Here is a 57,671-nt window from a genome sequence, read left to right as displayed (position 1 = left end):
ATCCATTACATAAAGGAACACACTTCCTTCTCCCTTCTGGATTTAATGATTTCCTTCTAACAGGAAAGCTTGAATTAATTACATCACACATCTAAGCATCTACTACATAAGGGGGCTATCATTTTGCCCCCGAAAAATTAATCATTTTAGATTAATGGTTAAAAATATTGAAAAATCGATTTAATTTAATCATTTGTACATCGAAGATATACACAAAAGAAAGCGAAAGAACCTTGTTTAAAAACATCTAAGCAGGCTGTCTTTCGCTTTTCCTTTTAAGTCTAAAATAATGTAAATGGGGGTATTTTTAAGATGGAAAATAATTGGCTCACAAAGGTTAGAGATACACGGACAATGCTTCGCCAGCATGTGCTTGAAACGATCTTGCATCAAATGGATGATGAGGTAATCGGATTAGACTTGGAGCAAAAGCGTGAGAAGTATCGGCAAATGATGGAGAGCCCTTTCCGCTTCTATAGAGGAAGTGCCTATTTATTTTATTACGATATGACAAAGATCCCTTTTTCCTACCATACTCCAGAAGATAAATCGACTTGGATTCAAGGAGATTTACACTTTGAAAATTTCGGAGCGTTCCAAAATGAACAAGGAGACCTTATATTTGATGTCAATGATTTTGATGAAGGATATATTGGCTCTTACTTATATGACGTACTTCGAATGACAGTGAGCATCGCCTTAATTTGCGAGACACTTGAACTCAGTGTAGAAGATCAAGAAAAAAGAATTCACACTTATATTAAGTCTTATTATAAGCAAATGAAGCGATTCAACAATAAGAAGGATGACCCCGTCACCTTGTTTTTTTCGAAAAAGAATACAGAAGGGCCCGTCCGAAACATTCTAAAAAAACTAGAAAAACGCAAGTCCAATCAACTACTCGAAGAGCTTACTGTTATCAATGAGCACAAGCAGCGAAGCTTTGTTTACTCTGATGAGATTCAACCGGTGGAACACGAAGAACGATCTGCTTTAGAGCAAGCTTGGGAAAACTACATCGAAACGATAGATACAGAAGATCGGCGCAATCAAGAACATTATAAAATAAAGGATGTCGTACGAAAATTTGGATCAGGTACGGCTTCAATTGGATTAAAACGCTACTATATCCTTGTTGAAGGCGGAAAAGATGAGTTTGATGATCTCGTATTAGAAGTAAAAGAAGTGAGATCTCCTATTCCAAGCTATTTCTTGCCTTATCACGAACCATTTTGGCAAAAATATGAACATCAAGGAGAACGAGTGACCACTACACAAAAAATGATGCATCATCTTGAAGATCCATACCTTGGCTATATGACGATAGATGGAAAATATTTTTACGTGAGAGAACGTTCTCCATACAAAAAGAAAGTGAAGACTAAGCATGTACCAACTATTGAAAAGTTAGACTCGACTCTTGAAATCATGGGAGAAATTACAGCCAAAATCCACGCAAGAGCAGATGGCGATGTGCAGCGAGAGCTATTAGATTATCATAGCGAAAAAGAAATAATCCGTGCAATTGGTGATGAATTCGAAACGTTTTGTACACAGGTCACCTTTATTTCGATGACCTATAAAAAACAGGTCATCGAAGATTATGCTTTATTTTGTAAATGGTGTACAGAAAAATTGGATATACATGTTGAAAAAGAAGAGGAACAGCTCACTCCACAGTGAAAGGGGAGTAAAAAATGAAGGTTACAATCTTTGAAAAAGATGAATTTCAAGTAATCGGGAAAAAGATAAGTGTATCATGCGTCAGTAATGAGCAGTTTAAACAAATTCCTCTTTTTTGGAGTGAATGCATGGAAGATGGGTCTTATCAAAAAATCGAATCCATGAGTATGAATCAAGAGATGGGCGTTATGGGAATTTGTGCTAACTTCTCTAATGATCTTCAGCAATTTGATTATTATATTGCAGCTGTGAATGATGGCAATGACATCCCAACCGGTATGGATTCTCTACATGTTCCAGCTGCAACGTGGGCATGCTTTGAAGCAAAAGGACCATTGCCAGATGCTCTTCAAGATGTTTGGAAACGTATTTTTTCAGAATGGTTTCCGGAAAGCGGCTATGAACCTATTCACGCACCACAGCTTGAATTATACAGCCCAGGTGATATTACGAGTGCAGATTACAAAAGCTACGTTTGGATACCAGTTGTGAAAAAAAACTAATATTGTATCAGCGGTCTCTTTTCACAGATATATTTTGTTTTTCGTAGATATATTTGCATTTTCAAAAGATATATTTACTTTTTCGCAATATATTTGCGTTTTCTCTAAGCATATTTATCAGTAAATCAAAAGGGAGTGCCGAAAGATTTACTTTTCTGCACTCCCTTTTTTCTAATTATGATTAAACTGCCGCAGCATCCTTAATAGCATCCTCAACAGATAGGTAATCTAGTCCGAGATCTCTTGCTACAGGAGCAAATGTTATGTGACCGTTATATGCGTTAACGCCTTTTTTAATCGCTGTGTTTTCTTCAATTGCTTTAACAGCGCCTTTATTTGCAATTTCAAGTGCATAAGGAATCGTTACATTTGTTAATGCAATCGTTGATGTTCTTGGAACCGCACCTGGCATATTTGCAACGGCGTAATGAACAACACCATGTTTGACATATGTCGGGTTGTCATGTGTTGTGATATGGTCAACTGTTTCAAAAATACCACCTTGGTCGATTGCTACGTCCACAACGACAGTGCCTTCGCTCATTTTTTTCACCATGTCTTCAGAAACAAGCTTCGGTGCTTTTGCCCCAGGGATTAATACCGCTCCAATAACAAGGTCTGACTCAACAACAGCTTCTTCAATATTCACTGGATTTGAAATGACTGTATTCACACTTGATCCGAATAGAAGATCTAATTCTCTTAAACGATCAGGACTTAAATCAATAATCGTAACATTTGCACCTAGGCCAATTGCGATTTTCGCTGCGTTTGTTCCAACGACACCGCCTCCGATAACCGTTACATTGCTTTTCTTCACTCCTGGTACCCCTGCTAAAAGGACTCCTTTACCGCCATATGGCTTTTCAAGGAATTGAGCCCCAATTTGAGTAGCCATACGACCGGCTACTTCACTCATTGGCATTAACAATGGAAGCTTGCCATCTTTTTCAACGGTTTCATAAGCGATAGCTGTTACACCTGTTTTTACTAAAGCTTCGGCTAATGGTTTTTCCGCCGCTAAATGGAAGTACGTGAAAAGAATTAAACCTTTGCGGAAATATTGGTATTCAGAGGGAAGCGGCTCTTTTACTTTAATAATCATTTCAGAAGTATTCCACACATCTGCAGCAGCCTCAATGATTTTCGCACCTGATTTTGCATAATCTTCATCTGCAAAGCCACTTCCAACTCCAGCACCTTTTTCGATTAATACATCATGTCCATTTTTCGTTAAGTAAAGAACGCCAGATGGGGTGATTCCTACACGGTTTTCATTATTTTTAATCTCTTTCGTTACACCAATAATCATAAATATTCCCTCCCAAGTGGTTTATCAAAACGTTAATTAACTTACTTTTATCATAAACCGAATATTTATTATTTTCTTTGTATTAAAAAGAGAATCTGTCCCCATCCGTTTGTGAGAACTCACAAATCATGTTATTTTTTCTTCCATTTAAGAAGCTTTAAATCGAGGTAGAGCATAAACTTTTGGTTTGGTTGTGTCAGATCTACTTCCATAATGTCAGAAATTCTTTTTAATCGATAGGCTAGGGTATTCCCATGAATGTGCAAACTTGCTGATGTTTTCTGCATACTTTCATTTTCGTCTAAAAATACTTCAAGAGTCTGCAATAATTCAGTGTGATGTTTTCTATCATAATTAGCTAGGTTTTGAATAGCGATATTATCAAAACCATCCTTTTGGCGCTTTTCTAAAAGCAAATCCAAAAATTGATAAATGCCAAGGTCCTGGTAACTAATAAAATGGGAGGATTCTGCAGGGAATTTCTCTTGGACCTCGAGTACAGTACGAGCCTCTTTGTAGCTTTTCACGACATAATTAAATAGATGATAGATTCCTCCAATCCCAGCTTTTATGTGAAAAACCCCAAAGCGGTCAGCCATATGCTTTTGAAAAGTAGAAACGAAGCTTTTATACGTTTCCATTGCCTTAATTTCGTTATCCTCTAAGCACGCTAAAATGATGAGGTCTTTATCATCCACTGTATAGAAAGGAGCTTTCACCTTTTCTGTTGTTTTTAATAAATAGGATATTTGTTTATCCAAATCCTTGCTAATCGTTTCTGCAAATTCAAATACCGCCACAGCAAAGGAAGGAGGCATGGATAGGCCTACATCCTGAAGCTTTTCCTTCACCGCATTTTGATCGGTTAAATGACCCGTCAACAGCTTCCAGAAGAACTCTTGATTGTCACTTGTCATATACGATTTATTCTTTCCGTACCGCAGAAGTAAATGTCTTGCCGTTAATGCTGCTTGACACAGTAATTGAAGGGCAGTTTCAGATAACGGATTCTCCATTTCTATAGCCCATATATAGCCTAGTACTTCATCTCCTCTCCAGATGGAGATTGCAACTCGGTTGCCTAAACCAATCGTAGAGCGTTCTTCAATGCGCAATGGTTCCTTGCTTTTTAACAACTGAGGAATAATCCCATCCTTCCATAAGCGATTGATGACTTTTTCGGGTACTCTGCGGCGAATAATAGTTAAGATTCTAGCAGAATCAGTTTCCTCATCATGACTGCTATACGCTAATAAGCGATGATGGGTATCCTCAAGTGTGATTGGACATCCCAACACTTCACTTATATGATCTACAAAACTTTCAAGCGAGTCATAGCTATCTCGCCGAAATGGATTCGCTTGCTCAAATGATACCATTTTCTACTCCCTTCCTATTTTAGCGGATATTCTTTGATTATCTTTGAGTGTTCTTTTACTCCATTTACATCAAAGAGCTATTCACTAAAAAATATCTATTCCTACCCTTCTTCTTTAAGGAAAGCAGCAATTGTACTGTTATTAATCATTTGGCTATATTAATAACTTTGTTGATTTTTTCAACAATACTATTTAACAAAGCCAATCATTTCACTTTCATTTTATAACGTCTTTTAAAAAAGTATTAATAATATTTTCAGTATTGTCAATAACACATAAAGATGAAGATCTTTTTATAAATGAAAAGGTTCTGGATTTCACCAACCTAAAAGCGGTTTGATCCAAAACCTTCTATCATCTATCATATTAGCACTCAACTTGCACCTTTCTTTGAGGCTACCTACTTTTTATCAATCATCACATTCATTTTTGCAAGAGGATGATTCATTTTGAGAATACGGTTGACAAGGAGCAAACCAATAATAGCTCCTGCCACACTGCTGACCAAGAACGGCGGCCAGAAAAAGAGCGCTCCTACCTTAGTTCCCATTAACAGTTGTGCATATGGTACCGAAACAAAAGGAGCGATGAATCCTGTTCCTATGATTTCTCCAATCGAAGCCCCCCAAGTCCGTTTCACCTTCTTATAGATATACCCTGCTAATAATGCTCCAATCATCCCTCCAGGAAAAGCAAGCAACGAACCCGTTCCCATCAAATTTCGAAGCAACCCTGTCGCAAAAGCAATGATCACAGCTGGTATTGGGCCGAGCAGCACAGCCGCTATTACGTTCACCGCATGCTGAACTGGATAGGCCTTCGCCACACCTGCAGGAAACCAAAGGACAGTGGAACCAAAGGTTGCGATCGCCGTAAACACACCCATTAACGCTAATTGATAAATTCTTTTCATGATAAAAACCACCTTTTTTGTTTTTTAAAAAGATATCTTTGATCATCTGTCTCACTCGCGTTTGGATTTGCCGACTTTCAATATAAATAAAAAGGCCAGATCTGTAATGTATAGACAGACCTGACCTGTAGACAAACTAGAAAATAGACAATGGTATGATCGCTACTTCCCTCCGCTGGCATGATCCAGATCAGGTTTTTAGGGTTAAAAAACTCGTTCGTTTTTTTCTCAGCCTAGAAAGGCACCCCTAGTAGTCATTAATCAAAAATATTCTTTTCTTTATCATAAACGATTAGCTACTATATGAGAAGATTTTTGGACTAATTGAAAATGTCATAATTTTTTAAAAAACGTGTAAGGAAATCTGGCAAAAAGGTATTTACAAAACAAATTTTTATGCTACAATCTCCTACGTTAGAAAGATTAGAAGCATTTATTTCCACAGAAAACTACAAGAACATACAGTTTGTTTTGAATCTAGCAGTGATTCAAATAAACAATCTTTTTAAACAAAAAATTAGGAGTTAATAAACAAGATGAAATATAAAATTGGGTATCGAACGTTTAAGTCTGCAGCAGCTGTGTCTTTAGCAATCATGTTAGCCCAGTTATGTCAATTGAATTTCTATGTTTCCTCAGCTATTATTACGATTCTTTGTGTACAGAATTCAAAGAAAAAATCACTTAAAAGTGCAAGCTCTCGATTTCTTGCTTGTATGCTTGCGATTCCAGCTTCCTTCATCTTTTTTGAAGGAATCGGTTTTCATCCAATCGTCATTGGGCTATTGTTATTATTTTTCATCCCTACAACGGTATGGTTAAAAATAAACGAAGGGGTTGTAACCAGTACCGTTATCATTTTACACATTTATTCGACTAATCATGTAACCTGGGATGTCGTCTTTAATGAGATGGGTTTAATCGTAATCGGGATTGGATCTGCCCTATTGGTTAATTTGTATATGCCTAGCTTGGATAAGCAATTAAAAGTGATGCAAAAGCAAATAGAGGAAAGCTTTAAATCTATTCTTCTTTTAATCGTGGAATATTTGCGAACAAGCGAGAAGAAATGGGAAGATCATGAGATTGAAGCAACCATGAAATTATTAAAGACCGCTAAAACATTAGCATCTAGAGACGTGGAAAATCATTTAACTCAATCCGAAAACTATTATTACAGTTATTTTTCCATTCGCGAAAAGCAGTTTGAAATCATTCAGCGTCTACTAGATATTATGACATCGATTGATTCTCAGCTTGAGCAAAGATATCTAGTTGCGGACTTCATTGAAGAACTTAGCTTATGTATCCATAGAGGGAATACCGCAAAACTTTTCTTATCCAAACTTACTGTTTTAGAAGAGGAATTTAAGAAAACACCTCTCCCAAAAACGTGGGAAACATTTGAAACAGAAGCACAATTGTATCATTTATTGTGGGAAATGAAAAAATATTTACTTCTAAAACAATCATTAAAACTTGTTTAAAATACGAAGAGTCCGCCATCTGTGGCAGACTCTTCTTTTTGTTTGAACCTCTATGTAGTCTTCTCTAAATTAAGCATGCTTATCACTTTATTTGAATCCGCTACTTCACCAAAATATTGATGAATATTGCTTAGCGTCATATCATGCTCTTCCCTCGAGTAGGCTGCTGTACAATCTGAGAGGAAAATAATCTGATAATCAAGCATAAATCCATCACGAGCCGTCGATTCAACGCAAACATTCGTACTGACTCCCGTCATAATTAACGTGTCGATCTTCATCGACCGTAAAATTGAATCAAGTCTTGTGTTGATAAATGCACTGTAACGGTGTTTAATCACCACAATGTCATTAGCTTCTGGTGAAATTTTGTAAAAGCCAGCTCCCCACGTATTCTTTCGGCACACATTTCTTTCGTTTATCCCCTTTAAACGGTGGCTCCACGTCTCTGAATCGGTACAATCCTCATGAATCGTTTGAACATAAATGATAGGAAGATGCTGTGCTTTTGCGTGCTCAATTAACCCGTGAAGAGATGGCATCATATCATCCACCATGCTTACATCAAGTCCCTGTTTTCCTAAGCTGCCATCAATATGGCAAAAATCATTTTGTACATCGACGATAATTAAGGCCGTGTGGCTAGAATCCATTTTTTCAAGAAAGCTCACTATATGACACCCTTTCTTCTCTATAATAACGGGAAGGGAAAGACTCCCTTCCCTTAATCAGTTTTGAATCAAAAAACCAATTTTATTCTGAAGCTTTCTCAACAAATGTCATGTTAATCAGATCTTCATATTTATACTCACCTTTATAAACACCTGTTTTCTTTACCACATTCATTGGCTTTGCTACAGATTTCTCTGAAATGTACCCATCCTTACTCCATAGCTCATCTGCATAAGCTCGATCTAAGGCTGCTTGTAAACTTTCAGGAGACGCTGTCGGAAACTCCGCTTTTAATATTTTCATCGCTAACTCAGGATCCTTTTCTACAGCCTCTAACCCCTTAATAACTGCATTGACAAAGCTTTGGACCGTTTTAGGGTCTTTTTCAATCGTTGATTTCTTCACACTTAGTACAGAATAAGGGTAATCTCCTAAATCGGTGAAGCTATAAAACGGCTCCGCCCACACCCCTTTGTTTTTTCCTTCTGTAATTTGCGGCTCTGCTCCATTTGCCATATCCGCTTTCCCACTTTCCACAAGAGACACCACCGCACTTGCATCTGCAGGCTCTTCAAGCTTGACATCCTTTGCTGGATCTAACCCTAAGTCCATTAGCAGCCATCTTGTTAAAAGGTTCGGACTTCCGCCATAGCGTCCTGCAGCAATCGTTTTTCCTTTTAAAAATTCAGCTAGTGCATGGGAGCTATTGTCTTCTAGCTTTAAATCTGGGTTCGCCATTAAATACACATTAGCTCGATTAACGACATTGACAACCGATTGTATTGGGTCTTTGCTTCCAATATTCGCTAAAGCATTGGATTCTGGTCCGCCTATATTCCCCCAAGCCTCTCCGCTTACTACGGAGGTGACATGAGCACCACCTGTTGCTGTAATGACTTCAACTTCCAATCCTTCTTCTTTAAAGTAACCTTCATGCATAGCCACATATAACGGGAGATAACCAATTAGATGCACAGGCTCGGCAATGACAAGCTTTTTTAACTCTTGACTTTTTCCGTCTTCCTTTTTCTCATCTGTACTAGAAGGTGTAGACGAGCATCCTGCTAATAGTAAAAAGAGCATGATCACCAGCATTTTTATTTTTCCTCTGTACTTCATGAAATCTCCCCCTTATTTTTATTAAGTAAGAAAGTATTAGTTTTTTGAAGTTAGAATAGTGTCTAGCTCCGATGTACAGGATGTACAAGTGCCGATGTCGCCACAGGACATGGCGTACTTAATCGGCCGCTTTTCTAGTGATGTGACTTCCCTTTCAACAGCCATTTTTCAAGCCAAACAGTGCCTAGATACATCAGGATGGATAAAATCGATAAAGCAACGACACCCACCCAGACTAAATTAATATTCATGATTTGACCTGCATAAAGGATCATCCGACCTACACCTTGCCTTGAGCTAATAAATTCACCTACGATAGTCCCAGCCAATGCAAGAGCAATGTTTATTTTCAAGCTGCTGACTATCCATGGCATTACGGATGGTACAACTACTTTTGTAAAGACATGACGTTTTTTTGCTCCTAAAGAAAATAATAATTTTTCAAGATCCTTATCCACTGACCGCACCCCGCTATGGGCAGCAATCGCTGTAACAATAACCGTCATCATAAAAGCCAGAACTACTTTTGAGCTAAAACCAATTCCAAACATGATCACTAAAACAGGAGCTAAAGCAAGCTTCGGAATCGCATTAAAGGCTACTAAATAAGGCTCGACGATTTTTGAATAGCTTGTTGACCACCAAAAAGATAATCCCAATAAGGAGCCAGCAAAGGTTCCTGAAATAAATCCAAAGATCGTTGCTCCTGCTGTATAAATTAAATCCTGTAAAAGAGTTCCTTCCGAAAAAGCTACCCAACTCGTTTCGATAATGACACTTGGGCTGCTCCAATAATAAGCATCCATCACTTCTAAACGAGTAAGAAACTCCCATAAGACTACAATCATAATGCCTAAAAGGATTTGACCAAGCACAATCATTCGCTTTTTCTTAAGAGCCACAGCTTCTTCATCATCTATTTTAGGTGGTACTTTTACATTTGCTTTCTTGCTGTTTTTTTCTATTTGTTGTTGTTTCATCGCCATTGTTTCTAACTCTCCATCCATCATCCATGACCTCCTTATTCCGCTATTTGGATCGGCTGTTCATCTTCCTTTAACATAGACATAAGCTCCTGCTTTAACTGGATAAATTCATTGGTCAATAGCGTACTTTCATCTCTTGGACGCGGGAGATTGACGGATACTTTTGCTTTTAATCTCCCTGGTCTCGGCGAAAGGACATAGATGTCATCAGATAAATAAATCGCTTCATTAATATCATGTGTGACAAAAAGAATCGTTTTCTGAAAATCCTCCCATATTTGCAATAGTAAAGTTTGCATAAGTAAACGTGTTTGTGCGTCTAACGCACCGAAAGGCTCATCTAAAAGAATAATATCTTGATCGTAAAGCAGAGTTCGCAGTAGAGCTGCTCTTTGTCTCATCCCTCCCGACAGCTCATGCGGATAGTGATGTTCAAACCCTTTTAATCCATATTTATGCAAAAGAGGCAAGGCCCTTTCCTCCGCATTTCTTTTTGAAACCCCTTTTATCTCTAACCCCAATATGACATTTTTCAAAATCGTTCTCCACGGAAGCAGAAGATCCTTTTGGAGCATATAGCCTACATAACCGCTTTTTCCGACAATGCTTTTCCCATCTAACAGAATTTCTCCCTTTGTTGGCTTTAACAATCCAGCGATCATATTAAATAAGGTTGATTTTCCACAGCCACTTGGTCCAATGATACTAGCAAATGTTCCTTCTGAGATTTGCAAATTTGTTTCCGTTAATGCAATGACTTCTTGGCCATTTTTTTTGAACATTTTTCCGCAATCCTTTACCTCAAGCTTATACATTTCGATCACTCCTTTAATCCCGGATTAACGGGCAGTAAGACCCTCACTGATTGAAGTTTCACTTTATCTCATTTCATGAAAAACACTTCTATTTGTATCGTATGAGCGATATTTTCAACAGGTGAGTGCTCTTCACTTCATTCATAAAGGCTTCCGCTTTTTTTCACACATAAAAAGACAACCGTCAGTGAACAAATCGAAAAAACATTCTTTCGATTTTTACATTCCTGACGGTTGTCCTGCTCTCATGATTGAGCTCATTTTACCAGTCAAATATTCTTCTACTTTTTGATCTAATATAATGATCGTTCCACTAATTTCCTTTTCGGGGTGATAATCCTTCAAAATAACTTGAATTCTAAATCCGAATCGTTCTACTAGATACATTTCCAGCAAATTCTTGTATTTTTCAATCAATAAGCGATCAATGATCACCGATAGGTTATCACTTGAACTCTCAATGATCTCTAATACTGGAATACGCTTATGCTTGGCAATAATTAGAATCTTATTTTCCACAACACTCACTTGTTGTTCAATGACTCCAACCTTAAAAATCAATTGATTCACTTGATTATATTCCTTCATAAGTGCTTGCTTAAATTCACCTAATGTTTGTGGCAGCTGATGTACAACAATCGGACTCACCTCCAAACGAATCAATGAAACGTGAATATGTAGAACAACCCCTCCTTAATGGAATTGTATTTTTATTGCGAATTTTCTGATTATAAATATATCATATTTATTGGACAAATATGCATTTTTTGTAAGATTATCTAACGTGGTTTTTTCCATAGTCTGTGACTAGCCTTGCAGGACACCTTCTGAGCACAAGGGAATCTTTTTTCAACATTAGTGCAAGTCATTTACACTTTTTCTTACACCCAAGCGTCTTTGGAATAGCCTCGTTCCTCCCAATAGCCAGTGTGTTCCTTTTCAATAAGCTCGATTCGATTGAGCCATTTGACCGATTTATAGGCATACATTTTGGGAGTAATTAACCGGACGGGTCCACCATTTTTTTGACTAATTAATTCACCATCAATCATAAGGGCCACCATCATATCCTCCATCATTGCTTGGTCGATCGTTAACGTATCCGTATAAACCCCATCACTCGAATAAAACTTAACATACTTTGCCTTTCCCTTTACCCCTGCTTCCTTCAAAAACTGATGAAGTGGAATGCCTTCCCATGTGATATTGTAAACACTCCAACCCGTGATACAATGAAAATCACTCACCTGAACACTGCGTTTCAGCTCAATAAACTGATTCCAATTGTAGGTTTTACTTTGCTCCACTAGGCCGTCAATCGTGAATGTCCAATTATTTGAAGATAGAGAAGGCATTTCTGTTACTGTATAATAACGAAACTCTCCATTCCTCCCTCCACCAATGGGCGGTAACGATGAAGGATCAGCTGCTGGTAAAGGTGTGAAAGCAGCAGCATTGGAGGGAGACGTCGTTTCACCTATAGATGGAAAATAGGTTTTAAGCCATTTCACTATGACAGGTGCAAATAAAAGGGCAATCACACCTCCGCTGGTTACACGTAAAAAGGTTCTTCTCTTATAAATGGGGTTATAATCGTCAATGACCATCGGCTCTTCTCGTATTTTACTTTTTTCAAGAGCCTTAAACCATTTGCTACGAGTCATACTATGATAAATTGCATACGGAACGCCAAACCACGTGGCAATATCATGAACAAATAAAGAGGCGGAGACTACTCTAAGCGGCAGTTCACGATGAAAAGTTAAAAGAAAACCAGAAACGATCAGCAAGACTAGAATGGTTAGGACGACATGGAGATTCAAACGATTATTCTTCCTTTTACGAAGAGTAAAAAGATGGTTTTTCATTTTAGGCAAATAGAATAAGAAAGGCAGACAGCTGATGATTCCGATCCATACATGAACACTTCGGATCCCAACTCTAATAGATGGCAGTGCCGAACGAAATGACGAAGAAAATAATATAAAGCCCGTTATGCTTAAAACAAGAAACATAATGGCATTCAAATGATGCAGACGTGTTAATTTTTTTCTAACATTTAATCCTCGTTCAAAAAAGAAATTCCAGTTCATCCTTCTACACCTCACTTATGAATCTGTAAAATGAGCGAAAATGTACTTCCTTTTCCAACCTTGCTTTCTGGGGTTCATCACCTACGAGTAATATTCGTTTGGTCAAGTGGCTTCATTTTATTTATTACTTACTCTTTATTTTATCACTGTGAGGAGAGAGAATGAAACGAGCTTCTATTTTTCATATCGACTTTCATTTTTCAATAGAAGCCCCCCGAATCATATCATCCTTCATGTTTAAATCCTGATCACTTAATCTTTATCCTTTATATTTCATATTCTCTCTTGTATCCATATTCTCTTTATCTTCTATATTTATTCATTTTTCACCTCGTATTGGAGTTCACTTCTTCTTGTTTCATGTCAACAGCATTAGCTGGGTTACTATTTCCTTTCCTAAGAATATTCAACAAAGCCAATTGATCCTTATCTTTAAGTAATACAACTTCATTTCCCTAAACATTGGTAGTACTATGGATTTAAAGATCATTCTCAATTACCTAAATGAAAGCAAAGGATAGATGAAGGTGAAACTTTTATTAGCAGAAGATGATCGACGGTTAGCCCAATTGCTCATTCATTTACTTAAAAAAAATTATTATACTGTGGAGTGGGTTGAAGACGGGGTAGTTGCCTTTGATTATGCTTCAACCACCCATTATGATGTTATTATTTTGGATTGGATGCTTCCAAACACGGATGGTGTTTCAATAAGTCAGAATTTGAGAAAAACGGGGTATCAAGGAGCTATATTAATGTTAACAGCAAGGGATACTTTGGAAGACCGTCTAGCAGGTTTTGATGCAGGAGTAGATGATTATCTTGTTAAACCCTTTGAGTTTCAAGAGTTAATTGCTCGAATAAAAGCATTAACAAGGAGGAATTATTATCAGCTTCAAGAAGAAGTCATTGAAATCTCCAATTTAAAGATAAACTTAAAGGAGCATTGCGTCCAAAAAAACGGTCAATTGATCTCACTCACCACAAGAGAATTTCAATTGCTTGAAATTTTTGTGCACCATCCAGGACATGTTCTAACAAGAGATTTTATTTTGGAAAAGGTTTGGGGTTTCGATAGTGATGTTACCTTTAATACATTAGAAGTTTATATAAAACTGCTAAGAAAGAAACTTGAAGATCCCTCCACAAAACAGATCTATATCCGAACGGTACGAGGAGTTGGATATCAGTGGGTGAACGACGTTGTTTAAACAATTACAACAAAAGCTGACATGGACCTATAGCTTTTGGTTCTTTACTGTACTTTCAATTATCTTGTTGATTATTTATTTTTTATTTAAAATGATTCTTTTCGATGCTGCTAGAAATGAAGTCTTAAATATATCAAAATCAGAAATATCTTCACAACTTGAACCTAATAGGAAGCGTACCCCTTCAGAAAAATCCTATTATTTATCCATCTTTGTTTCAAAAAATAAAAAACAAATTGATGTCCTAAAGGAAGACCCTCTTATCACTTCTAGTTTTATAAACAAGATGAGCAAGCTAAATGCTGATGAAAACAAATTATATTTTATCGAACTGCAAACAAAATCACATGGAAAAAAACATATAATTTATATGTGCAGCCCTCTTTACGATCGTGATCAAAAATTAGGATATCTTTGGGTCGTTAAGGATTTAAGCTACTTTCATGAACAGTTGGAAAAGTGGTTCTTTCTCTTATTCATTGTTAGTGCACTCAGTAGTTTTGCCTCTTTTCTCCTTGCTAATCATTTATCTAAGCGTGCTATTGAACCCATAAAAAGAAATTATGAAAAGCAACGAGAATTTGTATCAAACGCCTCTCATGAGCTTCGTGCTCCATTGAGCGTTTTTACAACATCTCTTGAGGTTTTAGAGCAAGAAATGGACAATTGCTCTTCGTTTACAAAACAAATTATTCTCGATTTAAAAGATGAAGGAAGACAAATGAATCAATTAGTTGACCATTTGCTAACTCTTGCAAAAACAGATCAAGGGAAGATAAAGCTTCATCATGTTGATTTTTCACTAAAAGAGTTCATACAATCGATCCTTGAGCAATACCAAAGAAAGGAGCATGAACGTTTCTTTCATTTAGATATGGTAGATGAACCTATGCTTGTTATGACAGATCCATCTTACCTAAAGCAAATACTCTATATTCTTTTAGACAACGCATGTAAATATACTGAACATCAGGGGCAAATTTTGCTGAAAGCGTGGGCAAGAAATGAAAAAGACGTTGCTATTTCCGTTTCAGACAACGGAATAGGCATACCAGAAGCTGACCAACCTTTTATATTTGATCGTTTTTATCGAGTAGAAAAAGGGAGGTCTCGAAAATTTGGGGGCAGCGGTTTAGGTCTTTCCATCGCAAAAGAGTTCATCCTCGATCAAAATGGGACGATTGAAGTCAAAAGTAAGCCGGGGGAAGGAAGTACATTTATCATTACCTTACCTATTTTACCTTCTTAATTTTTTCAGCTTATTTTCAGCTTTCTTTTGTATGCTTACCTTGTTTTCATAATAAAAGGAGTGAGAGTATATGTTGTCAACACCGCTTCACCCATTATTGGTTCACTTTCCAATTGCACTATTGATTATGGGGGTTATCGCACAATTCCTCGCACTATGGAAAAAAGATTTTTTTGATAAGCTTGCATTATTTTTATTTTCATCTGGTCTATTTACTGGAATTCTCTCCTACCTTACTGGTGACGGAGCAGAAGAGTTTGCTGAAAGAAACGGAAACGAAATCAGTTCTATCGTCCATATTCATGAAAGGTATGCACTCATCACCCTTTTAATCTTTGGCGTGATTGTTGCTTTAAAAATAGTAAGACATTATCGAAAACAATCCTTTTTACTCCCTCTCATTCTTATTTTTTGTATTGCTGGGGCAACAACCTTGACTTTAACTGGACATTACGGCGGAAAAATGGTGTACCACCCTACTTCACAAAGTGGATCTATTTTTTATGAGGAAAAAGAAGATAGAGAGTAATTTTTTATAACTTTATTCTGAAAGGTAGAGAAGCAGCTACCTTTCAGAATATTTTTTTACTTATATTGAATAAATGATGAATATTTTTTTCGTAATTCATACATGTTTTGTAGTTGATGCAACGCATTTTTTTCATCTTTTTTTACAATCGCTACCGTTAATGAATCAATTAAGGCAACTGGTGCAACTAATGAATGAAACTCGAACATTTTTCCTCTGCATGTGTATAAAACCAAATCAGCAGCATCTCTTAAATTGGACACCAACATATCCGTAATAAGAACGGAAGGACATTGAGCTTCCTTTGCCAAATCTAATAGTAATTTAGACTCTGGTGTTGAATTAGCAAAACCAAACACGATTAGTAAATCGGATTGTCCGATATTTCCTACAGACTCAAATAGCTCCCACCCTCCTTTAGAAATGTGATGAATACGATATCCTAGACGGTTAAGACGAAATTGCAGCAGCTCACACAAAGAATGGGATGGACCCGATCCATAAAGGAAAATCTGATCTGCTTGAATAATTTGATTAACCGTGTCATTAAAATCAGATCTAGCAAGAGAATTCATTGTTTCAGCAAGGTTCCTCATTTCCAATTGAATCATTTCGCTAAATAGATCATGATCCGCAACCTTCTCCATTTTGTCCTTCATTTTGACTACGGGTGTCGTCTCTTTTTCTGATTTCAGCTGTTGCTTAAAGTGCTTCAAATTGTTATACCCTATAACATTCCAAAATCTTGATACGGTTGAGATACTAACTCCAGATTGCCTTGCTATGTCCTGCTCTGTTAAAAAAGGAAGGCTTTCTAGCTGTTTATAGATAAAATCCGCCACTTTTTTTTGACTGTGCGAGAGATTTTTAGATTCGAAGTTTAATTTGACCATCCATACTCACCTCCCCTTATTTCTATCATGAGAGATTTGAAAGTACAACGAAGATGAAAGTTTTTTATCATATGAAATGTTTTTGATAAAAAATTTGCATTTCGTTTACATTATTAACAAATCTACTAAACATTATATTTATAAAATGAACATTGAATAATCCAATGGGAGGTACTATGAATGAATCCTACTCTATCAACAAGGCAGGTTCAGCAAGGTCAATCACAAAAATTAATGATATTTGTCTTATCAATGGCGCTTTTCGGTTTAGGTGATTTAGTTACTGAAATGATTCCAGATGTTGCAATTGGGTCAATCGAACTTGGAATCCCTTATTTTGGTTTTATCGGTCTAATTTTAGTGATGCTGTTAAACCCCTTTTATGCAGCTCTTGGTGCATCTGTTGGGGAGGTTATTTTTTCAGACCTCCTTATGGGTGACTTTGGTGGACTTGGAGAAATTGAAGGCGTTCTTACTTTATTTATTGGCCTATACATCGCAGGTTTAATGGTCAAAAATTTAAAAAGTAAAGCTTCGATTGCAGCTGCTGGAATGGTAGGTGTAGCCGTAGAACAGGTATTAAGTGGTCTAGCAGACTGTATTAAGGTTTGGATTGGCGTTAGTGATATAGACGCTATTAAAGGGTTGCCAGAAAGTATTCTCGTCCTAGAAATCATTGAATGTTCAATGGAGTTTGTTGTTGCTGGGATTATCGTTGGGATCATTCCTGCCATGTACTTAATCCCTCGATTACACGGCAAAATTGAACCTCTTCTAGGAATGAAACCACGAGAAGGAAGCATCTCTAAAGTAGCGGCTGGTTCATTCCTTGCTTTAGCGGCTGGTGTATTTGTTGTGGCGATGCTTTTTGGAGTTTTAGGTGAAGTTGTCGACATTGGGGCATGGAAGCCTGATTTTATCGACCAATTCGGAGATGGATTTGTGTGGATAGGCATTGTAATCGCTGCTGTAGTCGTTGCTATTGTATTTTTCATTAAATCCAAATCACGTAACAAAGAATATACAAGGGCAGGGTAGATAAATGAGTCAAGAAATCATCAAGGTTGAACAATTATCATTCCGGTATCCTGGTTCAACGAAAGAGGTATTAAAGGATATTCATCTAACCATTAATAAAGGCGATTTTATCGCTGTCATTGGAAGCAACGGCAGCGGTAAGTCTACCCTTTGCAAAACCTTTAATGGCCTTATTCCTCATTATTATATCGGAGATTTTTCAGGCAAGGCTAGCGTTTTCGAAACAGATACCTTGATGTGCTCTGTTGCAGAAATGTCAAAGTATGTAGGCTATGTTTATCAAGATTTTGAAAATCAATTAGTACGTCCAAAAGTATATGATGAAATGATTTTTTCCCGAATGAACTTTGGATTTGCAGATTATAAGGAAAAGGCTGATGAGATCTTGGAGCTGTTAGAATTGAATCACCTTCGTGATCAGTTCATTTGGCAGTTAAGCGGCGGGCAAAAGCATATGGTTGCCTTGGCTAGTGTTCTGACAATGGACCCGGAAATGATTATTATCGATGAACCTGCAGCTCAATTAGATCCTATGAATGCCGTTCATATTTATCATGTACTGAAAATGCTAAATGAGCAATTTAATAAAACGATTATTGTGATTGAACATCATACGGAATTTATTGCTGAATATTGTAAGTCTGTTATTTTAATGGATCAAGGAAAATTAATTTGGAAAAAGCCAGTTGATCTCGCATTAAACGAAGTGGACACACTTTTGGAGCGGAACATTTTCCCGCCTCAAGTGACACTAGCCGCTTATAAAGCGAATTGGAGCTTGAAACCTTATCCTGTGAGTCTAAAACAGGGAATTCAGTATTTTAACCATGCAAAATCCCTCACTTCAAATACAAGCGATGCTTTCACAAATACAGATCGATCACAACAAAATCAGCCACTTATTGAGATGAAGGATGTATTTCACGGGTACAAAGCAATAGATAAGTCAGATAAGAGAATACTAGACGGGATTGATTTGAGTTTTTATGAAGGTGACCGAGTCGCTCTTGTTGGGGTTAATGGAGCTGGAAAGTCCACTATACAAAAAATCATTACCGGTATCCAAAAGCCAAAAGAAGGAACGGTGACGGTTCTTGGAAAAAATACAAGAGATATATCCCCAGAGGAACTAGCAGAATCGGTCACCTATATTTATCAAGATCCAGAAAAAATGTTTATCGCTGACAATATTCGGGCAGATATTGAATATTTTTTAAAGGCACGTAATGTTCCTGACCGTGATCCTTTTGTAGATAAACTCATCAAACAATTTTATCTAGAGGAACTGCAAGATCATGATGGTCGGCTGCTTAGCGGCGGGCAACAGCGTAGAGCATCTCTTGCAATAGGAGTTGCGATGCGTCCAGAAATTATGTTGCTTGATGAGCCAACTGCCAGCTTAGATGTATCAAGCCGTAAAGAAATCGTTTCTATGCTAGATCAATTAAAAGATCATGTAAAAACGATCATAATAGCTACTCATGATATGCAGCTAGCTGCATCATGGGCAAATCGAATTATCGTAATGAAGGATGGTCAAGTGCTAGCAGACATAAACGGGCTGCAATTATTTACGAATCCTTTCTTAATGAGAGAAGCTGGTCTAAGACCTCCGCAAATTACAGAGCTTAGTCATGCAATTGAGCTGCATCCTCCAGCATTAAGTGTGGAGGAGTTCTGTGATCGAATAAGCACTAGGAGGGATGACGTTGAGTTATATCGAGAAGATATTAAGTAATTTTTCATTAGAAAATTTGAAATTAACCTTATTTCGAACGGCATTTGTAAGGAAAGATACGTTTTTATCTAGATTTGATCCGAGAGTACTGCTTATTTGGTATATGTTTTTTGCGATCATTCCATGGTTTGTACACAATCGAATCGTGTTAGTCATATTTTTCGGGTTCATGCTTCTTATTGCTTCGATTTCCAGGATTAGCGGCTTCATCATTATGATGCTGGCATTTACTACAATTTGTAATCTAGTATCGATCGTTTTGATTACGCTATTTTTGAGTGGCGATCTCAAAGTCTTTCTAGCCATATTGACACTTACCTTAAAATTGGTAACGGTCGCTCTTGCCAGTTTGGCTGTTTTTTCAAGCCTCGATCCAGAGAAATTTAGTGATGCATTGCTCAGCTTTGGTTTACCTGGACAACTAAGCTTTGGCGTTTCCTATGGATATCGAATGATTCCTATTCTTGTCGAGGAGTACCATCAAATTATAAACTCCTATCGATTAAGGGGAAAAATGCCTGTTCACAAAGGTTTTTTACGTTGGAGACAGCTTATATATATTAGTAAAATTGCCGTGATCGCTTTTTATCCAATGATATTAAATACAGCGAAGCGGACACGTACAACCGTTGAAGCTTTGGAAGTGAAAGGCTTTACCTATGGGCTGCACAATCCAGAAGCAAAACGATTGAAGTTATCTTATTTAAGAATACGCCAAAAAGATATGCTCTTTTTAGGAGCGACAATCCTTTTTATGGCTCTCACTTTTTATGTTGGAAATATTTATCAAATGTAACTACTTAGAGGAAGGAAGAATGATTTATGTTTATCGATTTTCACACACATACAAAAATGTCTAAGGATGTAGATTTTAATATTGGCTACTTTAAGAACATGATAAAAAGTGCTCGAAAAAATGGATTGACCGCCATAGCGTTAACGGAGCATTTTAACACGCGCCGATTTGAAGATATTTATGATACATTAGATCAACACTACTCATATACGCAATATTATGATGTTGACGGATTCAAGGTATTTAGCGGTATGGAGATTGATATTAAGGAAACAGGGCACATTTTATTAATCGGTCATCGAGATGACATTCGTAAAATCCGATCTCATTTTGCAGACCGAACGGATAAAGACAACTTCCCATCATTCGATGAGCTTTTTGACATTGCCCACTCTTTTAATCTATTAAAGATTGGTGGACATCCTACTCGAAAATCAACCCCTCTTATTCATCTTGGGGATGATCGCCTGCAGCAATTTGATGCCTTTGACTTAAATGGCAAGGATGTCGCCAAGCAGCCTTTTACACAAGAAGAAGTGATTGCACTAGGACAAAGATTGAATAAACCAGTCGTTGCAGGCAGTGATTCACACTTACCCGTCCAGTTTGGTTGTGTGAAAAATCAATTCTTTGAAGAGTGTGACTCCATTGATCAGCTTCGCAATTGCATGCTTTCTAATAATTATAAAGTAATCGTATCAAATGAAGCAGCGAAGAAAGTAAAAGAAGCAAGTTTTATGAAAGAAACAATCAAATTACTAAAACACGTGTACTAAATTTTTAATATTATTCTATTAAATAGCCCCCTTTATCCAAATATAGCAGTATAATAATTAATAAATGTTAATTATTCGGAGGGGTTACTTTGGAAGGGTTGCTTAATAGACTTGAAGAAATTTTTCCAGAAATGGTGGAGCTTAGACGCTATTTTCATCAGTATCCAGAACTATCTTTTCAAGAAGTAAATACAGCAGCAAAAATCGCAGAGTACTTAAAGGATCTAGGGATTGAAGTGAAAACAGGTGTTGGCGGAAATGGGGTCGTCGGCTACATTAAAGGCGGGAAGCCTGGTAAAACTGTTGCATTACGAGCGGACTTTGATGCGCTTCCTCTTCAGGATGAAAAAGGGGTCGAATATAAATCCAAGGTTCCTGGGGTAATGCATGCTTGCGGACATGATGCCCATACCTCTACGTTACTCGGGATCGCGAAGGTTTTATCTGAAGCAAAAGATGATCTGAACGGAAATGTAGTCTTAATCCACCAATTTGGCGAAGAAATTTCACCCGGGGGAGCAAAACCAATGATTGAAGCCGGTTGTCTAGATGGAGTCGATGCCATCTTTGGCACCCATCTTTGGTCAACTATTCCGGTTGGGGAAATTGGCTATCGCAGCGGTCCGATTATGGCGGCAGCGGATAAATTTGAAATTAAGCTTTTCGGGAAGGGCGGTCACGGATCTGCTCCGCATCAAACGGTCGATTCGATCGTATTAGGAACGACGATAATTCAACAGCTTCAGCAAATCGTTAGCAGACGAGTCGATCCTTTAAAACCGGCTGTTCTATCGGTTGGAAAGTTCCATTCTGGAAATGCATTTAACATTATCGCAGATTCAGCCGAAATTGAAGGAACTGTGCGCACCTTTGATACAGATGTTCAAGATTTCATCATCGCAGAAATGGAAAAAGTGATTAAAACTACTTGTGAAGGCTTTGGTGCCACTTATGAATTTAACTTTTTAAAAGGGTACCCTGCTGTCGTTAATCATCCTGCAGAAACAGATCTCATTGTTCAGCATGCCATTCCAATCATTGGGGGAGAAAACGTGAAGGAAGTCACCCCTATTATGGGCGGAGAGGACTTTGCGTATTATTTAGAAAAGGTTCCTGGTACCTTCATTTTAACAGGTGCAGGAAGCGAGGAAAGCGGGGCGATCTACCCTCACCATCACCCTAAATTTAACATCGATGAAAAATCGATGCTCATCGCAGCAAAAATTTTGCTTTCAACCTCAATTGGTTATTTGAATAAGGAAAGTGCTGGCTTGAAAGAGAAGGTTACAACAGAAAATTAAGTGAAACGATATAGATCCCATCCAATAAGAAGCTCTTAATCTCGTGCTTATTGGGTGAGATTTTTACTTTCACTTTAAAAAAACTACTATCGCTTTCAGCAGAACCTGTATCGATTAAAACATTTGCTAATTTCATACTTTTCCCGCGAAAAGTGATTTTTGCTTTTACAAAAGGTAAGCCAACTACTTCTTTAATACTAATCATATTCTTCTCAAACCTATCCATTTCTTCTCACGAATATCAAGATTTTCTCTTGAAGTATGAAAAAAATAAAATTCACGATTCGGCTTATGTTTGTGTAATTCAGAATGTCTGTGTTTACCATAAGATTAAAAGTCGGAAAAAGAGGACTATTCGCCACGAGCAAAAGAAGAGAGCCAAACGCAAACAACCACCAACCAAAATTTTTCAGCTTTTGATAGTTAAAGAACTTTATGGTTGCTACCATGATCAACCCAATAACGATGCCACCGATCTTGCTCGTCCAACTTAAATACAATCCTCCATTGCCATTAAAAAGAACCATTGGCAAAAATCCAAGTCCCAACACAATTAGAAACAAGCTAACCAATCCCCATTCGATTTTTGGCTGATAAAGGTTGTTGAATTTCTGCCCGATTATATCTGGGTTGCCCATCTGCTCTACTGCTTTTTGTTCAGCTTCTTGTTCGGAAAGCCCCTCTTTAACGAAGTCCTTTTTGTTTCTCTAAGATGATGCTCAAGCTCCTCTGCCACTAGTTTTATCGCTTCCTTGGAGCGGATTTGCTTTGTGACTGCATCCAAAAAGTTCTGTTTATCATTCATGACAAGCTCCCTCCTTGCAGCTTTCGTAGGATAAGAGTCTTAGCTCGCTTACTTTTCTCAACCTTATTTAATACTTTTTGTCCCTTTTGATTTAAAGCATAATATTTCAATTTATGATCGTCCCAACGAGTGGCAAGATAGCCTTTTTGTTCAAGCTGATGCAGCAATGTATATAAAAACCCTTCCCGATGATCAAATTTCGTAAACCCTCTTGCTGTAATCAACTTTCTTAATTCAACACCTGTTCTTTCTTGAACAAGCAATTGCAATACTGCTTCCACGACATTTTCTTGTTTAATATCCCTACGAACAGCTTCACGATGCTTTTCGGAAAACACCAGGTCTTTATAAACACTATTTTTCATCGATTGGCGGAGATTTTGTAATTGCTTATCCATGTCAGCAACCCTCCAGTTCTACTTTTAAAAGCTCTTTTGCCCGCTTTAACCTTGTTTTTATGGTGTTTATTTTTACATCGATGATGGCTTCTATTTCCTTTATTGAAAGTTCCTCAAAATAATAGAGATAGATCACTTCTCGATATTTGACTGGAAGACGAAGTACCGCATGGGCAAGTACTTCTTCACTTTCCTTATTAAGAATATCTTGCTCAACATTTTGAGTTGCAGGACCCGTAAAGCTTGCCATTTTCTCTGTCATCCATACTTTCCGATGATACCAGCTTTTTAAATAATCCTTGCAATGATTAATCGCAATCCGCCATAGCCACGTTTTAAATTTGGCATCCCTCTGATAGGTATGAAGAGCTTTATAGCATTTTACAAAAATTTCCTGTGTCAAATCCTCCACTACGGATTGATTATGTACATAGGAATAGACCAATTCTAAAATAGATTGACCGTACCTAATCATCATTTCATCTAATAATGCTTCTTCATTTTCAAGTTCTAATAACTCTGAAACAGACTCTTCCAAATGGACGCTCACCTCTTTTTATTTATTAGACGATTTACATAAGGGGGGAAGTTTGGTAAAAACAAAAACTCTTTACAACATAATTATGTATTATTATCCGATAAATTAGAGGCTCAACTTTTAGAATTTTAGACAGTATGATATTTTATAAAAGAAAAAAGGAACAGATCGTTTGTTTCAACAGAGTAAAATAAGCTCCTTGAATGACTTGATCCATTCCTTCTTTAATTCGATTTATTTTAAATACAGAAATGCTATTAATTTCCTTTATTAAGAAATAGATGTAGTGAATGTTTAAAATATTAATATAGAATTATCAATCTATTATTCTCCTTTAGCCTCGTCCAAACACCCAGCCCCCGTTTACATTCAGTATTTCTCCAGTAATAAATGAAGCTTCAGAAGATGCCAAATACCTGACTGCAGAAGCTACATCCTCTACTTGTCCAGCTCTGTTTAAAGGGACCTGATCAATGATTCCTTGAATGGCATCGCTCGGCCAATCCCCAGTGAACCCAGTCTTTTCTATGAATCCTGGGTTAACAGCATTTACAGTAATACCCTGAGGACTTAGTTCTCGAGCTAAACTATAAGTCAACCCATGAAGACCCGCTTTTGCAGATGCATAACCTAAAGCTCCTGGGCTCCTTCCTCCTGTAATACCAGCAATTGAACCTATATTAATGATTCTTCCTCCAGGTCTTGTTAAGTATTTTGCAATAGCGACAGACATTAAGTAACTTCCTTTAAGGATCGTGTCAACCATGCTGTCCCATGCTTCTTCTGCTTCTTTTAGATCCAAGTCGGTAGTCGTTCTTTTTATGTATCCAGCATTATTGACCAATACATCCACATGATTATATTTTTCTGTAATAGCTGCTCGTAATTTTTCAATTTGCTCTCTTTCAGAAATGTCAGCCTTTAGCCATGTGACATTATCTCCTAGCTCTTGTGCAGTACGAATAAGACGTTCTTCATTTCGACCAATAATGATAACATTGGAATCTTTGCTGAAGTTTTTTGCTATTGCTTTTCCTATTCCACTATTTCCTCCGGTTATGACAATGACTTTTTTTCTATCCACAATTGACCAGCCCTTTCTGAGAAACTATTTGATACCTTTTTTCTATTTATGAAAAGCTTGATTTTAATGAACACAAGAGATCTTCGCACATTCTTTTTCCCTTATTGTAATCCTATGGTAAATTTAAATAATCAATATGTAAAATATATATTTCGTTATCATTTAATACTTTGGAGGTATTAAAAGTTGGAACTGAGACATTTAAAATATTTTATAACGGTTGCAGAACAACTACATTTCGGACGTGCTGCAGAAATTCTAAAAATAGCGCAACCGCCATTAAGTCGACAAATACAGCAATTAGAACAAGAATTAGGGATCTTGCTTTTTGAACGAAGTAAAAGGCAAGTTCGTTTGACTGATGCAGGTCAAGTGTTGTTAGAGAGAGCCTATCAGATCTTTGAGGTGGTGGACGATTCGGTTCGTCAAGTTCAAAGAGCAGGGGGTGGCGAAAAAGGAAAAATTACCATAGGTTTTGTTACAACAGCCTCCTATGATGTATTACCAAAAATATTGAGAGAATATCAGTTACGATATCCAGATGTGGAAATGGAATTAAGAGAGTTAACGACTACTAAGCAAATTGAAGCATTAAAAAAAGGGGAATTAGATGTGAGCTTCTCAAGGTTACCATCAGATGAAAAATTGCTAAATAAAAAAACAGTATTGCATGAAACATTGATTGTGGCATTTCCTGAGAGCCATCCCTTTGCAGATAAGAGAAAAATTCATTTATCAGATTTAAAAAATGAATCTTTTATTATTTTTCCCCGCCATATGGGACCTAACTATTATGATGAAATCATCAAACTATGCATAGATTCAGGTTTTTCTCCTAGAATTGTCCAAGAAGCCAAACATATGCATACAACGATCAATTTAATATCCTCTGGAATTGGTTTATCCATTGTCCCTAGTTCAGTAAGAAGGTTAAAGAGACAAGGGGTCGTATATCGTGATTTAGTTGAGGTTACAAATGGGTTCGAGATAGCTGCAATATGGAAAAAAGATAACTCTCGTGCAGTTGTACAAAATTTTATTTCCTTATTAGAATCAATTTAGATCGTACTAGTAAGTTGAGAGATGATAAAATATATAACCTTTTCTATCTCTTTAAATAAGGAGATAACAAGCAAATTTTTTCATCTCCTCCCATTATTTTGTTAAGATTGTGTTGAACCTAACAAAAGGAGATGCTTATTAGTGACAAAACTTGTGAAAATAGGGAAGTCAGATTTATACGTGAATCCGATTGGTCTTGGTACAAATGCAGTAGGCGGGCATAATTTATACCCTAATTTAGATGAAGAAGAAGGTAAAAACCTTGTAAGGACCGCTTTGAGCAACGGGATGAACTTTTTGGATACAGCATTTATTTATGGTCCGAAGCGTTCAGAAGAATTAATTGGAGAAGTGATCAAAGAAACAGGGAAACGTGAGGATGTTGTGATCGCAACCAAAGGGGCTCATAAATTTGTGAACAATCAAATAGTGCTTGATAATTCACCTTCCTTCTTAAAGCAATCTGTAGAGGATAGTTTAAAGCGGCTGCAAACGGATTACATCGATTTGTATTATATCCATTTTCCTGATGAAGCAACTCCTAAAGATGAAGCGGTCGGCGCTTTAAAAGAATTAAAGGATCAAGGAAAAATTCGATCCATTGGTGTATCCAATTTTTCGTTAGAACAATTAAAAGAAGCAAACAAAGACGGCTATGTTGATGTCGTTCAAGATGAGTACAATCTAATTCAACGAGATGCGGAAAAAGATTTGCTTCCTTATACTGCACAAAATCATATTTCCTTTATTCCATACTTCCCATTGGCCTCAGGCTTGTTAGCCGGAAAATATAGCAAGGATACAACCTTCAATGACTTACGTGCAAATAAACCCCATTTTCAAAGAGACAATTTTATTAAAAACTTAGAAAAAGTCGATCAGCTGCGTCCTATCTCAGAAGCCAAAAATGTAGAAATCGCTCACATCGTTTTAGCCTGGTATTTAACCCAAGATTCAATTGATGTCCTCATACCAGGAGCAAAACGCGCCGAACAGGTCTTAAACAATCTAAAAACCATAGAGGTTCAATTATCGCCAGAAGAAATTGATAAAATCGATCAGATTTTTCAAGTGAAAGTCTATTAAAAACTCCTTTCTATAACCTGAGTGCCGTTGGATAAGGCACTCTTTTTTTCTTCCTCCATCCACTACCTTATAGAAATCGGTTTAACATTGGCAACTCCATGCTTTAATTAACCAATCTACTTTTTTCTTATTTACTTTTTTCCACATTTTAGATATAATTCCTTTTAAATGAAAATAATTACAGGCAATGAAGAGGAAAAGTAGAAGGATGATATCTTTCCCAGAGAGCTTCGGGAGCTGAAAAGAAGCAAAGATTTCCCTTTGAAAAATGGCCTTTGAGCCTCGCACTGAACGTATCATTGATACTAGTAGGATGCGACAAGAGTTGGCACTTGTTATCAAAACCACAGTATACGAGTAAGAATTTACTCCGTACTTAGTGAGGCTTTTGCATGCAAGTGCGAAAGTAAATAAAGGTGGTACCACGGGAATTCAAACCTCGTCCTTATCTATGACTAGATTAGGGCGGGGTTTTTTATTTTTCAATAAAGATTAGGAGGAATCTGACATGAGTATTTTTATTGGCGGAGCATGGCCTTATGCAAATGGCTCCTTGCATCTTGGTCATTTATCGAGCTTACTGCCAGGAGATATTTTAGCGAGGTATTTTCGTTTAAAAGGTGAGGACGTCCTTTATGTTTCAGGAAGCGATTGTAACGGGACGCCTATTGCAATTCGAGCTAAGCAAGAAGGCGTTTCACCTGCTGTCATTGCCGATCGTTATCATCATGAATTTAAAGACTGTTTAGAAAGATTAGGTTTTTCCTATGACATATACACTCGCACGGACTCAAAAGATCATCATGAAATCGTGCAGCAAATTTTTTTAAGCTTAATTGAAAATGGTTTGATTTATAAGAAAGAGATTGAACAAGCGTATTGTGACACATATGAACAGTTTCTCCCGGATCGATATGTAGAAGGAATTTGTCCCAATTGCGGAAAGCCAGCACGTGGCGATCAGTGCGATTATTGCTCTACAATCTTAGACCCGCTCGATTTGCTTGAAAAGACATGCAAGCTGTGCGGCGAGCCTCCTTCCATAAAAAAGACCGAGCATTTTTATTTTGCGTTAAGTTCCTTCCAAGCGGATCTTGAGCAATTTGTGAAAGAAGCAAAAGAATCAAAGGCTTGGCGAGAAAATGCAATACAATTATCTGAAAGATATTTGCATGAAGGACTGCAGGATCGCGCTGTTTCTAGAGATTTACCAATTGGAGTCCCAGTACCTGTTCCCGGCTTCGAAGAAAAAAAGATCTATGTATGGATAGAAGCTGTTGCGGGTTATTATACTGCCAGTAAGCAATGGGCAAAGGAGACCAATCAGGATGATGCTCTATTTTGGACAAAAGATGCAGAAACCTACTATGTACATGGTAAAGATAACATCCCCTTTCACTCCATTATATGGACAGCGATTTTAAAAGGAATCGGTGTACAAGGATTGCCAAAGCATATCATCTCCAATGAATATGTCACACTTGAAAAAAAGAAAATATCAACGAGCCAAAATTGGGCAGTATGGGTTCCGGATATTTTAGAAAGGTATCATCCCGACTCTATCCGATACTTTTTAACCGTGAATGCCCCTGAAAATCGTGATACCGATTTTTCATGGCGGGAGTTTATATACAGCCACAATAGCGAGCTGTTAGGAGCTTACGGAAATCTAGTAAACCGAACCTTAAAGTTTATCAAAAAATATTTTGAAGGAGACATTCCAGAGGGTGAAATCAATCAAGCAATTCAAACAAGGATTGAAGATTTATATCAAAGAATTGGCTTTTTGATTAAGGATGCTCATTTTAAGCAAGCGATTGAGGAAATCTTTGAATTTGTACGTGAAGGCAACAAATATTTTGATGCAGAACAGCCTTGGAAGCAAATTAACGAAAACAAACAAGCCTGTCAAAATACAATGGTGAACTGCGTTCTGATTATTGCTAATTTAGCTCAATTACTAAGTCCCTTCCTTCCTTTTTCAAGTGAAGAAGTAAAAGAGTTGTTAGGACTTTCAAAATTAGAGTGGCAACCTATAACTTGCCCTCCCAAAAAACTTAACAAAGTAAAACCGCTTTTTGAAAGAATTGATGTAAAAAGAATCGATGAAGAGCTTGAGAAGTTAAATTATCAGGCAAATTAATATTTATTCATGGGTTATTCTAAATATTTTTAACAAAAAGGAGTATCTAATGGAAAAGTTAAACACCTTTATTCTTACATCATTAAAAAATGTTAAAAGGGATTATTCTACATCCGCTGTCGTTATCGGCTTAATTGCAACTCTAGTTTCATATGCAGGTCCTTTATTAATCGTTTTCCAAGCAGCTAAAGTAGCTCATTTAAGTGAAGGCCTTGTTTCTTCCTGGATTTGGGCCATTTCGTTTGGCAGTGGATTAACTTGTATTTTATTAAGCCTCTGGTTCAAAGCACCAATTATAACGGCTTTTTCTACACCGGGGGCTGTATTATTAGTATCTAGTTGGAGTACATACTCTTACTCTGAAGCCATTGGAGCCTTTATCGTTTCAGCTGTTATTATTACGATTTTAGGCGTTACGGGTCTCTTCTCAAACATCATGAAAAAAATCCCTCAATCTATCACAACGGCAATGTTAGCAGGCATATTATTGCATTTCGGCATTAATGTATTTACTTCTTTAGGAAAACTGCCTTTTGTCGTTATCCCAATGATCGTATTTTATCTATTTTCCAAACGTTGGATTCCTAGATATGCTGTAATCGTATCGTTACTTACAGGGCTGTTTACAGCCTATTTAGCACATGAATTACATTTTCATAACGTTCATATTAATTTTGTCCATCCTATTATTACAGTACCTTCCTTTTCTATTAATGCTTTAATAGGAATTGGCATTCCGTTATGTATTGTCACTATGGCATCACAAAATGCACCTGGTATTAGTGTATTAAGAGCGGACGGTTATCAAACGCCTGTGAGTCCGCTTATTACTGCAACGGGTTTATCTTCTCTTGTCTTTGCACCATTTGGTTCTCATGGCATTAACTTGGCAGCGATCACAGCAGCGATCTGTACAGGAAAAGAAGCACATGCTAATCCTGATAAGCGCTATATAGCTGGGATATCTTGTGGAATATTTTATCTTATCTTTGGTATATTTGGAGCCACCATTGTTTCTTTATTTGCGGCTTTTGCTCTAGAATTAATTGCAGGAATTGCGGGAATTGCGCTGTTTGGATCATTAAGCTCCAGTTTAAGTGTTTCGATGCAAGGGGACAAAAAGGAAAGTGCTTTAATTACTTTTCTTGTTACAGCATCAGGAGTTTCTATATTTGGAATCGGATCAGCTTTTTGGGGGTTAATAGCTGGATTATTTGTTGATTGGATTTTATTTGGAAAAATGAGAAATCTTCATTTTAGACAACAAAAGCAAGAATTAAAATTATAGTAGGTTATTGAAGAATACAACAAAACCTCGTCCACCTTGGGGACGAGGTTTTCTTCTAAATTCTATATAAACACTACCGTTTCCCTTTTTCATAAGGAATACCTAAAGCCTTTGGTGCATCTGCACGACCGACAAATCCAGTTAGTGCTAAAATCGTTAAGACATATGGAGCAATCGTTAGAAGAATGGCAGGTATATCTTGTATGACAGGAAGCTGCGCCCCAATAATCCCTAATGATTGAGCGAATCCGAAAAATAAGGCTGCTCCCATCGCTCCAATTGGATGCCACTTTCCAAAAATCAAGGCTGCCAGTGCTAAAAACCCTTGCCCAGAAATCGTTCCTCCTGAGAAATTTCCAGAAATGGATGCCGCATAAACAGCTCCCCCCACTCCGGCAAACGCTCCAGATATCATAACACTTATATAACGCATTTTGTTCACACGAACACCCATCGTATCAGCTGCCATTGGGTGCTCACCGACTGCCCGAAGTCTGAGGCCAAATGGCGTTTTATACACAACATACCAAACAGCAAAGGCCAATCCTATTGCAATATAAGAGGTAAGGGGAACAGATGAAAAGAAAATCCTTCCTATGATTGGGATATCTGAAAGAAAAGGCACATCCATTTTATTAATACGAAAATCAATGAAATCCGTCTGACCCTTCCCAAAAATCTTCTTAATTAAGAAAACGGAAAGACCCGCCGCTAGGAAGTTTAAGGCTACCCCACTGACCACTTGGTTTGCTTTTAAGGAAATGCTAGCGACCGCATGTAAAAGTGAAAACACGGCACAAACGACCGCTGCGACTATGATTGAAATCCATGGCGCTGCCGCACCTAATGTATCTTGAAAAAGTAAGGTAAAAGCAATACTCGTAAAGGCTCCGAATAGCATAAACCCTTCTAGAGCAATATTGACGACACCTGATCGCTCACTAAATAATCCGCCTAATGCTGTAAAGACTAGTGGTGCTGCTGAATATAAGGCGGTAGGGATAATGATGGCTAATATATCAATGAAATTCAACTATTTCCCCTCCTTGACGAAGCGGCCTAAAAACAAGCGAATTAAATAGCTGGCAGCTACAAAGAAAATAATAAAGGCAATGACGATTTTAACAAGCTCTGCTGGAACATCCGCCACAAAGTTCATAGCTGGTGCGGCTGTGTTTAATCCGCCAAATAAGGCAGCCGCTAAAATAATACCGATTGGATGACCAGCTCCTAACAACGCAACGGCAATTCCATCAAAGCCTGTCCCTGTAAAGGCCGATAAGCTAGACATATTTTGAAAGGTTCCTAGACCTTCCATTGCTCCTGCCAATCCTGCAAAGGCTCCAGATATAGCCATTGCCAGCATAATGTTTTTCTTCACATTCATCCCTGCATATTCAGAAGCATTTTGATTAAAGCCTACAGCTCGAATTTCATAGCCCCTTGTTGTTTTATTTAAGAAAAACCACATAATGATGGCAGCAATAATGGCAATAATAATTCCGTAATGAAGTCTCGAGTTCCCTGTTATTAATGAAAGAAAAGGAGAAGCTAATGAAGCTGTAGCTTTAATATCAAAAGACTTTTCATTGCCAGCATATAAAAAGCTTTTAATGACCCAGCTTGTTCCATTCAACGCAATATAGTTCATCATGATGGTCACAATAACCTCATGAACTTTATAACGGGCCTTTAAAAAGCCAGGAATCCAGCCCCAAACTGCTCCCGCTAAAGCAGCCACAATAATGGCGACAGGAAGATGGATGAATTTAGGAAGATCCATTGCATATCCTACCCATACAGATGCCATCCAGCCAACTAATAGCTGTCCCTCTACACCTATGTTAAACAAACCTGCCTTAAAGGCAAAAGCAACCGCGATCCCTGCTAAAATAAGCGGAGTCATCGCACGAATGGTTTCTCCAATCGCTTTTGGACTGCCAATCATCCCATCTAATAAGGCACTGTAGCCTGTAAAAGGGTCATAGCCGCCGATCAGCATGACCATTGCTCCGGCTACTAATCCAAGCACCGCAGCTAAAATGGGAACTAAAATAGTTAAAAAGGATTCTTTTTTTGTTCCTTGCATCATCTTCCTTCACCAGCCTTTTCCCGCTTTCCTCCCGCCATAAGGAAACCTAACTCTTGTTCATTCGTTTCCTTCGGATTCACAATATCAATAATTTGCCCTTCGTATATGACAGCAATGCGGTCGCTTAGATTTAATATTTCTTCTAGCTCCATTGACACAAGCAAAACTGCCTTTCCTTTATCACGTTCATCAATCAGCTTTGCATGAATGAATTCTATCGCACCAACGTCTAAACCTCTTGTTGGCTGCGCGGCAATAAGCAGATCAGGACTCCGATCAACTTCCCTTGCGATAATCGCCTTCTGCTGATTTCCTCCAGATAGCGCTCTAGCCGGAGTATAGTCACTTGGCGTACGTACATCAAATTCTTTAATTAATGCTTTTGCTTTTTCATCTATTTTTTTTTGATTTAAAATGCCTGACTTAGAAAATGGAGGCTTATAATATGTTTGCAAGACGATATTGTCCCCAATTGTATAATCAAGCACAAGTCCATGCTTATGACGATCCTGCGGTATATGCCCAACACCTGATTCCGTAATTTTCCTTGTCTTCATAGATGATATTTCTTTTCCACGCAATTGGATTGAACCTGATGTTGACTTCCTCAGCCCTGTAATGGCCTCAATCAGTTCCGTCTGTCCATTTCCGTCAACGCCTGCAATGCCAACGATTTCTCCAGCACGGATCTTTAAGTTTAACCCTTTTACCACTTCAACTCCACGGACATCCTTAACCACTAATTGATCGACAGTGAGAACATTCTCTTTTGGAGCTGCCTCCTTTTTATCTGTTTGAAAAAGCACCTCACGTCCAACCATTAAAGAAGCTAGCTCATTAGGATTGGTGTCTGCCACCTTTACCGTTTTGATTCCTGTTCCCTTCCGAATTACGGTACATTGATCACATACAGACATAATTTCCTTAAGCTTATGTGTTATCAAGATGATCGACTTACCTTCATGCACCAAACGCTTCATGATTTTAATTAATTCCGCAATTTCTTGAGGTGTTAAGGCGGCTGTCGGTTCATCAAAAATTAAGATATCGGCACCTTGATACAATATTTTCAATATTTCCACTCGCTGCTGAACACCTACAGATAAATCTTCAATTTTGGCAAATGGATCAACAGCTAGTCCATATTTCTCTGAGATTTCTTGAATGTTTTTCGCTGCTTCCTTTATGTTTACTTTCCCGCCTTTAGTAGGCTCATTCCCTAAAATGATATTTTCTGTTACCGTAAAGTTTTGAACGAGCATAAAGTGCTGATGAACCATGCCAATCCCTAGTTTATTTGCTACATTCGGGTTTGTTATTTTGACTTTGTGGCCTTTGACTTTTATATCCCCTTTATCTGGTTGATAAAGGCCGAACAAGATATTCATTAACGTAGACTTTCCAGCTCCATTCTCCCCAAGCAAAGCGTGAATTTCACCTTTTTTTACTTGAAGCGTAATGTTATCATTCGCAACAATACCTGGAAACTCCTTACGTATATTGAGCATTTCAATTACATATTCCAACCTATTCACTCCTTATAGGTTTTCTAAAAACCGCATTAGTAGTTGCAGCAAAACAATTTAATAGGTGCACAAACCCCACTCTGTTTCTTCCACTTAAATATCGTCAGAACATGGATGGGTCGCTCTCAAGTGAAGAGCGACCTTTTTTATCAAAAAATTAAGACTATTTAGATTTCCGAGTAATGACAATAAGAATTATCAGGTGAAGGATCCACTTCACCTGATTCCTTTATAAAGCCTTTATTTTACAGAAAAGCTTTTAAATTCTTCATCTGTTTTCGGTACTTTCACTTCGCCACTTAAAATTTTTGCCTTCCATTCATCTGCAAGCTTCATTTCTTCGTCGCTCAGATTTCCTTTTGCAAGCTTAATTCCATCTTCTTTAAGACCGAACACAACATCTTTTCCACCTGGAAATTTTCCTTCCATCGCTTGCTTTGTAGTTTCATATGTAGCGATATCTACACGTTTAACCATGGACGTTAATGTTACATTTTCCGGCATTCCTTCTTCGTGTTGATCACGGTCAACCCCAATGACCCAAACGTCTTGTCCTTTTTTCTTACGATTTTTTGCTTCAGTAAATACTCCGTTCCCTGTACCACCTGCTGCGATATAAATGATATCAGCACCTTTATCGTACATAGTAGATGCGATTGTTGCTCCTTTATCTGGAGCAGAAAAACTTTCAGCATACTGCGCAAGTACTTCTACATTTGGATTAACAGCTTTCGCTCCCGCTTTAAAGCCATTTTCAAATTTTTTGATTAACGGTGAATTAATGCCGCCAACAAAACCAATTTTATTCGATTTAGAATGCTTTGCTGCTACTGCACCTGCTAGGAAAGATCCTTGCTCTTCTTGGAAAGTAAGTGTAACAACATTATCCATTGAAACAGGTTGGAATTTTTCATCTAACAATAGGCTGTCCACTAACGCAAAGTGAGAATCAGGGTATTGACCAGCTGCTTTTTGTATCGTATCTTCCAGCTTAAAGCCGATTCCATAAGTTAAGTTATAACCGGCTTCTGCAAATTTCGTTACGTTAGGTTCGTATTCTGCTTGAGCAGTCGACTGCAAATATTTAAAGCCTTTGCCCTCATCAAGATTGTTTTCTTTTCCAAACTTCGTAATGCCTTCCCATGCAGATTGGTTAAAGGATTTGTCATCAATACCGCCTTCGTCCGTAACCATTCCAACTTTAAAATCAGATGTCTTACCGCTTTCCTTTGAACCTTCCTCCGCTCCACAAGCTCCTAGTACCGTACTTGCTGCTAATAATAAAGACAACGCTAAACCTACTCTTTTTTTCATCTTCTTTCCTCCTAAAGATTAATACATAAATTTCTAATTAAAAGGATTTTAAGCTACCATAACTATCTTAGGTTGTATCATTTTCATCCTGCTTATCCTTTTTAAACCAAATCTTCCTCAAAGGTCCTCTGATATCAGATGTCAGACCTTTAAATCTACACCTAAGATCTCATTCTAGAAATAAATGGTTAAAATGTCTATTAATTTGTCAGATTATTTAACACTATTTCTATCTTGTTTTTTATACGAAGTTGCATGAACCGCTTAACATCAAGGTTTTTATCACTGAGACTGCAAAAAAACCCAGGCTAATCACCTTCACTCTTTTCTAAAAGCGAAAATGGTCCACCTGGGTAAAAACCCCTTCTGTCATAATGCTTTGAAACAAACATTATGTACATCAATTATTCCCTTTCATTCCAAGAAGTAAAAGTAGAAGAATCTGGAGATATTTTCACTCATAGTCCTTTGGCTCCTCCCACAGCTGAAGCAGTGGGATTCTTTATCCCAAAAGCTCGTTAGATAGAGTTTTCTTTCACACATTCTATCTGCTGTGAGTTTTCCTATGTCCTACAAACCTTCGGTTTGCAAAGAGAATCTAATCTCTAGCGATTCTCATTAGGCTATCCCCGTGTGCCCCACGGTTAGAAATGACATTTACGCTACTTGAGGTTGGTTCATTTCAGAAAGTAATCTCAACCCTTCGGCCAAGATATTTTTAGATGCATTATGGTCCCGGTCGTGTATTTCTTGACAATTCGGACACGCCCATTCTCGCAAAGCTAAATTTTTAACGGATTTGTTTTTATAACCACAATTGTGACAAATTTGAGAAGATGCATAATTAGATCCAATAACCAGAAGTGTTTTGTTGTACCAATCACATTTATAAGTTAGCATTCTTCTAAATTCTGACCACGATACATCGGAAATCGCTTTTGCTAGATTTCCATTTTTCAATAGATTTTTCACCTTAATATCTTCAATGCAAATGACTTGGTTTTCATTCACCAGCATTGTCGTTATTTTTTGCAAAAAATCTTCTCTAGTGTTGGCTATTTTTTCGTGAACTTTTGCTACTTTTATCTTTTGTTTATACCAGTTTCGACTTCCGATCACTCTTCTTGAAAGAATTTTCTGTTCTTTTTTCATTTTTTCTTCAAGTTGATAAAAATGTTTAGGATTATGAATCACAGATCCATCTGAAAGGGTAGCAAATTTTTTTAAACCAAGATCTATCCCTGTTTGAAACGCACTTATTTGAGTAGGCTCTGTTTTGACTTCAGACAAAACAGAGACAAAATACTTACCTTCTGGTGTTCTTCGAACAGTGGCGTTAATAATTCTACCTTTTATTTCTTTTGATTTAGCAAAACGGACTTTCCCTACCTTTGGTAGAATGATAAAGTTTTCATCTACAATGCGAATAGTTCCTACTCCTTTGTTATAATTGCATTTAGATGTATAGGACTGAATTTCATTTTTCTTTGATTTAAATTTTGGTCTTCCTTTTTCTTTTTTATAATAAGCTTGATAAGCATCTCCTAAATTTTGAATAGAGTTTTGGATGGCTGTCGAATCAACTTCTTTTAACCACGGAGTGTTTTTCTTAAACTCAGTGCTATCTTTCATAGAAGCATTAGCACTAAATCTTGTACCTTTCCATTCATTTGAAAGAAGTTGTCCATTTTGAAACATTTCTTCTGTGATCCACCACAATAGATCTTTTTCTTTTTGTTTAGCTAATGCCAAATTAAATGAAAACCGACAACAACCTATCGTTTTTTTAATTTGAGTCGCTTGTTCAGTTGTAGGATATAGACGAAATTTAAATCCTTTATGATAGGTCCCCAATGTATAACCTCCTTCCGAACGTTTGTTTCTATTATTATATAATTTTAGAAATAAAAAAGACAAGAGGAACACTCTTATCAGCTGCCTGTATATTTTCAGATACTTGAAGCACCATAAACCTTTGATCTTTATGTTACTATGTATCCGATCTCACTTTCATCCCACGCCTGAAGGAGTGGGCTTTCTCGTTCGGAAAATCTGTAATTTAAGCTCACAGGATAGAAACGCTTAGGCCAATTCCTAAGTATATATAGAATAAAACGATATGATTTTATGATACTATGTCAGCATAGTATTTTAGTGTCAAGAATTAATTTAACAATTTTTAGTGGAAGTTCATCAGCAGGGAAGCTACCTCCCCTGCTGATGAACTTTCAACTCTGCTGTAAATATTTATGCAACCTCATGCTCGCTTTTTTCATTACGTTTGCTCTTTCGTTTCGGATGAAACAAGCTGTAAAGAACCGGAATAATAATTAACGTTAGAATTGTTGATGTTGTCAATCCTCCAATAACAACAACAGCTAATGATCGAGAAACAAGTCCAGCATGACTGGAAACAGCCATTGGGATAAGAGCCCCAACCGTTGCGATCGCTGTCATAAGGATTGGACGAATTCGGACAGCTCCTGCTTCAAGCAATGCTTCATGGATATTCAAACCTAGCTTTTCGTTTTGCTTTACACGATCGAGCAGCACAATCGCATTGGTCACTACGATTCCATTTAACATCATAATTCCGATCATAGCTGGCATACCAATTGGCTCTTTTACAACGAACAACCCAACTAAAGCTCCAATTAGTGAGAATGGAATGGCAAATAAGATCACAAATGGTGCCTTTCCTTCTCCAAAAGCGATGACCATGACCATATAGACGAGTAGAATACTAACTGCAATTGCAATCGTCATGTTTTTAAAGCCTTCATCCATCGCAGCCGAAGCACCTTCTTTATACCAGGACACTCCATTCGGCAAATCTAATTTTTCAAGCGCGGCATTCGCTTTATTACTTACTTCTCCTGTATTAGAATCTGTAATCGCTGCTTGCAGCATCACATATTCTTTACCATTTAAGTAACTAATTGATATTCTATTTTTTACTTTTTCAAGAGTCCCAAGCTCCTTTAAGGCAACCTCTTGACCTAATGGATTCTTTATTTTTTGCTCACCAAGCGTTTCAATAGAATGAACATCGTCTAATTGAAGCTTTAATTGCAAGTCGGTTTTATCTCCATCCATCTCAAGCTCCGTCACGGTATCACCCGTAATAAGGCTGCGAAGGCTTTGAGCGACCATTCCCGGCATGAAACCATGATCGATAAGCTTTTGCTCATCTAAATCCATATTGATTTCAGGCTTTTCTCCTTCAAGACTTGTGCTGACATCCGCTAATCCATTAATTTTTTTAAGCGTTTGAGTCATTTGCTCGCTGCCTGCTTTTATATCTTCAATATTTGGACCATTCACGATGATTTGTAAGTAAGATTGACCTCCACCAGTCATATCCCCAGTGCTAGTTAAAGTGATTTCCTTTGCACCTTTTATGCTCTTAAATTCATCACGCAGCTCTTTCTCTAATTTTTTAGCGTCTTTCACTGAATCCTTCATCTCAAAAGAAACAGATGCGGATCCTTCCTCTACAGAGGTTGCAATTTGCTTAACCTCTTTTCTATTTATTAAAATATTTTCTACCTGACTAGCGAGTTCATTGGTCTTCTCTGCCCCAATTCCTTGCTCCATGGAAATAGAGGTTCGGTACTCAAGTGATTCTTCTTGTGGTAAAAAGGTTGTTCCCAGTCTTGGCGCAATCGTCACGATACTTGTAGCTAATAATAGTACCGCAATAATTAATGTCAACGCTCGATGAGAAAGAGCCCATGCCAACGCCTTTCGGTATCCTTTTTGCAGCCCGTTTTCCTTATGTTCCTTCGGTTTCACTTTTAGTAAAAAGATTCTGGATAACAAAGGAACAATCGTGATTGCTGTCAGTAAAGAGAACAATAGCGAAATAACAACTGTCCATGCAAGCGGTGCAAAGAATCTTCCCACAATTCCCGGTACGAAAGCCATTGGCAAAAAGACGGCAACTGTCGTAATGGTTGATGATGTAATCGCATTTGCCACTTCTCTTGTCGACTCTTCGACGAGCTTATGATCACGATTTTTTGAAGCACTCACTCTACGGAATACATTTTCAATGACAACAATGGAGTCATCTACGACTCGACCAACCGCTACCGCGATCCCTGCTAGTGTCATAATGTTTAATGTGTACCCCAGCATTTTTAACAGTAAAAATGAGGAAAGGATGGAAAGCGGTATTGAAATAATGGCAATGAGAGTTGATCGAATGTTACGTAAGAACAGCAGCGTAACAACAATGGCCATTAATGCACCTAATATCGCTTCACGAAGCATTGATGAAACCGATTCTTGAATAGATACCGATTGATCGGAAAGAGTGACCAGCTTATAATTAGACGGAATGTCCATTTCCTTCAAGGTTTTATTCGCTTCTTTTACAATCGCAACCGTATTTTCTCCCGATTCAACCGTTAAATCGATGATCACAGCTGGCTTAGAATTGATTCTTGTAAAGTTTTTTTGCTCGTCATTTCCATAGGTAACATTGGCAATCTCTTTTAATTTTATTGATGGAATGGAAGGAGCCGATTCTCCTTCTTTAACCGTGGTTTGATTAGGCAATAGAAGGTTGATGTTTTGAATGTCCTCTACTGAGCTGAGTTCCTTGCTCACACGCACAGGTAATACTTCATCATTAACTGCTACTTCACCCGTTGGGATGGATAAATGATTGGCCATGATCGTTTGCTTAACTTCATCAAGTGTCAATCCATATTGTGTTAGCTTTTCTGGTAAAAGCTCGACATTCATCTTGTTTTCATCAATGCCCGCCGCCTTAACCTCTGCTACACCTTCAATCCCTTCTAAAGCAGGAACCACTTCTGTTTTAGCAAAATGTTGAATATCCTTTTGATCTCCATTTGCATAGAGACCTACTTTATACACGGCTTCCCCGTCAGGAGATTGGCGCATGAATTCTGGCTGCCCTGCCGTTTCTGGGAGCTTTATTTTTGAGATGGCTTGTCTTGCTAGATCCTCCCCATCATCCATATCTACACTCATTTCGTATTCGAGCGTAAGCCAGACTCCCCATGCTGTCGCATCGGAGTAAACATTTTTCACTCCTTTAATATTCATGGCTTCCTTCTGAACAGGCTCTGCAATATCCCTTGATGCCTGCTCCGGCGATGCACCTGGATAGGAAATAAACACACTTAAATAAGGAATATCGACTCCAGGATATTTTTCAATATTCATTTTCTGTACAGAATAAATCCCACCTCCAATCAGCATCGCAACAATTAAACATAAAGCGACCGTGTTTTTCATACTAAAACGAATAATCGATTTCATAAATGCCTCCTCAAAAATTGTCATTCTTTACAGTCTTTATCGTACTAAAATATCCACTTTTTGCATAATGCACCAGAGATTTAATTATAACTAAGACCTAAGACGTAGATTACAGGACCCTCTACCTCCACTATACAAAAGGAAAGTCATATGGCTGCAGTGCCAAATGACTATAATCTTTTTATGAATAATTAAAGAAAAAGCTTAATTATTCAACATCTACCTTTTCTATATTTCGAAATGACAAGTAAGCTATGAGCAATCCTAGGCAAGCCAGTGAAAGAGGAATCGCAATAATTGAATTCAATGAGAAGCCATTACTATTAGAACTTGTAATAGAAACGAGAATAACAGCTGTAACGATCGTTGCAGAGGTTGATTTTTTCTTCATTCCAAAAAAGAGAGAGATTAAACTTAATCCTGCAGCAGAAAACGCAGCTATCGCTAATTTAAATAACTCTTTTAAAATAAGATTTAAGGTAAGCTCACCTGAAATATTATGATACTTAGAATCAACGAAATATAGGAAAATAGCGATAAGAATATCAGAAAGAACAATCGCAATAAAGGTAAAGAGTATAACAATAAGAAGCTTTGCAACGATTAATTTTTTTCGATTAATTGGATACATAAATAATGTTGAAATCGTTTTACTCCTGTACTCCTCAATTACTAAGCGTGATATGAGAACAGCTGCAAATATGGTAAATGTTACTTGAACAAATGTTTCAATAGCAGTAAATCCGTCTTTATAGTCTTTAATTGTATGATCAAAATACATAAGAGTAATAAATCCAGCAATAGCAAGCATAGCAATAAAAGCATTCCTAATATACCCAGTGATTTTTACTTTTCTCAATTCTAAACTGATAAGCTTAAGCAACTCCAGCGCCTCCATTTATTAAATTTAGAAAGTAATCCTCAAGTGATTGCGTTTTCTTAACGATAGAATTTACGTCAATATTATTTAAAATCAATGTTTTCGTAATATGCTGTTGATCCGCATCTGCATCATAAATTCGAATCTTTCCATCTTCAAGCACGCGATAATTTGATAGATTTAATTTTTCTTCTATTACGAATGCCGTCTTTTTTGGATCAGGTGTGTCCAATTCAATATATTGGGAGTGTGTTTTCAAAATATGCTCCATCGTTACCTCTTTTATTAATTTTCCGTGATTGATAACCCCGATCGTATCTGCCATTTGTTCAATCTCTCCTAAAATATGACTAGAGATTAATATGGTTATGTTATATTCTTTGCTCAACATGAGTAATAACTCTCTGATTTCTTTAATTCCCACTGGGTCTAGACCATTGATCGGTTCATCTAAAATAAGGAGCTCTGGTTTCGTTACAATAGCTCTTGCAATCCCCAAACGCTGTTTCATTCCGAGGGAAAATTTTTTGACTGGTTTTTTATCAATGTCTTTTAAGCCTACTAGATCAAGCGTACGTTTGATAATCTTTTTATCGTAATACCCCATATATTCACAATGAAGATCCAGATTCTCATAGGCCGTAAGCTTGTCATAAAACACCGGGCTTTCAATGATGCTTCCCATTCTTTTTAACAATTCATAAGAGGTATCCGTTAACTTTTCTCCAAAAATTTCAATTTCGCCATTTGTTGGCTTGACTAAATTTGTGATCATTTTCATGATCGTTGTTTTCCCCGCTCCGTTCGGACCTAAAAGACCGTAAATCTCTCCCTTTTTTATTTTCATATTGACCGTTTGAACGATGCTATTTCCTTTATAGTTCTTTGATAATTGATTTGTTTGCAATAAGTAAGTCACGATCTTAACTCCTTTCAATTCTTATTACATTTATACTAACGCTTGATTTTTTCTTTTTTCTTACCCATTTCTTACAAAATTCTTAAGTTTGGAAGAAAAGTGCAAGCGCCCTGTTTAGCGACGTATGGACTGGGCCCCACTTCGACTGAGATAAAGGAAACACGATGAGCGCTAGCGAATCGATGTTGACTTATCGTAGGGAGGAGTGGGGTGGACATTAGTCGCTGGGCGCTTAAGCTAGACACCAGTCTAACTTCCAAAAATTAATACTTTCTTCGTTGAAAAAAACTAAAAGGTGATTTTTTTTAAATGAAAGGTGAAGGTCGTTTTTTCGAACGGCTTACTGTTAACGAATATGCCTCCACCCAAATTTTCAATCAGGTGTTTTGTTATTGTTAAACCGAGTCCGCTGCCTTGATATGCCTGGTTCCGTGAATCCTCAAGCGTGTACATTCTTTCAAAAATTTGTTCTTGTTCATACTCTCTGATTCCTTTTCCCTTATCCCATATATCCACATAGACAAACTTTTCATCGGAGCGTAAACTCAACCCTACCGTTTTGCCATCACTGCCATAAGTTATAGCATTTGAGATCAGGTTGTTAAAGACCCTTTCCAGTTCATCCTCGTTTCCTAATGCATATAAAGGATAACTGGGTACATCAATGACGACATCAAACCCTTTAGCTGTTAAAATGTCATAAAAAGCAAGGATATTTTTTTTACAAATTTCGTTCATATTTAATCTTTTTAAAGGGATTTCTTTATCTCCTGATTCCAGCTTAGCCAAATCAAAAAATTTATTCATAAGCTGTAGAACCTCTTGTGCTTTTCCATGTACCTTTAGAAGCAAATTAGCCCTTTCTTCCATAGACATTCCAGAATCATGAATAATCGTTTCAATATAACCTAGAACAACCGTTAATGGGGTCTTCAAATCATGGGAAAAATTAGAGAGCATCCTCTTCATGCTTTTTTCTGTTTTATGATATTTTGCCATTGTGCCTTGATTGAAATCTAATAGCTTATTAATCTCATTCAAAAGCTCCTTTATGTATCGATCATCCGTTACTACAAGCACCTTTTGTGAAAATTGCTGTTCGGTTATCTCTCTAAGCTTCTCATGAATATATCGAATATCAGCTGTTCGTTTCATTTGAGACATTTTTTGATAAATAATGTAAACCAATAGGGACAGGATTATAAAAAGATAAAAATAAGACATGTTAAAAATCTCCCAGCTTATAGCCAATTCCCCAAAGCGTTTGTATATATTTTGGCTGGGATGGGTCATCTTCTATTTTTTCTCTTAATCTTCTCATATGCACATTAATTACATTTTCGTCGCCAAAGTACTCCTCATTCCACACAGAGCTGTAGATTTGCGCTTTCGTAAAAACACGCTTTGGATTTGAAAAGAAAAGCTTTAGTATATGAAACTCTTTTAATGTAAGCTGGATTTCTTGTATGTCTCTATGTAATGAAAAACTTTCAACATTTAAGGTAAGATCACCAATTTTTATTACTTGATCTTTTTTTTCAGCAGAAGCGTATTGAGTGGCTCGGCGGATCGCAGCCTTAACTCTAGCTGAAAGCTCAATTAGAGAAAATGGTTTTGATAGATAGTCATCTGCACCAAAGCCTAACCCTAATGCTTTATCGACCTCCCCATCCTTTGCAGAAAGAATTAAGATGGGAATTAAGCTTCGCTCTCTTACGATTTTTAAAAAGTCGATTCCATTTAACTTAGGAAGCATAAGATCGAGAATAATTAAGTCATGGGTTTGATTCCTAAATAGCTCTAACGCTTGCTCACCATTATAACCAGGGTTAATCTCATAACCTTCCTTTTGCAAATAATTTTGCACCATTTCGCTAATTGATAGATCATCTTCCACGAGCAATATTTTATATGGCATATGTATTTCACTCCCTATTTAACAGTCGTTCACAATAAAAAAAGGATGTCCAAATTGTTTTTGGCATCCTTCTACGTTTCTATATAATGTCATTAATGACCTTCTTTTTCAAAAAAATTACTTTAGACTCAATCTGTTCCAGTCATATACAAGTCATCTTTTAACTTTAATAGCTCTGTTCCACTATCTATCGTTGTATTCTCATTAACGTTTAATGATAAGATATGACCGCTGACACCTGTTTGAATTTCTACCATTTGATTATCTTCCGTCTGAATAAGCATAAGTTTTTCCCATTCGTAAACGTATGAATTTTCACTAATATATATTTTTTCGACCTTTCCACAGCATGGACTGATGACGGTCTCAATTATTTCCTTCAAGATTAAGTCTCTCCTTAGTTTTTTTATCCCGCATTAACGGGCAGTAAGACTCCCACATTTAGGTGTAGGGATTAAACAAGTAATCCTAGGTGGGAGATAACTGCCCGTAAAAGCCCGATTGGTTCAACTAACAATCCGTGAGGGATAAAGAACCCCCTCACTGATTGAAGTTTCACTTTATCTGCATTAGTATCTAATAATTAAGCAGATTTTTCAACCTTATTGAAGAAAAAATTTGTAAAAACATTTATCCATTTTTTTCACTGCCATACTTCTTTTGCTTGTAGCTTTCCAGTCCAGCTTTTAATCTCGCAACACCAATCCTTATCTTTTCTTCCGTCAATCCGCCATAACCCATGACAATTTTGCTCTCATGGAAACCTTTGTTTAGCGCATACCTTTCCACTGGATAGACGAGAACACCTACTTTTTTCAACCAATTATTGAGATCTTCGGTAAATTTGACATTTGGCATTTCAACGACTAAATGCATACCCGCTGCTTGCCCTAATATATTTGCATTCGGAAAATGCTCTTGAATACAAGAAACTAACGCTGCTCTTCGATCCCTGTAAACCTTTTTCACGCGTCTAACATGTCGATCAAAATGTCCATCCTCAATAAAACGTGCTAGCACTAGTTGCTCGAGCGTAGAAGTGTGCCGATCTGTAAACCATTTTAGCGTTCTGAAGCGTTCTATCAATGGTGTAGGAAGGACCACATACCCGATTCGCAGGGCAGGAGATAATATTTTGCTAAAAGTACCAACATAAATCACTCGTTCAGGATCAAGCCCTTGTATAGAGTGAACAGGACTTCCTTCATAAGTAAATTCACTGTCATAATCATCTTCAACGATATAACAATCCATTTTTCTCGTATATTCAATCAATTGAATTCTCCTTTGAATAGGCAAGGTTACACCTAAAGGAGCCTGATGCGATGGTATGACAAAGACAAAACTTGGCTTTTTATCAGAAGGCAATTGGTCTGGCAATATCCCCTTTTCATCTATTGGTATTGGCAAAATATTCGCACCCGCGTATGAAAAGATCGTCCTCATTTCATCAGTAACAGGATCCTCCACTGCAATATAATCACTTCGATTAGACAACAGTTCTGTAATGAGATGCAATCCCTGGGTTGCTCCTGATGTAATGACAATTTGCTCTGGGTGACACCGAACACCTCTTGCACGCAGCAAGTATCTAGAAAGAACGGTTCTAAGCTCCTTCGTACCTTCTGAACCGCTATATCCAAAAACATCTTCAGGGACTTCACTGCATATATCTTTTGCTAGGCGCCCCCATTTAGCACGTGGAAAATAGTCCATTGCCATATTCCGCGACTGAAAATTAATGCAAGTATTCTTTTTCTTTTCTACTTCTTGAAAAGGAGCATACACCTTCGTATGTACAATTGGTAAAGAGGAGCCTTGTGATACATAGGTTCCAGCACTTGGTCGCACTTCAAGATACCCTTCTGCTACCAGCTGCTCATATGCTTCTACCGCAATATTTCTAGATACACCAATTTGCTCAGCTAATTGCCTTGTTGATGAAAGCTTTTCACCTTCCGATAACTCTTTTGATAAAATCCCATTTCGAATATTTTCATAAACTTGCTGAGTCAATGATTTTTTGCTTTCACGATCAATCGTAAATAAAAACATGACACCCCTCCGATCCAACTGGCACTAAAAAAATAACTGGAAATTGGTTCTATTATAAACCAGTTTGGCATGTTATGATCTTTAACAATAAAAGAAGAAATTTACAAAAACAATATTTGCAAATATTATATACTTCTATTTAAAAACTATTATTATATATAAATATATCATTATTATTGTTAATTGGCTTATAATTCTAAATATTACAACTAATATATTATTTATATTTCAAATAGAAATTATTTTAATAAAATATAATTTCTATCTTGACATTCTATTAAATACCAACTATTCTTATCGGTATTATGTTTTGTTTTTACATTTTTTATCTTAAATACATAAGGGGAATCGTCATGAAATCATTCAAAAAAGTTATTATTTTCACAGTGATCATGTCATTATTTCTATTAGCAGCATGTAACAATGACTCAGAAAAAGATGGATCTGCAAATGGAAATAAAAACAATCAAATGTTCATTGGACTTGTCAACGCACCCGTAAGCTTTAATCCTATCAACTCATCTGATTCTTCAGCTCAGTTTTTAGAAAAATTCATGTTTGATACTTTTTTAGATATGGATGCTCCGTTAAAATTTACACCTAAGCTTGCTGAATCCTTTGATTCGAAAGACAACCAAACATTTACGATCAAAATTCAAAAAAACGCCAACTGGTCTGATGGAACCCCTGTAACAGCAAATGATGTTGCTTTTACCATGAATCTTGTCGCAAATCCAAAAACTACAACAAGCATCGGAACCTTTTTCACGACCATTGAAGGCCTAAACGAAAATGGAAAGCTTCCTGAAGGTGTAACCCAAATTCCTTCTATCAAAATAATTGATAAGAAAACGATTCAATTTAAAACAAAAACTCCTGTTGATCCCAGCATGATTAAGGAGCAGCTTGGAACAAAGTTTATGATCCTTCCTGAGCACATATTAAAAGATGTAGCTCCAGAAAATTTACAAAAGGATCCTTTTATGCAAAATCCAACCGTAACCAACGGACCGTTTAAATTTTCCCAATATAAAAAAGATCAATATGTTGAATACGTAAAAAATGATGACTACTATTTAGGGTCACCAAAGCTTTCAAAGCTTTTCGTGAAAATTATGCCTTCTCCAAATCTAGTTTTACAGCTCCAATCAGGGGAAATTCTAATGAATCCTCCAGGCAGCATCGGGAAAATAGCTGTTCAGGATTATAAAACCGTTGAAGGCTTTGATCATGTAAAAACGAAAACAGAAGCAACAACTAATATTCAGATGATGATGTTTAATACTCAAAAGGTTACAGATCCTAAGATACGCCAAGCCATTGCCTATGCAGTTAATCGTCAATCAATCCTAGATAAGCTATTGCAAGGGAAAGGCGAAATTGTCGATGGTCCGTATACTTCTATAAATCCGTATTTAGATAAAAAGCTTAAAAAATATACATATGATCCAAATAAAGCAAAACAATTACTTAAAGAAGCTAACTGGGATTTCAGTAAAAAACTTCAGCTAATAGTTCCAATCGGAAACAAAGTTCGTGAACAGTCTGCAGATATTATTGCTGAAAATTTAAAAGCAATCGGATTAAATGTAGAAACAACGACATATGACTTCCCAACCATTATGTCCAAGATGCGTGCAGGAGAGTACGATTTATTATTGATGGGGTCAAGCATGCCAATGGACCCGGATAATACTTTATACGCCAAGGATAATTTTATGAAATACCAAAATCCTAAATCAGATGAGCTATTACAAGCTGGAAAAACAGAAGCTAATATAGAAAAAAGACATGAAATTTATAATGAGCTGCAAAAAATTTGGAATGAGGATATGCCTGTTTTAACCCTCTACTCTGACTATGATTTCGTAGCCGTTTCAAAACAAGTGAAGGTTGGCGACTCAAAAGCTATAGGATTTCATAAAGATTTACAAAAATGGACGTTAGCTGGGTTTGAATAAAATTAGAAAAAAGGCTGCAAAGGTTATTCCTCTACAGCCTTTTTCCAAGCAAAAAAACCATATCGACGACGTTAATAAATGTTACTTCCTTCCAAAAAATTCTGTTATGATAAGACTAAAAGAAAAGGATTGATCATTGAATGAAACCTTTAATCGGCATTGGCGGAAGCTTCTCCTATAAAAATGAAAATCCATCACTCGCATTTTCTCACGGAAGAGAATGGCAAATAACACCTGATGATTACATTAAATCTGTAGAACTCGCTGGCGGAAGTCCAGTCATTTTACCTGTTACACAAAATGTTGAAAGCTTGTCTACTATTCTATCTAAATTAGATGGGATCGTTTTTACCGGCGGGTCTGACATTGATCCCCAATATTATGGTGAAGCTCTTCACCACAAATTAGGCTCCATTGACCCAAAAAGAGATAAACATGAGATCGATCTATCCAAGTACGTTCTTGAAAAGATGGACATCCCTGTCCTTGGAATTTGCCGCGGGGTACAGCTGATCAATGTAGCAAGCGGGGGATCGTTATATCAGGATTTAAAAACACAGATAGCAGGAAGCAACAGACATGATCTCGTGAATTCACCAAAGCACCATCCCGTCCAACCAATACATATAAAAAAGGATTCAAAGCTATTTGAAATTCTTTCAAATGATCAAATTCAAGTAAACAGCTACCATCATCAAGCTGTGAAAGACTTAGGAAAAGGTTTCGAAATTACGGCCACCGCTCCAGATGGTGTAGTTGAAGCGATCGAAATGAACGGGTCTCGCTTTGTACTAGGCGTTCAATGGCATCCTGAGATGATGTTTGATCAATCAAATGATGCTCAGTTAATCTTTGAAGCGTTTGTCAATGCCAGCAAAGTAAAGCAGGAGCTCGTTTAGTTTAACACGAATCTCCTCGATTTCATTTTAAGCTGACTCTTGCAGAACAAAAGCGCAAGCATACATGACCTTCAAAGTTATGCGCAGCCAACCAATTTATAATTTCCTATACAACAAGAAATTTTATGACACAAAACAGACACTCCCTATTGTTCATGGAGTGTCTGTTTGTTTTGGAATCAAATTAAAAATCTCTTTTGATTCAATGCAATCAACGAATCGGTTTAACCAATCGTAATATTCTAATGCATATTGCATCTTTTCTTTATCAATGATGGCTGTTTTTTTTATGGTAGGGGAGGTATTTGGATTTTCTATGAGCTCTTCTAATTCAACAAGTGATTTTTTTATGACGCTAATATTTAATTGAGCAGCCTTGCGCCACTTAACTGAGAAAAGGTAAGAAAATGTTTGGTACCAATCATCTAAAGATTCATATAAATCTTTCCGTATACCTTTTTTCCACACTTTCTCTACCATTTTTAACTCCTGAAGCTGCCGGACAGATGTACTCATGCTTGTTTTGCTCATTCCAAGCTCTTCCTTCATTTTATCTAGAGTCATAGGTTCTTCATTGAAGTACAATAGCCCATATAATCTTCCAATTGATGGAGTAATTCCGTATAGATTCATATTTTGAGCCCATGATTCAATACAACGTGCTCGAGCCTCTTGCAGCTTTTCCTCATCATTTAATTCAATCACCTAATCACATCCCGATAGTTTTCTATCATTCATCCTATCATATGTAAATTGATTGCGAAACTCATAAAACGAGAGGAATCAGGAGGATCATGAAGGATTTGTATGGATAATGTATATTTAGTTTGTTCAGTTAAAACTGTACGTACTTTATGAATATATTTGCTAGAATATGAGCTTTGAGTAAATAGTTGGTGCTTCTATATACTTATAAAGCAATGTATTTTTTCAAGATAAATTCCAAGAGGTGATAGGATGGAAGAAACAAGAGATGTGAAAATTAAGGTCGATCACGTTACCAAAATTTTTGGCAACAATGTTAAACAAGCCTTGCAGCAGCTAAAAAAGAAAAAAAATAAAAATGAAATACTCCAATCTACTGGTTGTACAGTGGGAGTTAATCAAGCTAGCTTCGAAGTTTATGCTGGAGAAATTTTCGTCATTATGGGGCTATCTGGAAGCGGGAAATCCACCTTGGTTCGGATGTTAAATCGGTTAATTGATCCAACAAACGGAAGTATCTATATTGACGGGAAAGATGTCGTCAATATGAATAACCATGATCTCCGAGCTGTAAGAAGACAGAAAATCAGTATGGTCTTTCAAAAATTTGCTTTATTTCCTCATTACACAATTCTCGAAAATACAGAATATGGATTAAGCATACAAGGAGTATCAAAGAAAGAACGTAAGGATAAAGCTTTACAAGCATTGGAACTAGTTGGTCTAAAAGGCTATGAAAATCAATACCCTGCCCAACTCAGTGGAGGTATGCAGCAAAGGGTTGGATTAGCACGCGCGCTTTCTAATGACCCAGACATTCTTTTAATGGACGAAGCTTTCAGTGCATTGGATCCACTTATTCGAAAGGATATGCAGGATGAGCTATTAGATTTACAATCTTCAATGGAAAAAACCATCATCTTCATTACCCACGATTTAGATGAAGCTCTTCGCATTGGAGATCGAATCGCTCTTATGAAGGATGGAAACATCGTACAGATTGGAACACCTGAAGAAATATTAATGAATCCATCTAATCAATATGTAGAGCGATTTGTTGAGGATGTAGACTTGTCAAAAGTTCTTACCGCAAACCATGTGATGAAACGAGCTGAAACCGTACAAGCAGAAAAAGGACCTCGTGTTGCTCTTCAATTAATGAAGGATTTAGGAATTTCCTCTATATACGTTGTCGATAAACAAAAAACATTACTAGGTGCTATTTCAGCCCATGATGCTTCTCAAGCAGTTGAAAACAAACGCACCCTTAAGGAAATCATGACAGTAGATTTAGCAACTGTCAGACCCGAGACTTTACTAACCGATTTATTTGATAAAGTGTCAGGTGCAACCATTCCTGTTGCTGTTACGGATGAGAAACATCGATTAAAAGGAATTCTTGTTAAAGGCGCAGTGATTGGTGCGTTAGCAGGTAATGAAAAATATATTAATGATCTTACTGATATACAGCATGAATCATTAAGGGAGGTGAAATAAATGGGAAAAAACATTCCAAAACTTCCTTTTGCTGATTATGTTGATAGGTTAGTTGATTGGTTAACGATTAATCTAGATGGATTTTTTGAAGTCATTAGTAACTTATTAGAAGGTATCGTTGAAGGTATCATATCTTTATTAGGACTATTCCATCCTCTACTTTTCATTATTTTAATTAGTTTGATCGCTTGGAAGACAAGTAAATGGCGCGTAGCTTTATTCTCCGTAATAGGTTTATTACTTATTTGGAATCTTGGATACTGGGAAGACATGATTGACACCGTATCACTCGTTCTTACGGCTGTTATTGTTTCGATCGTCATTGGCGTCCCACTTGGAATCTGGGCATCACAAAAGAAAAGTGTACAGCAAATTGTCACTCCGATATTAGATTTCATGCAAACCATGCCAGCTTTCGTTTACTTAATTCCTGCAATCTTCTTCTTTAATATTGGTGTAGTGCCAGGGGTTGTTGCTTCCGTTATTTTTGCTATGCCACCAACAATAAGGTTGACGATTCTAGGTATAAAGCAAGTCCCTTCAGACCTCATAGAGGCAACGGAAGCATTCGGATCCACAACAAAACAACGTTTATTGAAAGTACAATTACCACTTGCCATGCCAACCATTATGGCCGGAATTAATCAAAGTATTATGCTGGCTTTATCCATGGTTGTTATTGCCTCAATGGTAGGTGCACCAGGACTCGGAACAGAAGTATACCGGGCAGTTACACAGATCAAAACAGGCATTGGTTTTGAAGCAGGTCTATCGATCGTTATTATTGCGATTATATTGGATAGAATAACGCAAAATATAGGAATTGGAAAAAGGGGAGAAAAAGCTTAATGTTTAAAAAAATAATTGGAATGACAGCAGCATCCGTATTCGCACTCGGTTTAACCGCGTGTAGTAGTGGAGAAGATCAATCAAATAAGCCTTTAGGTGAACAAGTAGATCATCAAATTGTCGGAATTGATCCAGGTGCTGGATTAATGAAGATCACAACAGAAAAAGTATTGCCAGAATACAACTTAGATAAATGGGAAGTTGTCGAAGGCTCTGGAGCTGCCATGACGGCCGCTTTAGCAAAAGCTTATAAAAAAAAGGAACCCATTATCATAACGGGCTGGAGTCCACATTGGATGTTTTCTAAATTCGATCTTAAGTATTTAGAAGATCCAAAAGGTGTTTATGGTGGAGAAGAAGATGTTCACACCATAGCTCGTTTAGGATTAAAAGAAAATAAGCCTAGCGCTTACCAAACATTAGATCAATTTAATTGGAAGCCCGCTGATATTGAAGATGTTATGCTGTTAATCGATGATGGGAAGGATCCAGAGGAAGCAGCCGAACAATGGATTAAAGAACACAAAGATGTAGTGAGCAAATGGACCGAAGGCGTCGACTCGGTTAATAAGGAAAAATTGAAATTACTATACGTGGCATGGGATGATGTCATTGCCAGTACGAATGTAATCGGAAAAGTATTAGAAAGCATAGGCTATGATGTTGAGCTCGTTCAAGTGGATGCAGGTCCGATGTGGGCAGGTATTTCAGATGGAAGTGGCGATGCAATCGTAGGTGCATGGCTGCCAACCACACACGCTGACTATTATGCAAAATACAAAGGAAAATTTGAAGATTTAGGTTCTAATCTTCATGGAACAAAGCTTGGTCTAGTTGTACCGTCTTATATGGAAATTGACTCTATAGAAGATTTGAAAAAGTAAAACAAGCTGTAAGATTAAACAGAGCTCTTCGCTGATCGGGCCATCTTATATAATTCTTACTACAAAAAAAGAAGACCTGTAGAAAGCAATACTTTCTACAGGTCTTCTTTTTTTTTTAACTTAAATTCATTGCAACAACGTAAATTTATTATTCTTCGAGCAGTGAATTTAGGCTTATTTTCCCTTAATCTTTTTTAGTTAACTAAAAAAAAGTATGGTTGACATATATATTTACTTTTCATAAAATAAGGTCAGCCAATTAAGAAAAAATAATCTCATTGCATAGGAGAATACATGATGAAAATAAAAAATATGGTTTACGTTTCTTTATTTAGTGCTATTATGGCCGTTCTTGGCTTAGTTCCGCCTATTTTTCTTTCCTTTACACCAGTACCTATCACTTTACAAACGTTAGGTGTTTTACTGTCAGGAAGCCTTCTTGGTCCTAGATTAGGAGCATTGAGCCAAGCACTCTTTTTATTGCTAGTTGCAGTTGGATTGCCGATTCTGTCTGGCGGTCGCGGAGGATTCGAGGTCTTTCTAAGTCCGAGTGCCGGCTATTTGCTTTCCTATCCAATCGCAGCCTTTGTTATTGGGTTGATCGTTTCAAAAGTTGAAGCATTTACCTTTTGGAAAGCTTTCGTGATTCATATCATTGGCGGAATCCTAATCATCTATTCTTTAGGAGTTCCTGTTCAAGCATTGATCATGAAAATTTCCATCCTGCAAACTGTAAAGCTAAGCCTTGTTTACTTACCTGGCGATTTTATAAAAATTGTAATCGCCTCTTTCCTAGCTGTTAAATTAAGCAGAGTTTCACCAGCTCGTACTTTCTTATATAATAAGAAGAGCGAAGGACGACCTGCGTAATACAAACCGTATGAGTGCCAGGCGCCTCCAATAGCCAATGGGGGATGCCGGGCACTATTTGCTTTTTTTAGAAAGAGAGGCAATTTAATGACGATTACTCAAACATATCATATGCATGCTTTCACTTATCCTAATCGAATCGCTATCCAAATGAAGGAACGCTCGGTGACTTATAGAGAATGGAATCAGCTTGTAGAAAAGACGAGCTATTGGCTGCAAAAGCAAACTGCTTCTAATCAAAAAATAGCCATTTTGATGAATAACAGCATCTCCTTCCTTCAGCTTTTTGCAGGCGCTGCAGCAGCTGGGTGGATTGCCATTCCTTTAGATCCAAAATGGAGCTCCTATGAATTACATGAACGATTAATGGTTTGCCAGCCTTCTATAATCGTCACGACAGAACACTTAAAGGCAAAAATAGGTGATACATCAGCAAGTGTAAGGCTTGTCGATAACTGTTTGTCGGATATTCTATCCCAATCGGACAATTACGAGATAGAAATCCAGCCGAATCTTCCCTTTTATATGGGCTTCACTTCAGGCTCAACTGGCAAACCTAAAGCCTTTCTTCGAGCTCAGCAGTCTTGGGTTGAAAGCTTTGACTGCAATGTTATGGACCTTCATATGACCAAGGAGGAGCACGTGCTTATTCCTGGATCCCTGATCTCTTCGCATTTTTTATATGGGACGATTAGTACCTTGCATTTAGGAGGAACCGTATATTTAATGGAGAAGTTTATTCCTTCTCAAGTCATTGATACGCTAAACCATTTTCCAATCTCAGTCATGTATGCAGTTCCGACCATGATAGAAGCTTTATTAAGAGAAAATACGCACATGAGTAAACCTATAAAGGTTATTTCCTCAGGAGCCAAATGGAAAGAGCAATCAAAAGAGCAATTAAATAGGCTTTTTCCGTCCTTTACCTTTTATGAGCTATATGGAGCCAGCGAGCTTAGCTTCATTTCCGTTTTGTCTCATCAAGATAAGCAAGTAAAACCTCTCTCCGTTGGAAAGCCATGCCATAATGTTGAGATTACCATTGTAGGGACTGATCAGAAGCCTGTGAAAAGAGGAGAAACAGGAAAAATTTTCGTCAAAAGTCAGATGACCTTTATGGGCTATCTACAGGAGAATGGTTCGCTGCAAGGAAATGATTTAGAATGGATGACGGTTGATGATATGGGCTATCTTGACGAAGATGGGTTTTTATATATTCTCGGAAGAGCGAATCAAATGATTTTATATGGTGGAATGAATATATTTCCTGAAGAAATCGAAGCCGTTTTATCAGTACATCCTGAAGTGGACGAAGCGGCCGTGATTGGACTTCCTGATCCTTATTGGGGTCAGATTGCTGCAGCCGTTATTAAAGGTACTGCCTCTGAACAGGCATTAAAACGTTATTCTAAGGAAATCCTATCTTCCTATAAGGTTCCGAAAAAATGGATATTTGTAAAGGAGCTGCCCCACACAACTAGCGGTAAGGTGGCACGCAAGGAGCTTCTTCACATCATTCAAGAAATGGATGTCGCCCATGAATAATGCAGTGATTGTAAAAGCGAAAAGAACAGTGATTGGAAAAAAGGACGGGGTTCTGAAACACCTTTCTCCACATAAATTAGCCGCACCTATTCTCAAGCAGCTAAGTATAGGAATAGAGTCGGAGATTAACGATTGTATTCTAGGAAATGTAGTCGGTCCAGGCGGAAATGTTGCTCGGTTGTCCGCTCTAGAAGCTAATCTGCCCTTATCCGTTCCAGGCTTAACTCTTGATCGCCAGTGTAGTGCTGGATTAGAAGCAATTCGACTGGCTGGTTACCTTGTTCAAGGCGGAGCGGGGGACTGCTATATTGCAGGTGGGGTCGAAAGTACAAGCACATCTCTCTTTGAAAAAAGAGCACGATTTTCCCCTGAGCATATCGGTGATCCTGATATGGGGATTGCAGCTGAATTCGTGGCCGAAAAGTACCGCATTTCTAGAGAAATGCAGGACCAATATGCCAGCTTAAGCTATAAACGAGCATGGAAAAGCTTTGAAAATGGACTTTTCGATAAGGAGATCCTCCCTCTTTCGAATCTAAGTTCAGATGAAGTTTTTCATCAAAAGAGAAACATGGATCGGATTATCTCTAGAGCAAAGCCTGCCTTTCAAAAGAATGGAACGGTTACAGCCGCAAACAGCTGCGGCATCAATGACGGCGCCTGTGCGGTCCTCATTATGAGTGAAAAAAAAGCCAATGAACTTTCCCTCAAGCCCATCCTGCGATTTATTGACAGCGAAGTAACAGGCGTGCATCCCTTTTATCCAGGGATTGCTCCTGTTTCGGCCATCAGACAATTGTTAGATCGAAACGGGTTATCGATTGAAGAAATTGATTTATTTGAAATCAATGAAGCCTTCGCCTCAAAAATTATGGCTTGTACGAATGAGCTAAAAATTCCAATCGAAAAGGTAAACGTAAGAGGCGGTGCAATTGCCATCGGCCACCCATACGGCGCATCTGGTGCTATGCTCGTTACGCGGCTGTTTTACGAGGTACAAAGACAGCCTAAGGCTCGTTATGTTGTTGCAGCGATCGGAAGCGGCGGCGGGATTGGGCTTGCCGTTCTATTCGAAGCTGTACCTGATTAATTCCCGAAAAAAGGTTAAAATTCTTCTTCTCAAGACCTAATTCGTAAAAATTGTAAGAAAAGCGCGAGCGCCTTGATCATCGACGTAACAAACTGGAGGGGCTTCAACTGAGATTAAGGAAACACGATGACTCATTTTGATACACATCTCGGTTGTACCCCAAAATAAGCTATCTAAATATTTTAAGAGCATGTTTTGCAAAAAGATAGATCAAAACATGCTTTTTCTATTTGTTCATTTATCAAGGTTATTTGTATTAATTTGATCTAACTTTATTTCAAAGCTACAGAAGATCTTAATTTAAAAGAATCAATATTTCACTACTATTTCTTATTGTAATAACGATCTGTTAGCTCAATAGGAAAATATGATTTGCCTATTCTTCAATTTAATTTTTTAATCCATTTGAAAGAGTGATATCGTATAAGTAATAACACAGCCCTAAAGTAATTGTCTATTGCAATAACAATCCATA

General features: G+C 37.4%; 53 protein-coding genes, 1 riboswitch and 1 other annotated feature (2 of these 55 only partly in view). Of the genes, 24 read left to right on the top strand and 29 right to left on the bottom strand.

The annotated features are described in order from the left end of the window. From manA to FDO66_RS02735, 3 genes are all read left to right on the top strand, one after another. On the top strand, positions 1–95 hold the end of the coding sequence (gene manA / locus FDO66_RS02745; protein WP_141430875.1) for a mannose-6-phosphate isomerase, class I. The gene continues 853 nt to the left of window position 1, outside the view; the window shows 95 of its 948 coding nt (coding positions 854–948); its start codon lies beyond the left edge, outside the window; the stop codon is at positions 93–95. A gap of 217 nt (positions 96–312) precedes the next feature. Continuing rightward, positions 313–1,683, top strand: a complete 1,371-nt coding sequence (locus FDO66_RS02740; RefSeq protein WP_141430874.1) for a DUF2252 domain-containing protein — start codon at positions 313–315, stop codon at positions 1,681–1,683. A 14-nt stretch (positions 1,684–1,697) separates the two neighbouring features. After that, on the top strand, positions 1,698–2,186 hold the full coding sequence (locus FDO66_RS02735; RefSeq protein ID WP_141430873.1) for a GyrI-like domain-containing protein: 489 nt from the start codon (positions 1,698–1,700) through the stop codon (positions 2,184–2,186). A gap of 181 nt (positions 2,187–2,367) precedes the next feature. Here FDO66_RS02735 and ald read toward each other — a convergent pair whose 3' ends face one another. The 3 genes from ald to thiW all read right to left on the bottom strand — a co-directional run bounded on the left by ald (position 2,368) and on the right by thiW (position 5,790). Further along, a complete protein-coding gene (gene ald, locus FDO66_RS02730) occupies positions 2,368–3,498 on the bottom strand; it encodes an alanine dehydrogenase (protein ID WP_141430872.1) in 1,131 nt (376 codons plus the stop codon). Between the two features lie 131 nt (positions 3,499–3,629). Then, positions 3,630–4,877 (bottom strand): helix-turn-helix domain-containing protein, encoded by a 1,248-nt coding sequence (locus FDO66_RS02725; protein WP_141430871.1) that lies wholly within the window; start codon positions 4,875–4,877, stop codon positions 3,630–3,632. A 400-nt stretch (positions 4,878–5,277) separates the two neighbouring features. After that, the gene (gene thiW, locus FDO66_RS02720) at positions 5,278–5,790 is read right to left on the bottom strand and encodes an energy coupling factor transporter S component ThiW (RefSeq protein ID WP_141430870.1); all 513 of its coding nucleotides are present in this window, start codon (positions 5,788–5,790) and stop codon (positions 5,278–5,280) included. A gap of 150 nt (positions 5,791–5,940) precedes the next feature. Continuing rightward, positions 5,941–6,049: riboswitch (TPP riboswitch) on the bottom strand. 277 nt (positions 6,050–6,326) lie between these two features. Here thiW and FDO66_RS02715 point away from each other — a divergent pair. Beyond that, a complete protein-coding gene (locus FDO66_RS02715; protein ID WP_141430869.1) occupies positions 6,327–7,277 on the top strand; it encodes an aromatic acid exporter family protein in 951 nt (316 codons plus the stop codon). Positions 7,278–7,327: 50 nt separating this feature from the next. Here FDO66_RS02715 and FDO66_RS02710 read toward each other — a convergent pair whose 3' ends face one another. The 6 genes from FDO66_RS02710 to FDO66_RS02685 form a co-directional block, all read right to left on the bottom strand. Continuing rightward, positions 7,328–7,948, bottom strand: a complete 621-nt coding sequence (locus FDO66_RS02710; RefSeq protein ID WP_258535542.1) for a cysteine hydrolase family protein — start codon at positions 7,946–7,948, stop codon at positions 7,328–7,330. Positions 7,949–8,030: 82 nt separating this feature from the next. Further along, positions 8,031–9,068 (bottom strand): ABC transporter substrate-binding protein, encoded by a 1,038-nt coding sequence (locus tag FDO66_RS02705; protein ID WP_141430868.1) that lies wholly within the window; start codon positions 9,066–9,068, stop codon positions 8,031–8,033. 134 nt (positions 9,069–9,202) lie between these two features. Next, entirely contained in the window at positions 9,203–10,054 is an 852-nt protein-coding gene (locus FDO66_RS02700) for an ABC transporter permease (protein ID WP_220095148.1), read from the bottom strand. 35 nt (positions 10,055–10,089) lie between these two features. Then, entirely contained in the window at positions 10,090–10,869 is a 780-nt protein-coding gene (locus tag FDO66_RS02695; protein WP_141430867.1) for an ABC transporter ATP-binding protein, read from the bottom strand. Between the two features lie 219 nt (positions 10,870–11,088). Beyond that, complete coding sequence (locus FDO66_RS02690; protein ID WP_181444419.1) at positions 11,089–11,532, bottom strand: Na-translocating system protein MpsC family protein; 444 nt, start codon at positions 11,530–11,532, stop codon at positions 11,089–11,091. Between the two features lie 218 nt (positions 11,533–11,750). Then, the gene (locus FDO66_RS02685) at positions 11,751–12,962 is read right to left on the bottom strand and encodes a molybdopterin-dependent oxidoreductase (protein WP_141430865.1); all 1,212 of its coding nucleotides are present in this window, start codon (positions 12,960–12,962) and stop codon (positions 11,751–11,753) included. A gap of 527 nt (positions 12,963–13,489) precedes the next feature. Between FDO66_RS02685 and FDO66_RS02680 the strand changes: the two genes are divergently transcribed. From FDO66_RS02680 to FDO66_RS02670, 3 genes are all read left to right on the top strand, one after another. Then, positions 13,490–14,173, top strand: a complete 684-nt coding sequence (locus FDO66_RS02680) for a response regulator transcription factor (RefSeq protein WP_141430864.1) — start codon at positions 13,490–13,492, stop codon at positions 14,171–14,173. Continuing rightward, positions 14,166–15,422, top strand: coding sequence for a sensor histidine kinase (locus FDO66_RS02675; protein ID WP_141430863.1), 1,257 nt, complete (start codon positions 14,166–14,168; stop codon positions 15,420–15,422). Before FDO66_RS02680 ends, FDO66_RS02675 begins: the two co-directional genes overlap by 8 nt. A gap of 70 nt (positions 15,423–15,492) precedes the next feature. Next, positions 15,493–15,951 (top strand): DUF2231 domain-containing protein, encoded by a 459-nt coding sequence (locus FDO66_RS02670; RefSeq protein ID WP_258535541.1) that lies wholly within the window; start codon positions 15,493–15,495, stop codon positions 15,949–15,951. A gap of 56 nt (positions 15,952–16,007) precedes the next feature. On the opposite strand, the gene FDO66_RS02665 is transcribed toward FDO66_RS02670, so the two are convergent. Then, a complete protein-coding gene (locus FDO66_RS02665; RefSeq protein ID WP_141430862.1) occupies positions 16,008–16,844 on the bottom strand; it encodes a MurR/RpiR family transcriptional regulator in 837 nt (278 codons plus the stop codon). Between the two features lie 180 nt (positions 16,845–17,024). On the opposite strand from FDO66_RS02665, the gene FDO66_RS02660 reads away from it, so the two are divergent. From FDO66_RS02660 to FDO66_RS02640, 5 genes are all read left to right on the top strand, one after another. Beyond that, complete coding sequence (locus FDO66_RS02660; protein WP_141430861.1) at positions 17,025–17,882, top strand: DUF8171 family membrane protein; 858 nt, start codon at positions 17,025–17,027, stop codon at positions 17,880–17,882. Positions 17,883–17,886: 4 nt separating this feature from the next. Next, positions 17,887–19,620: an ABC transporter ATP-binding protein gene (locus FDO66_RS02655; protein WP_141430860.1), complete on the top strand. Its 1,734-nt coding sequence runs from the start codon at positions 17,887–17,889 to the stop codon at positions 19,618–19,620. Further along, on the top strand, positions 19,592–20,416 hold the full coding sequence (locus tag FDO66_RS02650) for an energy-coupling factor transporter transmembrane component T family protein (RefSeq protein WP_258535540.1): 825 nt from the start codon (positions 19,592–19,594) through the stop codon (positions 20,414–20,416). Before FDO66_RS02655 ends, FDO66_RS02650 begins: the two co-directional genes overlap by 29 nt. A 26-nt stretch (positions 20,417–20,442) precedes the next feature. After that, positions 20,443–21,192, top strand: coding sequence for a PHP domain-containing protein (locus tag FDO66_RS02645; RefSeq protein WP_141430858.1), 750 nt, complete (start codon positions 20,443–20,445; stop codon positions 21,190–21,192). An 89-nt stretch (positions 21,193–21,281) separates the two neighbouring features. Beyond that, positions 21,282–22,493 carry a M20 family metallopeptidase gene (locus FDO66_RS02640; RefSeq protein ID WP_141430857.1) on the top strand — a complete coding sequence of 404 codons (1,212 nt, stop codon included), beginning with the start codon at positions 21,282–21,284 and terminating at the stop codon, positions 22,491–22,493. Here FDO66_RS02640 and FDO66_RS02635 read toward each other — a convergent pair. From FDO66_RS02635 to FDO66_RS02615, 5 genes are all read right to left on the bottom strand, one after another. Next, positions 22,477–22,698 (bottom strand): hypothetical protein, encoded by a 222-nt coding sequence (locus FDO66_RS02635; RefSeq protein ID WP_181444418.1) that lies wholly within the window; start codon positions 22,696–22,698, stop codon positions 22,477–22,479. The two genes, FDO66_RS02640 and FDO66_RS02635, sit on opposite strands and share 17 nt — an antisense overlap. 13 nt (positions 22,699–22,711) lie before the next feature. Further along, positions 22,712–23,131: a hypothetical protein gene (locus FDO66_RS02630; protein ID WP_141430855.1), complete on the bottom strand. Its 420-nt coding sequence runs from the start codon at positions 23,129–23,131 to the stop codon at positions 22,712–22,714. Positions 23,132–23,294: 163 nt separating this feature from the next. Continuing rightward, positions 23,295–23,696 carry a PadR family transcriptional regulator gene (locus tag FDO66_RS02625; protein WP_141430854.1) on the bottom strand — a complete coding sequence of 134 codons (402 nt, stop codon included), beginning with the start codon at positions 23,694–23,696 and terminating at the stop codon, positions 23,295–23,297. Between the two features lies 1 nt (position 23,697). Beyond that, on the bottom strand, positions 23,698–24,234 hold the full coding sequence (locus FDO66_RS02620; protein ID WP_141430853.1) for a sigma-70 family RNA polymerase sigma factor: 537 nt from the start codon (positions 24,232–24,234) through the stop codon (positions 23,698–23,700). A gap of 334 nt (positions 24,235–24,568) precedes the next feature. Beyond that, positions 24,569–25,318, bottom strand: coding sequence for an SDR family NAD(P)-dependent oxidoreductase (locus FDO66_RS02615; protein WP_220095146.1), 750 nt, complete (start codon positions 25,316–25,318; stop codon positions 24,569–24,571). A gap of 186 nt (positions 25,319–25,504) precedes the next feature. Between FDO66_RS02615 and FDO66_RS02610 the strand changes: the two genes are divergently transcribed. From FDO66_RS02610 to FDO66_RS02595, 4 genes are all read left to right on the top strand, one after another. Continuing rightward, positions 25,505–26,380 carry a LysR family transcriptional regulator gene (locus FDO66_RS02610; protein WP_141430851.1) on the top strand — a complete coding sequence of 292 codons (876 nt, stop codon included), beginning with the start codon at positions 25,505–25,507 and terminating at the stop codon, positions 26,378–26,380. Between the two features lie 141 nt (positions 26,381–26,521). Then, positions 26,522–27,466: an aldo/keto reductase gene (locus FDO66_RS02605; RefSeq protein WP_141430850.1), complete on the top strand. Its 945-nt coding sequence runs from the start codon at positions 26,522–26,524 to the stop codon at positions 27,464–27,466. Between the two features lie 178 nt (positions 27,467–27,644). Beyond that, positions 27,645–27,916, top strand: a binding site (T-box leader). Positions 27,917–27,974: 58 nt separating this feature from the next. Next, entirely contained in the window at positions 27,975–29,609 is a 1,635-nt protein-coding gene (metG, locus tag FDO66_RS02600) for a methionine--tRNA ligase (protein WP_141430849.1), read from the top strand. Positions 29,610–29,658: 49 nt separating this feature from the next. Further along, positions 29,659–30,897 carry a benzoate/H(+) symporter BenE family transporter gene (locus FDO66_RS02595; RefSeq protein ID WP_141430848.1) on the top strand — a complete coding sequence of 413 codons (1,239 nt, stop codon included), beginning with the start codon at positions 29,659–29,661 and terminating at the stop codon, positions 30,895–30,897. 73 nt (positions 30,898–30,970) lie between these two features. Here the strand turns inward: FDO66_RS02595 and FDO66_RS02590 are convergent, their stop codons facing one another. The 12 genes from FDO66_RS02590 to pdxR all read right to left on the bottom strand — a co-directional run bounded on the left by FDO66_RS02590 (position 30,971) and on the right by pdxR (position 46,896). Continuing rightward, positions 30,971–31,930: an ABC transporter permease gene (locus FDO66_RS02590; protein WP_141430847.1), complete on the bottom strand. Its 960-nt coding sequence runs from the start codon at positions 31,928–31,930 to the stop codon at positions 30,971–30,973. Next, positions 31,931–32,989, bottom strand: a complete 1,059-nt coding sequence (locus FDO66_RS02585; protein WP_258535538.1) for an ABC transporter permease — start codon at positions 32,987–32,989, stop codon at positions 31,931–31,933. It abuts the gene before it with no gap. Then, entirely contained in the window at positions 32,986–34,515 is a 1,530-nt protein-coding gene (locus FDO66_RS02580) for an ABC transporter ATP-binding protein (RefSeq protein ID WP_141430846.1), read from the bottom strand. The genes FDO66_RS02585 and FDO66_RS02580 overlap by 4 nt, the downstream gene beginning before the upstream one ends. 240 nt (positions 34,516–34,755) lie before the next feature. Beyond that, on the bottom strand, positions 34,756–35,829 hold the full coding sequence (locus FDO66_RS02575; protein WP_141430845.1) for a BMP family lipoprotein: 1,074 nt from the start codon (positions 35,827–35,829) through the stop codon (positions 34,756–34,758). A 657-nt stretch (positions 35,830–36,486) separates the two neighbouring features. Further along, positions 36,487–37,683, bottom strand: coding sequence for an IS200/IS605 family element RNA-guided endonuclease TnpB (gene tnpB / locus FDO66_RS02570; RefSeq protein ID WP_141430844.1), 1,197 nt, complete (start codon positions 37,681–37,683; stop codon positions 36,487–36,489). A 393-nt stretch (positions 37,684–38,076) separates the two neighbouring features. After that, positions 38,077–41,124 (bottom strand): efflux RND transporter permease subunit, encoded by a 3,048-nt coding sequence (locus FDO66_RS02565; RefSeq protein ID WP_181444416.1) that lies wholly within the window; start codon positions 41,122–41,124, stop codon positions 38,077–38,079. Positions 41,125–41,332: 208 nt separating this feature from the next. After that, positions 41,333–42,007, bottom strand: coding sequence for an ABC transporter permease (locus FDO66_RS02560; protein WP_141430842.1), 675 nt, complete (start codon positions 42,005–42,007; stop codon positions 41,333–41,335). Continuing rightward, positions 42,000–42,923: an ABC transporter ATP-binding protein gene (locus FDO66_RS02555; RefSeq protein WP_141430841.1), complete on the bottom strand. Its 924-nt coding sequence runs from the start codon at positions 42,921–42,923 to the stop codon at positions 42,000–42,002. The genes FDO66_RS02560 and FDO66_RS02555 overlap by 8 nt, the downstream gene beginning before the upstream one ends. A 288-nt stretch (positions 42,924–43,211) precedes the next feature. After that, positions 43,212–44,147, bottom strand: a complete 936-nt coding sequence (locus tag FDO66_RS02550; RefSeq protein ID WP_141430840.1) for a sensor histidine kinase — start codon at positions 44,145–44,147, stop codon at positions 43,212–43,214. Between the two features lies 1 nt (position 44,148). Then, positions 44,149–44,841 (bottom strand): response regulator transcription factor, encoded by a 693-nt coding sequence (locus FDO66_RS02545; RefSeq protein ID WP_141430839.1) that lies wholly within the window; start codon positions 44,839–44,841, stop codon positions 44,149–44,151. A 128-nt stretch (positions 44,842–44,969) separates the two neighbouring features. Then, entirely contained in the window at positions 44,970–45,224 is a 255-nt protein-coding gene (locus FDO66_RS02540) for a biotin/lipoyl-containing protein (RefSeq protein ID WP_141430838.1), read from the bottom strand. Between the two features lie 247 nt (positions 45,225–45,471). Continuing rightward, positions 45,472–46,896, bottom strand: coding sequence for a MocR-like pyridoxine biosynthesis transcription factor PdxR (gene pdxR, locus FDO66_RS02535; protein WP_141430837.1), 1,425 nt, complete (start codon positions 46,894–46,896; stop codon positions 45,472–45,474). Between the two features lie 353 nt (positions 46,897–47,249). Here pdxR and FDO66_RS02530 point away from each other — a divergent pair, with 353 nt between their 5' ends. Together FDO66_RS02530 and FDO66_RS02525 are read left to right on the top strand one after the other, a co-directional pair. After that, complete coding sequence (locus tag FDO66_RS02530; RefSeq protein WP_141430836.1) at positions 47,250–48,857, top strand: ABC transporter substrate-binding protein; 1,608 nt, start codon at positions 47,250–47,252, stop codon at positions 48,855–48,857. 140 nt (positions 48,858–48,997) lie between these two features. Then, positions 48,998–49,756 (top strand): gamma-glutamyl-gamma-aminobutyrate hydrolase family protein, encoded by a 759-nt coding sequence (locus FDO66_RS02525; RefSeq protein ID WP_141430835.1) that lies wholly within the window; start codon positions 48,998–49,000, stop codon positions 49,754–49,756. A 153-nt stretch (positions 49,757–49,909) separates the two neighbouring features. Here the strand turns inward: FDO66_RS02525 and FDO66_RS02520 are convergent, their stop codons facing one another. Then, entirely contained in the window at positions 49,910–50,461 is a 552-nt protein-coding gene (locus tag FDO66_RS02520) for a GbsR/MarR family transcriptional regulator (protein WP_309475252.1), read from the bottom strand. Positions 50,462–50,713: 252 nt separating this feature from the next. Here FDO66_RS02520 and FDO66_RS02515 point away from each other — a divergent pair, with 252 nt between their 5' ends. The 6 genes from FDO66_RS02515 (at position 50,714) to FDO66_RS02490 (ending at position 57,196) form a co-directional block, all read left to right on the top strand. After that, positions 50,714–51,958, top strand: a complete 1,245-nt coding sequence (locus FDO66_RS02515) for a quaternary amine ABC transporter ATP-binding protein (RefSeq protein ID WP_141430834.1) — start codon at positions 50,714–50,716, stop codon at positions 51,956–51,958. Further along, complete coding sequence (locus FDO66_RS02510; RefSeq protein ID WP_141430833.1) at positions 51,959–52,807, top strand: ABC transporter permease; 849 nt, start codon at positions 51,959–51,961, stop codon at positions 52,805–52,807. Continuing rightward, entirely contained in the window at positions 52,807–53,691 is an 885-nt protein-coding gene (locus FDO66_RS02505) for a glycine betaine ABC transporter substrate-binding protein (protein WP_141430832.1), read from the top strand. Before FDO66_RS02510 ends, FDO66_RS02505 begins: the two co-directional genes overlap by 1 nt. A gap of 297 nt (positions 53,692–53,988) precedes the next feature. Continuing rightward, complete coding sequence (locus tag FDO66_RS02500) at positions 53,989–54,561, top strand: biotin transporter BioY (RefSeq protein WP_141430831.1); 573 nt, start codon at positions 53,989–53,991, stop codon at positions 54,559–54,561. Positions 54,562–54,648: 87 nt separating this feature from the next. After that, positions 54,649–56,106, top strand: coding sequence for an AMP-binding protein (locus tag FDO66_RS02495; RefSeq protein WP_141430830.1), 1,458 nt, complete (start codon positions 54,649–54,651; stop codon positions 56,104–56,106). Beyond that, positions 56,099–57,196 (top strand): acetyl-CoA C-acyltransferase, encoded by a 1,098-nt coding sequence (locus tag FDO66_RS02490; protein WP_141430829.1) that lies wholly within the window; start codon positions 56,099–56,101, stop codon positions 57,194–57,196. The genes FDO66_RS02495 and FDO66_RS02490 overlap by 8 nt, the downstream gene beginning before the upstream one ends. Positions 57,197–57,579: 383 nt before the next feature. Here FDO66_RS02490 and FDO66_RS02485 read toward each other — a convergent pair whose 3' ends face one another. After that, positions 57,580–57,671: the 3' end of an MATE family efflux transporter gene (locus FDO66_RS02485; RefSeq protein ID WP_141430828.1), read on the bottom strand. Its footprint extends 466 nt past the window's final position; 92 of the gene's 558 nt are visible here — the last part of the coding sequence; the start codon falls outside the window, past its right edge; its stop codon occupies positions 57,580–57,582.

This window comes from Bacillus sp. 03113 (genome assembly GCF_006546985.1).
Lineage (GTDB): Bacteria > Bacillota > Bacilli > Bacillales > Cytobacillaceae > VATK01.
Note: the sequence above shows the minus strand (reverse complement) of the source record. Positions and strands in the feature narration are given on the sequence as shown.

Coding starts and splice junctions, on each gene's coding strand:
- FDO66_RS02490 (WP_141430829.1), top strand. CDS start 56,099: ATGAATAATGCAGTGATTGTAAAAGCGAAAAGAACAGTGATTGGAAAA.
- FDO66_RS02660 (WP_141430861.1), top strand. CDS start 17,025: ATGAATCCTACTCTATCAACAAGGCAGGTTCAGCAAGGTCAATCACAA.
- pdxR (WP_141430837.1), bottom strand. CDS start 46,896: ATGTTTTTATTTACGATTGATCGTGAAAGCAAAAAATCATTGACTCAG.
- FDO66_RS02495 (WP_141430830.1), top strand. CDS start 54,649: ATGACGATTACTCAAACATATCATATGCATGCTTTCACTTATCCTAAT.
- FDO66_RS02550 (WP_141430840.1), bottom strand. CDS start 44,147: ATGTCTTATTTTTATCTTTTTATAATCCTGTCCCTATTGGTTTACATT.
- FDO66_RS02740 (WP_141430874.1), top strand. CDS start 313: ATGGAAAATAATTGGCTCACAAAGGTTAGAGATACACGGACAATGCTT.
- FDO66_RS02635 (WP_181444418.1), bottom strand. CDS start 22,698: ATGATTAGTATTAAAGAAGTAGTTGGCTTACCTTTTGTAAAAGCAAAA.
- FDO66_RS02670 (WP_258535541.1), top strand. CDS start 15,493: ATGTTGTCAACACCGCTTCACCCATTATTGGTTCACTTTCCAATTGCA.
- FDO66_RS02585 (WP_258535538.1), bottom strand. CDS start 32,989: ATGATGCAAGGAACAAAAAAAGAATCCTTTTTAACTATTTTAGTTCCC.
- FDO66_RS02575 (WP_141430845.1), bottom strand. CDS start 35,829: ATGAAAAAAAGAGTAGGTTTAGCGTTGTCTTTATTATTAGCAGCAAGT.
- FDO66_RS02515 (WP_141430834.1), top strand. CDS start 50,714: ATGGAAGAAACAAGAGATGTGAAAATTAAGGTCGATCACGTTACCAAA.
- FDO66_RS02565 (WP_181444416.1), bottom strand. CDS start 41,124: ATGAAATCGATTATTCGTTTTAGTATGAAAAACACGGTCGCTTTATGT.
- FDO66_RS02705 (WP_141430868.1), bottom strand. CDS start 9,068: ATGAAGTACAGAGGAAAAATAAAAATGCTGGTGATCATGCTCTTTTTA.
- FDO66_RS02655 (WP_141430860.1), top strand. CDS start 17,887: ATGAGTCAAGAAATCATCAAGGTTGAACAATTATCATTCCGGTATCCT.
- FDO66_RS02735 (WP_141430873.1), top strand. CDS start 1,698: ATGAAGGTTACAATCTTTGAAAAAGATGAATTTCAAGTAATCGGGAAA.
- FDO66_RS02685 (WP_141430865.1), bottom strand. CDS start 12,962: ATGAACTGGAATTTCTTTTTTGAACGAGGATTAAATGTTAGAAAAAAA.
- FDO66_RS02695 (WP_141430867.1), bottom strand. CDS start 10,869: ATGTATAAGCTTGAGGTAAAGGATTGCGGAAAAATGTTCAAAAAAAAT.
- FDO66_RS02665 (WP_141430862.1), bottom strand. CDS start 16,844: ATGGTCAAATTAAACTTCGAATCTAAAAATCTCTCGCACAGTCAAAAA.
- FDO66_RS02525 (WP_141430835.1), top strand. CDS start 48,998: ATGAAACCTTTAATCGGCATTGGCGGAAGCTTCTCCTATAAAAATGAA.
- FDO66_RS02645 (WP_141430858.1), top strand. CDS start 20,443: ATGTTTATCGATTTTCACACACATACAAAAATGTCTAAGGATGTAGAT.
- FDO66_RS02510 (WP_141430833.1), top strand. CDS start 51,959: ATGGGAAAAAACATTCCAAAACTTCCTTTTGCTGATTATGTTGATAGG.
- FDO66_RS02530 (WP_141430836.1), top strand. CDS start 47,250: ATGAAATCATTCAAAAAAGTTATTATTTTCACAGTGATCATGTCATTA.
- FDO66_RS02630 (WP_141430855.1), bottom strand. CDS start 23,131: ATGGGCAACCCAGATATAATCGGGCAGAAATTCAACAACCTTTATCAG.
- FDO66_RS02545 (WP_141430839.1), bottom strand. CDS start 44,841: ATGCCATATAAAATATTGCTCGTGGAAGATGATCTATCAATTAGCGAA.
- metG (WP_141430849.1), top strand. CDS start 27,975: ATGAGTATTTTTATTGGCGGAGCATGGCCTTATGCAAATGGCTCCTTG.
- ald (WP_141430872.1), bottom strand. CDS start 3,498: ATGATTATTGGTGTAACGAAAGAGATTAAAAATAATGAAAACCGTGTA.
- FDO66_RS02725 (WP_141430871.1), bottom strand. CDS start 4,877: ATGGTATCATTTGAGCAAGCGAATCCATTTCGGCGAGATAGCTATGAC.
- FDO66_RS02595 (WP_141430848.1), top strand. CDS start 29,659: ATGGAAAAGTTAAACACCTTTATTCTTACATCATTAAAAAATGTTAAA.
- FDO66_RS02625 (WP_141430854.1), bottom strand. CDS start 23,696: ATGGATAAGCAATTACAAAATCTCCGCCAATCGATGAAAAATAGTGTT.
- FDO66_RS02505 (WP_141430832.1), top strand. CDS start 52,807: ATGTTTAAAAAAATAATTGGAATGACAGCAGCATCCGTATTCGCACTC.
- FDO66_RS02700 (WP_220095148.1), bottom strand. CDS start 10,054: ATGGCGATGAAACAACAACAAATAGAAAAAAACAGCAAGAAAGCAAAT.
- thiW (WP_141430870.1), bottom strand. CDS start 5,790: ATGAAAAGAATTTATCAATTAGCGTTAATGGGTGTGTTTACGGCGATC.
- FDO66_RS02500 (WP_141430831.1), top strand. CDS start 53,989: ATGAAAATAAAAAATATGGTTTACGTTTCTTTATTTAGTGCTATTATG.
- FDO66_RS02715 (WP_141430869.1), top strand. CDS start 6,327: ATGAAATATAAAATTGGGTATCGAACGTTTAAGTCTGCAGCAGCTGTG.